Below are 56,585 nucleotides of genomic sequence, written 5' to 3'. Positions count from 1 at the left end.
CGTGGTAGTCCTGTGCGGTCGTCCGGTCGACCCCCTCGGCCACCTTCATCGCCCGCAGCACCACGGTGAGCACCAGGACGACCGCGAGGTTGGCGAGGAACGCGACCAGGGCGATGTAGACCTTCGTGTCCGTGCCCGGGAAGTCGACCAGCGGGCCGCCGAAGTGGGACTTGGTGGGCGACGCGACGCCGTAGGCGAGCCAGGTGCCGTAGGCCATGCCGACCGCCCAGCCGGCGAACAGCGCCCACCGGTGCGGCCAACGGGTGTAGAGCCCGATGACGATCGCGGGCAGGGTCTGCAGGATCCAGACGCCGCCGAGCAGCTGCAGGTTGATCGCGAAGTCCTTCGACAGCGCGAGCACGAAGACCAGCGCGCCGACCTTGACCAGCAGCGAGACCAGCTTGCTCTGCTGGGTCTCCTGCGCCGGCGTCGCGTCGCGCCGGAGGAACGCCTTGTAGACGTTGCGGGTCCACAGGTTCGCGGCCGCGATCGACATGATCGCCGCCGGCACGAGCGCGCCGATCACGATCGTCGCCATCGCGACGCCGGCGAACCAGGGGCTGAACTGGTCCTCGAACAGCTGCGGCACCGACTGCTGCGGGTTCGCCACCTTCACGCCGGCCGCGATCGCGACGAAGCCGAGGAGCGCGAGCAGGCCGAGGAGCACGGAGTACGCCGGCAGCAGCGCCGCGTTGCGCCGGATCACCGAGCGGCTGCGCGTCGCGAGCACGCCGGTGACCGAGTGCGGGTACATGAACAGCGCGAGGGCCGACCCGAGGGCCAGCGAGGCGTAGGCCCACTGCGCGGTCTCCGGCGGGATCATCCCCTTCGGCGGCATGGCGCCTCCGGCGTTCGCGGTGTCGAAGGAGTCCTGCGCCGCCGAGAACACCGCGCCCCAACCGCCGACCTGCTGCGGGATGTAGAGCACCGCCACGATGATCACGACGTAGATCAGCGTGTCCTTGACGAACGCGATCAGCGCCGGCGCCCGGAGACCGGCGGAGTAGGTGTAGGCGGCGAGGAAGCCGAAGGCGATGAACAGCGGCAGGTCCTTGACGAGCCAGCTGTCGCCCGGCGCGGTGATGCCCATGACCTCGAGCACCACCTGCATGCCGACGAGTTGCAGCGCGATGTAGGGCATCGTGGCGAGGATGCCGGTGAGCGCGACGGCCAGCGCCAGCGGCCGGCTGTCGTAGCGGCCCTGCACGAAGTCGGCCGGCGTGACGTAGCCGTGGCGGTGGCTCACCGACCACAGCCGCGGCAGGAACAGGAAGACCAGCGGGTAGGCGATGATCCCGTAGGGGATCGCGAAGAAGCCGATCGCGCTGCCGGCGTACAACGTCGCGGGCACCGCGATGAAGGTGTACGCCGTGTAGAGGTCGCCGCCGATGAGGAACCAGGCGACGAACGTGCCGAAGCCGCGCCCGCCGAGGCCCCACTCGTCGAGGCTGTCGAGGGCCCCGCCTCGACCGTCTCGTGCCCGGCGCCACCGCGAGGCGGCGAAACCGAGGACGGTGACGAGCAGGAACAGGAAGACGAAGACGCCGAACGCAACGCCGTTCACCTCACCCACGCCGGTCCTCGGCCGCCGGTGGCTCGGGGGCGAGCCCGTGGGCGACCCGGTCGTGGCGGTCGACCCGCTTGGCCACGACGTACGCCGCCGCGGTCAGCACGACGGCCAGGCCGATCAGCGCCATCTGGAGCCAGAAGTAGAACGGCCAGCCGGCCAGCTCCGGGTCGGTCCGGTCGTAGAGCGGGACGCTCAGCGGCAGTACGACGGCGGGCGCCAGCAGTGCGACCACCAGCAGCCAGCCGCGGGCTCGTGCGGACATCCGCGACCTCCTGGCGTGATCCGTGTGGGCACAGTGTGGGCACAGACCTCGCCGGGCGGGGGTACTCCTGTCCGGTACGTCCCGCCCGGCGGGGGGCTGGGGAATGCTCCCGAGAGGGTCCGAGAACGCCTGAGCCCGCCCCGGGTGCCCGGGGCGGGCTCAGGACTCAGGTCACGGCGAGATCGCTACCGGGTCGAGCTCAGGGAGCGATCTGCTTGCCGGTGCGGGCCCGGATGCAGAGTCCGGCGTGGTAGACGCCGCTGTCTCCGCTGCCGGTCCACCAGTACCTGAACGCGCGCTGCTTCGGGCGCGGGTCCATGCCGAGGTACCACACGTTGCGCGGGTCGTTGATCCAGAACGCGCCCACCATCAGCTTGTAGTTCTGGTAGTACCGACCGTCGGAGCCGTCGTCGCAGTTCAGCCGGCGCTCCTGGGTGCGGACCACGCTCAGGTTGTCCAGCCGCCCGGCGTAGCCGTACGGACGCCACTCGGTGAACAGCTGGTGCGAGTGGGGGCCGCTGCCGGCGGGCAGGACCTTCGTCGACAGGCAGCGGAAGTAGACGTCGATGTTCACCGGATCCTCGACCACGAACGCCCACTGCCAGCCCCGGTAGTTCGGGGTCGGCCAACTGCGGAAGATGCGGACCTTCTTGCCGTAGTCCTGGCTCGTCACGTTGAAGCCCGGAGCGACCGCGTAGGTGCCGGCGGGGCATGAGGTGGAGGACGGGAGGGAGTAGTCGTTCGGCGTGGCGTAGGAGCCGCTGCCGACGGTGTACCGGTCCGAGACCTCGACGCCGTGGCTGTGGACGAACGCCTGCTCGACGTTGCCGCGAATGCAGGTCGCGAACAGCTTGATCTGCGCCCTGCCGTCCGCGAAGTTCGTGGCCCGGAAGTTCCACTTCGCCTTGTCGAACTGGTCGCCGTAGGAGGCGGAGAAGTAGACGTCGCGCTCATCGCCGTAGGTCTCGGGTGGGTTGGCCTGGTCGACGTTGTCGACGCGCCACATGCCGTCGAGGGCGATGTCGCCTGGGTTGCAGGACACGCTCTCGCGCAGGTTCTGGTCGGGGAACTCCCCCTCGAGGTCGACCTGCTTCTCGACCTTGTACATGTAGACCTCGTGCTGCTTCATCTGGGCAGCCGAAGCGGGGCTGGCCATAGCCGCCACGACCGCCAGGGGGGCGAGCAGGGCGGCGACGGCGGCACCGACGAGGAAGGTTCGGGACCGTTCTCGAGTCGTCATGATGACGATCTCCTTGCGTTGACAGGAAATAGGGGCGGTGAGCACGTCTCCCGAGACCGTTCCTTCCGGCTCCCCCCAGATCCGGCGTAGTCAGGTTAGGTCGCCGAGCTGGGGTCGGCCACCGGAACGGAACCTGGTCTATGCCACTGGTCTAACGCATAGGTCTGGACCACTCTCTTCGGAGGCACCGCACCCGATCCGCAGGCACGCGTCCTTCCGACTCCTCGATCGCGTCCTGCCCGGCGTCGCCGCCCGACCCTCCGTGGCGGCGGCGTAGTTGGCGTGGCAGCGGGATGGATCCCCGGTCAGCCGGGGAAGCCTGACGTTGTCAGGCGTTGCAACCCCTGACAACGTCAGGGATCCCCGGTCAGCCGGGGATCCATCCAGCGAGCCCTACCGCGCCAGCCAGGCGGCGTACGCGTCGAAGGTGTACGGCCGGCCGAGGAAGTCGGCAACCAGGTCCGCAGCGTCGCGGGCGCCGCCGGGGGCGAGGACGAGGTCGCGGTAGCGGCCGGCGACGGTGGGCTCGAACAGGTCGGCCGGGTCGAAGGCGGAGAAGAGGTCCTTCGCGATGACCAGCGACCACATGTAGGTGTAGTACGCCGAGGAGTAGCCGGACAGGTGGCCGAAGCTGGCGAACATGTGGGTGCCGTCGACGTAGGGGAACGGCGAGTACCGCTCCTGCAGCGACCGCATCGCGGCGGTGAGGTCCGCCGGGCGGGAGGCGTGGAGCCAGTAGGACATGGCGGCGTAGAACATCTGGGTCCGCGCCTGGTAGCCCTTGCCGAAGTCGTGGGCCGCGCGCATCCGCTCGACGAGATCGGCGGGGATGGGCGAGCCGGAGGCGGAGACGGCGAAGGTCCGCAGCACGTCGGCGTCCCAGGCCCACTCCTCGAGCAGCTGGCTCGGCGCCTCGACGAAGTCCCACTCGGTGGCGACGCCGGCGAACCGGGTCCACTCCCCCGCGCCGGCGAGCACGTGGTGCACGAGGTGCCCGAACTCGTGGAACAGCGTGACGACGTGGTCGTGCTCCATCAGCCCGCGGGAGAAGTTGCAGACCAGCACGCCCTCGGCGAGCTGCCGCCCGGCCAGGCCGTCGGCGAGCGTGAACTGCGCGGCGTGCTTGTACTTCCCCTCGCGCGGGTGGAGGTCGAGGTAGATCCGGCCGATGCGCTCGCCGCCGCGGAGGACGTCGTACGCCGTGACGTCCTCGTGCCACACCGGCGCGTCCGGCACCTCGGCGTACTGCAGCCCGAACAGGCGGGCGGTCACGTCGAGGAGCCCCTGCCGCACGCGAGCGAAGTCGAAGTAGGCGCGCACCCGCTGGGCGTCGACGTCGTGCCGCTCCTGGCGCACCAGCTCCTCGTAGTAGAGGGAGTCGGCGGTCGTGATCGACGTGGCGCCGGGGACGTCGCGGCGGTAGCGCTCGAGCAGCAGCTCGAGGTCGCGGCGCATCGGGCCCTCGGCGGCCTCGGCGATGCGGTCGATGAACTCGGGGATCGCCGGGCCCGTCCCGATCATCTTCACGGCGGCGTCGTAGGACGCCCAGTCGGCGTAGCCGACCAGCGTGGCGAGCTCGTGGCGCAGCGCGAAGAGCTCCTGGAGGCGCGGCTCGTTCTCCGGCCAGCCGCGCTCGAGGAAGGCCACCGTCACCTGGCGGCGTACGTCGCCGTCGTGGGCGAACGTCCGGACCGGCACCGAGTCCGGATAGTCGGTGGTCACGGTGACCAGCCCGTCCTCGTCGGCCGGGTGCGCCTCCAGCCAGTCGGCAGGCATGCCGGCCAGCCGGTCCGGCGTGACCCGGACGGTCCGCACGTCGTCGCGGATGGCGCGGCCGAACTCCTGGCCGACCTCGGTGAGCCGCTCGTTGATCCGCGCCAGCCGCGCCCGGGTCTCCTCGTCGCGGTCGACGCCCGCGCGGCGGAAGTCGTCGAGGGCCTTGGCGAGCAGCCGCGCCGCCGCCCGGTCGAGACCGGCCGGGTCGGCGGCGGCGAAGATCTCGAACAGGGCCCGGTCCTGGCGCAGCTCGGTGAGGTAGCGGTCGACCTCGACCTCGGCCCGCTCGCAGGTGGTGCGCACGGCCTCGAGCGGGTGGACGTTCGCGAGCAGCGACGACACTGCGGCGACGTTCGAGAGGTGACGGGACACCTCGTCCCACTGGCGGAGGAGGTCGAGGGTCGCGGCCGGCGGCTCGATGCGCAGCCGGTCGGCGAGTCCGCGTGCGGCCGCCAGTCCCTCGCGGGTGCGGGCCTCGACCCAGTCCCGCGCGTCGTCGGCCCTCGGGAGGGCGAGGGGAGTCATGGCGCCAGCCTGCCACTTCGCACCGGCCTCCCCGCACCGGTGCCCGCGAGGACGACCAGCCCGTACCCTGATCGGGTGCTCCTTCGTCCGGCCTTCCTGCGCGCCGCCGCGCTGACGGTCGCCCTGGTCCTGGGCGGGCTCGGCCTGGTCGCGCCCGTCGACGCGCAGTCGCCGGCCGAGCACACGGCAAGGCACCCGGCCGAGCAACCGGTCGCGGCCAAGGCCAAGCCGAAGGACCCGCGCAAGACCCGGGGACTGTTCGTGGACCCGCTGATGCCGGCCGCCAACCAGGAGCGCGTCTACCGCGAGAGGATCGGCAGGTTCGCTCAGGCGCTCTGGCTCATCCCCGAGGCGTACCCGACGAGCCGGGTGCGCGGCATCGTTCGCGCCTACACCTCGCGGGCACTGCAGGCGAGGAAGACGCCGATGCTGTCGGTCTACGGCATCCCGGACCGCGACTGCGGCATGTACTCCTCCGGCGGCCTGCCCGGCGCCAAGCAGTACCGGAAGTGGATCACGCAGATCGGCCTCGGCCTGAGGAAGCAGAAGGCGCTGGTGGTGCTCGAGCCCGACGCGATCCCGTTCTACGGCGACCCGCGCTGCGAGAACGCCGGCGACCGGCTCGGCCTGATGCGGTACGCCACCCGGGTGCTGGAGAGGAGCGGCGCCTGGGTCTACCTCGACGCGGGGCACTCGGGCTGGACGCCGTACGACAACCGGGCGCGGCTGCTCAAGCGGGCCGGCATCGAGTACGCCCGCGGGTTCAGCACGAACGTCTCGAACTTCCGCCCGACCGCCGACGAGAAGCAGTACGCCGAGGAGCTGCTGCGCGGCCTGCGCAAGGTCGGCATCAGGGGCAAGCGCTACGTGATCGACACGTCCCGCAACGGCAACCCGGACCCCGTGGACGGCGACGTGATCAACCCGACCTGGGCGCGCATCGGCAAGCCGCCGCGGCTGGTCTTCAGGGGCGCCTTCGACGGCACCCTGTGGGTCAAGCACCCCGGCGAGTCGGACGGCCAGGTCAACGGCGGCAACTCGTCGGGCAAGTGGTGCGACCTGCTCGCCGACCGGCTGCTCGGCCGGCAGTCCGACCAGACCTCCTGCCCGGAGTAGCCGCAGCGACCGTCCGCCGGCGGTCTAGGTTGGGGGACCGTGCGCGGACTACGGGGACTCATGGCGGACACGCGCCCCCTGCGCAACGAGCACTTCCGCCGGCTGTGGCTCGCGAACATCATCACCGTCGTCGGCGCCCAGCTGACGGTCGTCGCGGTGCCGGCGCAGATCTACCAGATGACCGGCTCGTCGGCGTACGTCGGCCTGACCGGCCTGTTCGGGCTGGTGCCGCTGGTGGTCTTCGGCCTCTGGGGCGGCGCTCTGGCCGACCACTTCGACCGGCGCAGCCTGCTGATCTTCACCACCACCGCGCTGATCGGGACCAGTGCGCTGTTCTGGGTGCAGGCGGCCCTCGGCAACACGAACGTGTGGCTGCTACTCGGGCTGTTCTCGGTGCAGCAGGCGGTCTTCGCGATCAACCAGCCCACCCGGTCCGCGGTGCTGCCGAAGATCCTCCCGGTGGAGCTGCTGCCGGCGGCCAACTCGCTGAACATGACCCTCTTCACCTCCGGCGCCATCGGCGGCCCGCTGCTCGCGGGCGTGCTGATCCCGGTGCTCGGCTTCGAGTGGCTCTACCTGGCCGACACGATCACGCTGCTCGCGACGCTGAGCGCCGTGCTCCGGCTGCCGCGGCTCCCGGTCGACGCCGCCGGCAAGGGGACGCCGGGGCTGCGGTCGGTGATCGACGGCTTCGCCTACCTGCGCGGCCACCCGGTGCTGATGATGTCGTTCGTGGTCGACCTGGTCGCGATGGTCTTCGGCATGCCGCGGGCGCTGTTCCCGGAGATCGCGCACACGTCGTTCGGCGGCCCCGACGAGGGCGGCCTGGTGTTCGCGCTGCTGTTCGCGGCGATCCCCACCGGCGCGGTCATCGGCGGCATCTTCTCCGGCTGGGTCTCACGGGTGGAGCGGCAGGGGTACGCCGTGGTCGCCTGCATCCTGGTCTGGGGCACGGCGATGGCCGGCTTCGGCGTCGCGGTCGGCCTCGCGGAGCACGGCGTCCGGCTGATGCTCGGCGTCGCGCTGCTCATGCTGATCGTCGGCGGCGCGGCCGACATGGCCTCGGCGGCGTTCCGCTCGAGCATGCTGCAGAGCGCCGCCGACGACTCGGTGCGCGGCCGGCTCCAGGGCATCTACGTCGTCGTGGTCGCGGGCGGGCCGCGCGTCGCGGACGTCGTGCACGGCGCCAGCGCCGCGATGGTCGGTACGGCGGCAGCCGCGGCCGGCGGCGGCGTGCTGGTGATCGTGGGGACCGTGGTCGCGGCGGTCGCCGTCCCGTCGTTCGTGCGCTACCGGATCACGCGATGAGCCCCTGAGGTAGGTGGCTGGTCATTTCGCGTCGAGACACCCGAAACGGCCCCGATTCGGCGCCCGGAAGGGCCAGTTTGGGTGTCTCGACGATCCCGGCGCAGCCGGGCCACACCAGCTCAGCCGCGGATCCGGTCCAGGCGGGTGAGCAGGGCGTCGCGGCGGTGGGCGTTGCCGGGCAGGTCGGCGTACCGCTCCCCGAACGCCGAGAGCAGCGCGTCGTCGAGGCGGCGGACGGCGCCGGGCGGGTACTTGTAGGCGAGGCGCTCGTCGATCAGCGCCGAGTCGACGCCCGCGAGCACGTCGCCGAGCTCGGCGAGGGTGGCGATGCCGAGCTCGGGCAGCAGGCCGGCGATCCAGGCGTAGTGGTCGGTGCGCGACCACTCGGCCTCCGGATACTGCCCGGCGAGGTACGCCGCCAGCTCCCGTGGCGTCACGCCCTCGGACTCCCCCGGCGACCCGGCGGGCTCGGTGACGGCCGCGCCGCGCAGCCGCTCGCGGATCGTGGTGAACTCCTGGTCGGCGAGCTCGAGCAGCCCGGCGGCGAGGGTGAACCGGCGGTCGAAGTCGCGCGCGTGCTCGGCCGGGACGGTGCCCTTGTAGCGGATGTCGTGCTCGAACTCGGCCCACGCGTGCTGGAGCACGGTGCGCACCTGCACCTGGGCGACCCCGCCGGCGCGGGCGAGCAGGAGGTGCCGGCTCGCATAGCCGAACCGCCCCTCGCTCGCGGTCTCCTCGCCGAGGTCGCGGTCGTCGATCACCTGCAGCTGCGAGCCGAGCACCTCCGCGACCGCGGCCACGTCGCTGCGCACGTAGGTGATCACGCGCACGCCGATCTGGTCGGTGATCTCGCGGAGCGGGTCGCTGAACCCGGGCCGGCCGTCGACGGTCCGCGACGCCTTCGCCGCGAACGACCCGACGCTCTTCGCGCGCCCGGCGACGCTCAGGTAGTTGATGCCGGCCTCGTCGAGGATCGAGGTCACCAGCGCGACGTACCGCTCGGCGACCTCGACCAGGCCGGGCTGGAGCAGCGCGTACTCCTCGACCGCCCGCCGGATCGCGCCGTGCGCGTCGAGCAGCGTGGGCGTGACGATGTAGCCGAGCTCGTAGCTGCCGTACGTCGTGACCCGCTCGGGCCACCGGTCGGCGAACAGCGCGACGTACGCGCACACCACCGCGTCGACCTGGTCCTCGACCGCGCGCAGGTCGACCTTGCGGGTGGCGGTCTCGACCCGGGCGCGCAGTGCCTGCCAGGTCCGGTCGGTGCGCACGATCCGCTCGACGTGGTCCATCAGCCGGAGCAGCTCGGCGCGCATCGAGTCGAGCGTGCGGCCGGGCTTGGCCTTGTACTTCAGCGTCCTGGACAGCCCGAACAGCACGATCGTCGCCGGATGCGGGTAGACCTCGATCGCGCGCCGGGTCCGGCCCGACGACGGGTTGATGTCGAGGCCGAGCAGCTTCGCGACCCGGGCGCCGCGGGTGCCGTTCGCGAACTCGGGCTTGCCGGTGTTCGACGGGTGCGCGCCGGCCTCGAACCCGCGGAAGTCGGCGTTCAGCTCCTGCTCCGCGACCCGCGAGCCGGTGGGGTTCGCGACGACGAGCGGGGCGTCGATGCCGACCCGGCAGGGGCCGTCGACGTACGCCGCCAGCGCGTCCCTGATCTCCTCGTCGGTGTGCACCGCGGAGAGGTGCGTGAGGGCGCCGTCGGCGTCGAGCACGGCCAGGCCGGTCGGGTTCTTCGAGCCCCAGGCCAGGTCGATGCCGATGTAGTGCACGGCCCCAGCCTGCCCTACGGGGCGGATCGCACCGGCGCGTGATGACCGAAGGGCGCGGACTCGGCGTGGCCGAGGGCCAGCAGGACGCTGGGCAGCATCGCCTTCGCCGTACGACGGTAGCCGGCTCCGGAGGGGTGGAACCGGTCGAGCGCGAACATCTCGTCGGGCCGGGTGATGAAGAACGGGCCGACCACGTCGGCGAGCGAGACCGCGTAGCCGCCGTGCTCGGTGGCGACCTCGCGCTGGGCGGCGGCGAGCTGGCGCGACGCGCGCGAGCCGAGGGTGCGCAGCGGCTGCGGGAGCGGCCGGAGCGCGCCGAGGTCCGGACAGGTGCCGACGACGACCTCGGCGCCGAGGTCGCGCAGGGCCCGGACGGCCTCGCCGAGATCGCGACGCGAGTCCGCGATCCGCACCCGGTGGGTGATGTCGTTGCCGCCGACGACGATCACCGCGACCGCCGGGACGTAGCCCGGCGGCAGGGTCGCGAGCTGCCCGGCCAGATCGGAGGTCTCGGCGCCGACGACCGCGACGCTGCGCAGCCGCACGCTGCGGTGGGTGGCCCGGGCGAGCCGGCGGGCGAGCTGGCCGCCGAGGGTGTCCCGGGGCCGGTCCGCGCCCAGCCCGGCGGCGATCGAGTCGCCGACGAGCAGCAGGTCGACCGGGTCGCCGTACGACTTCTTCCAGGTCCGGTCGATGCGGAGCGCCTCCTCGCCGAGCGGCTTGCCGATCGCGGCGCGGGCGATCGCGGCCTGGCGGCGCAGGCCGTACGCCGAGGCGGCGACCGCCGCGGCGAGGATCCCGACGACCGTAAGCGGTCCACGGAGCTTCATGCCGCCACGGGACCATGCGCGTCCGACCGCCCGGTGACCTCCGGGTGTACGCCGACTGTTCAATCCGTCGTCGGCTCGCGGTACCGCGGGCTCCCTACCGTGACCGGGTGGTCGCCGCCGTGGGTGCATCAGGGTTAGCCGTCGTCCAGGTGCGTGCATCGCAGGGCGCCGGAGCGACGGCAGCGCCGCGAGGCGCGCGCCGGGGACGCACCTGCGGTGGTGACCGCCCATGATCGCTCGCGGCGTGGTGGGCTCCCTGCTGGTCGCCCTGGGTGGTCTGGTGACCCAGGTGCTGCCCGGGTCGAGCCCGGTGGCGACCTTCCCCCTCCTCGCGGCGCTGCGCGAGTCGACCGAGGGCCGGATGACCGGACTGGTCGTGACCATGGCGGGGCTCGCCCTGCTCGGGTCGGCCTGGCTGCAGCTCCTGCACCGCCCGCGGCAGGTGTACGTCGCGACCGCGGCCTGGACGCTGCCGCTGCTGCTCGCGCCGCCGCTGTTCAGCCGGGACGCGTGGAGCTACGCGGCGCAGGGCGCGCTCACGAACATCGGGTTGTCGCCCTACATCTGGACGCCGAGCATCTTCGACGGCCAGATCCGCGAGGCGGTCGACCCGATCTGGATGTGGACGCCCACGCCGTACGGCCCGCTCCCGCTGGCGTGGGGGTCCATGGTCGCCGGGCTCACCGACAGCCCGTGGCTGATGGTGGTCGGCTACCGGATCCTCATGCTGCTCGGCCTGGCGCTCCTGGCGTGGGCGGTGCCCCGGCTGGCGCGCGCGGCCGGGGCCGACCCCGACCGGGCCTCGGTGATCGCGCTCGCCTCGCCGCTGACCGTGATCCACGGGATCGGCGGCGTCCACAACGACCTGCTGATGGCGGGGCTGATGGCCTGCGGCCTGGCCCTGGCCATCGAGCGGCGCTGGCTGCTCGGCGCGGTCTTCGCCGGCGCGGCGGCCGCGGTCAAGGTCACCGGCGGGGGCGTGGCCATCGGCATCGCGCTGGTGTCGCTGCCGCTCCTGGCTGCCATGGCGGCGCGATTGCGCCGTTTGGGCACCATCGCCGTGGTCTCCAGCGCCGTCATCGTCGGCGCCGGGCTGGCGATCGGGGTGGGCGTGGGCTGGATCTACGCCCTCGACACCCCCGGCCTGGTGCGCACCCCGCTCTCCCTGACCACGCAGCTCGGCGTCCTCGTCGGCCAGGTCACCGTGCTGCGGACCCTCGGCCTGGTGCTCGCCCTCGGGTACGCCTGCTGGGTGGCGCTCCGCGGCCGCACCGGCGATCCGGCGTACGCCGTCCGCGCGGTCGCGCTGGTGATGACCGCGATGATGGTGCTGAGCCCCGCGGTGCACGCGTGGTACCTGCTCGGGGCGCTGCCGTTCCTGGCCGCGGTCCGGTGGAGCCGGCCGGTCGAGGGGCTGGTGCGCGACACCGCGCTGGTCCTCGGCCTGGTGGCGCCGCTGGACTCCTCACTGCGCGGCGCGCCGGTCGAGATGCTGGTGGTGGCCGGGCTGGCGCTGGTGACGCTGGTGCGGCTGCGGGTTCAGGCCGGGCGGCGCGAGGAGAGGCTGCCGGTGGCCGCGTGAACGCCGAGCATCGCCTCGACCGAGCGTGACCACGGGAACTGCTCGGCGCGCGCCCGCGCACCCGCACGGTTGAGCGCCCGGGGGCGCGCCGCGACCCGGAGCACCGCGTCGGCCAGCGCGGCCGGCGTCGGCGCGGCCCAGTCGCCGCTCGCCTCGTCGACCAGCTCGCGCGCGCCGCCGACGTCGGCGGTGACGACCGGCGTGCCGGACGCGAGCGCCTCGAGCACCGCGAGGCCGAACGTCTCCCCCGGGCAGACCGACAGCGCCACGTCGGCCCGGGCGATCCGGCGGCTGAGCCGCTGCCGGCTGGTGACGAAGCCGTGGAAGTGCACCGGCGCCCCCTCCGCGGCGATCTCGAGCTCGTGGCGGTGCGGCCCGTCGCCGTACACGTCCATCCGCAGGGGTACGCCGCGGCGGTGCAGCTCGAGCGCGGTCGCGACCGCCAGGTGCGGGCTCTTCTCGCGTGAGAGCCGGCCGACGTGCACGAGCCGCAGCTCGTGGCTCGGCGGCGCGGGAGCGCCCGGCCGGAAGGTGTCCAGGTCGACCCCGAGCGGGATCTGGTGGGTCGGCGTACCCCTCCGCGCGGCCGCCGCCGAGAACTCGCCGCGGGCGTACGACGAGGTCACCACGACCGCGTCGAACCGGCGCACCAGCAGCCGGTTGAGCGCCGCGGTCGAGGCGCCGACGCCCGTCTCCCAGCCGGTGCGCAGGCTGAGCATCGCGTCCAGGCGCTCGTGGGAGAACAGCACCGACCGCACGCCGTTGCGGCGCGCCCAGCCGGCGACCGGGAGCAGCGTCGACTTGTCCGAGACCTCGACCGACGTGGGGCCGAAGGCGTCGAGGGCGTCGATGACCCGCCACGGCTCGACGATCAGGCGGTACCCGCCGCCGACCCGCGGCGCCCGGAGGGTCACGACCTCGCCGTGCTCGGTCTGCTCCCGGGAGTCCTGCGAGCCGGGGACCACCAGCATCCGCGCGACCCCGGCCGCGGCGTACCCGGCGCCGAGCGCGTTGACCGCGTGTTTCATGCCCCCCGAGGTCGGTCCGACGAAGTTCGCCAGCTGCGCGATCCGCATCTACGCGGCTGCGGTCACGGCGCGGTAGTGGACGTCGACCAGCTCGGCGACCACGCCGGCCCAGCCGCGACCGGAGACGGCGGCGCGGCCGTTAGCCGCGAGCGTCGCGCGAAGGTCCGGGTCCTCGACGAGCGCGGCCACCTGCTGGCGCAGCGAGCCGAGGTCGGTGGGGTCGAAGAGCAGGCCGGTCCGGCCGGGATCGACCAGGTCGAGCGGCCCGCCCGAGGCCGGGGCGACCACCGGTACGCCGCTGGCCTGGGCCTCCTGCACCGTCTGGCAGAACGTCTCGGCGTCGCCGGTGTGCACGAACACGTCGAGCGAGGCGAACGCCGCCGCCAGCTTGTGACCGCGCAGCATCCCCGCGAAGACGGCCGTCGGCAGCTGCTGCTCGAGCTCGGCGCGGGCCGGGCCGTCGCCGATCACGACGAGCTGGACGCCCGGCAGGCCCGCCAGCACCGCGAGCCGGTGCACCTGCTTCTCGTGGGCCAGCCGGCCGACGTACCCGACCGCGACCTTGCGCCCGCTGGTCCAGTGCTCGTTGATGGCGGGGCTGCGGCGGCTGGGGTCGAAGAGGTCGAGGTCGATGCCGCGGCGCCAGAGGTGCAGGTTGCCGACGCCGAGCGCGGCGACCTGGTCGAGCGAGGCGGAGGACGGCACCAGCGTGCGGTTCACGCGCTTGTGCAGGCGCCCGACCCACCGGTCGACGATCTGGTCGGCGACGAGGTCCGCGCCGGCGCCGTACCGCCGGGCGAAGCCGGAGACGTCGGTCTGGTAGACCGCGACCGTCGGCAGGTCGTGGCGCCGGGCCGCGCGCAGGCCGACCGCGCCGAGCGCGATCGGCGAGGCGAGGTGGACCAGGTCGGGGCCGAAGCGGTCGAGCGTGCGGGAGAGGGCGCCGTCGGGCAGGCCGACGGGGAAGGACCGGTAGCCGGGCAGTCCGACCGAGCGGACCCGGACGACCGGCACCCCCCGGTAGTGGTTCGGCCCGGGGCCGGGAGCGACGACGACGGCCTCGTGGCCGGTGTCGGTCAGCTCCTCGACGACATGGCGCACCGTGTTGGAGACGCCGTTGACCTGCGGCAGGAAGGACTCGGTCACGATCGCGACGCGCATGCCCTCACGGTCGGTTCGACCGGTGAACGGACGGTGATGTCACCGGGAGAGTCGTGCGAACTCCCGCGCAATGGCGGCCCCGAGCTGCGCGTTGTGCCGCCCCAGCCCGCCGAGTCGGCGCGTCTTGCCCGCCCCAGCCCGCCGAGTTGGCGCGTCTTGCCCAGACCGCGGGCAAGTTGCGCCGACTCGCACCCTCTCGGCGGGCAAGTTGCGCCGAGTCGCGGACTACAGCTGGCGAGACTGGTCGTAGGCCAGCAGGGCGACGCCGAGGGAGAGGCGGGAGGCGGGGTCGTCGAGCGGGTGGCCGACCAGCTCCTCGAGGCGGCGCAGGGCGGGGTAGAGCGAGGTGCGGTTGCGGTGGGCGACGCGGGCCAGCTCGGCCTTGTTGCCGCCGACGGCCAGGTAGTGCCGCAGCAGGTCCACGAGCCCGCCGTCGTGCCGGGCCTCGTGCTCGAGCAGCGCGCCGAGCTCGGCCTCGGCGAACTCCTGCAGCCGCGCGTCCTCGCGCAGCGACATCAGCAGCCCGGGCAGCCGGATGTCGGCCTGCCGCACGCAGCCGGCCAGCGGCGGCAGGGTGACCGCGACGTCGGCGATCGCCCGGGCCGAGCGCAGCGACGTCGCCGCCGGGAGTACGCCGGACACCGCATGCCCCACCGCCAGGACCGCCTCCTGCGTCAGCGACCGGGCCACCGCGTCGAGGTCGACGTCGCCGGGCACCAGCAGCCCGACGTGCACCGCGTCGAGCACGCCGACCAGCCCGGTCACCGACCCGAGCGCGGTCACCAGCCGGTCGACCGGGGCGTCGGTCCGCAGCCGGGCCACCGCGCCGACGTACGAGCCGGCCTCGGGGACGCCGAGCGCGCGCAGCCGCGCGGCCGCGACCGGCTCCGCGCCCAGCCGGCCGTCGAGCAGCTCGAGCAGGAACCCGCCGTGCACGCGCAGCTGGATGGAGGTCTCGTCGCGCTCGATCATCCGGCCGAGCTCGAGCGCCTGCGCGGCGCGCTCCAGCACCAGCCGCCCGCGCGGGCCGGAGCGCGGGAGGACCAGCCGTCCCCACGCGCCGCCCTGGATGCCGACCGGGGTGGTCAGCCAGCCCTCGGGCCCGCCCACTCCGGTTGTGCGGAGGAACGGCGTCAGCCGCGACCGCCGCTCCCAGTCGGTGAGCATCCGCTCGACCGGCTCGTCGCGCGCGGCCGCCACGAGCACCCGCCGGGCCAGGTCCTCGAGGACCACCGAGCCGCGGGCGAGGTCCGCCGCGGCCTCGACGAGCCGGGCCATCGGCGCGCGCTCGAGCCCGAGCCCGGTGAAGGTCTCGTGCACGTCGCCGGCGAACCGCACCTCCTCGAACTGCTCGGCGACGATCGCGCGGTGCACCTCCTCGGTGACGTCGACGAACCGCACCGGCCGGTTCAGCGCGACCAGCGGCAGCCCGGCCGCGCGGGCCCGGCGCAGCGCCGGCTCGGGGACCGAGGGGTACGCCGCACCGAGCTCGATCACCAGCCCGGCGGCGCCGACCTCGACCAGCTGCCGCACGAACTCGTCGGCCGCCGCGGCCGAGGCCGCGATCCCGAGGCCGGTGGTCAGCACCAGCTCGTCGCCGGAGAGCACCGCGCCCACGTCGCGCGCCTCGGCGACGTGCACCCACCGCAGCACCGCGTCGAGCCCGCCGTCGCCGCCGAGCACGACCGGGTCGCCCGCCGCGAGGGCGGGCAGCGCGAGGGCCTCGCGGACGGTCACGGGCATGCGACGTACTGTCCCACAGACACCCATGTGAGCGACAGACCGTCCCTCGTGCCGGGAACGGCCCCGAGGCACGATGGCCGCATGACCTCCACCATCACCCACTGGATCGACGGCCAGGCCCACCCCGGCTCCAGCAGCCGCGCGGGCGACGTGACCAACCCCGCGACCGGTCGGGTGACCGCCCAGGTGGCGTTCGCCGGGCCGGAGGAGATCGAGGCCGCGGTCGCCTCGGCGAAGAAGGCGAGCACGGACTGGGCGAGCACGTCGATCAGCGCGCGCACCCAGGTGGTGTTCCGGTTCCGCGAGCTGCTCAACGAGCGCAAGGAGGAGCTGGCCGCGATCATCACCGCCGAGCACGGCAAGGTGCACTCCGACGCCCTCGGCGAGGTGTCGCGCGGCCAGGAGGTCGTGGAGTTCGCGTGCGGCATCCCGCACCTGCTCAAGGGCGGCAACTCCCCGCAGGTCTCGACCGGCGTCGACGTGCACAGCGTCCGCCAGCCGCTCGGCGTGGTCGGCATCATCAGCCCGTTCAACTTCCCCGCGATGGTCCCGATGTGGTTCTTCCCGATCGCGATCGCCGCCGGCAACGCGGTCGTGCTGAAGCCCAGCGAGAAGGACCCCTCCGCCGCGATCTGGATGGCCGAGCTCTGGAAGGAGGCCGGCCTCCCCGACGGCGTCTTCACCGTGCTGCAGGGCGACAAGGTCGCCGTCGACGGGCTGCTCGACCACCCCGACGTCGCGTCGATCAGCTTCGTCGGCTCCACCCCGATCGCCGAGTACGTCTACGAGCGCGCCAGCCGCGCCGGCAAGCGGGTCCAGGCCCTCGGCGGAGCCAAGAACCACATGGTCGTCCTCCCCGACGCCGACCTCGACCTGGCCGCCGACGCCGCGGTCAGCGCGGGCTACGGCTCGGCCGGCGAGCGCTGCATGGCGATCAGCGTCGTGGTCGCGGTCGGCGACACCGGCGACGCCCTCGTGCAGAAGGTCGCCGAGCGCACCCGCACGCTGCGGATCGGCGACGGCGCGCAGGCCGGACCGGATCAGGGGGCGGACATGGGCCCGCTGGTGACGCGGCAGCACCGCGACAAGGTGGCGTCGTACGTCGACGCCGGCGAGCGCGAGGGCGCGACCCTGGTCGTCGACGGTCGGACCGTGGACGCCGACGGCGAGAGCGACGGCTTCTGGCTCGGCCCGACGCTCTTCGACCACGTCACCCCGGACATGAGCGTCTACACCGACGAGATCTTCGGCCCGGTGCTGAGCGTGGTCCGCGCGGACACCTACGCCGACGCGCTCGAGCTGGTGAACGCCAACAAGTACGGCAACGGCACCGCGATCTTCACCGGCAACGGCGGCGCCGCCCGCGCGTTCGAGACCGATGTGCAGGTGGGCATGATCGGCGTCAACGTCCCGATCCCGGTGCCGATGGCCTACTACTCCTTCGGCGGCTGGAAGGCCTCGCTCTTCGGCGACACCCACGCGCACGGCGTCGAGGGCGTGCACTTCTTCACCCGTGGCAAGGTCGTCACCACGCGCTGGCCCGACCCGGCGACCGCCGGCGGCCTCGAGCTGGCCTTCCCGAAGAACCACTGAGCCGGACCCTGAGAGAGGTACGACGATGAGCACCACCTACGAGCTGGACCGCAAGCACGTCTTCCACTCCTGGGTCGCGCAGGCCGAGTTCAGCCCGATGGTCATCACGGCCGCGCGCGGCTCCTACGTGTGGGACGACGAGGACCGCCGCTACCTGGACTTCTCCAGCCAGCTGGTCTTCACCAACATCGGCCACCAGCACCCGCGCGTGGTCGCCGCGATCAAGGAGCAGGCCGACCGGCTGTGCACGATCGCGCCGCAGTTCGCCAACGACCAGCGCGCGGAGGCCGCCCGGCTGATCAGCGAGATCGCGCCGGACGGCTTCGAGAAGGTGTTCTTCACCAACGGCGGCGCCGACGCCAACGAGCACGCCGTCCGGATGGCGCGGCTGCACACCGGCCGGTTCAAGGTGCTCTCGGCGTACCGCTCCTACCACGGCGGCACCCAGACCGCGATCAACATGACCGGCGACCCGCGTCGCTGGGCCAACGACACCGCGACCACCGGCACCGTGCACTTCTTCGGGCCGTTCCTCTACCGCTCGGAGTTCCACGCGACCACCGAGGCCGAGGAGGGCGAGCGCGCGCTCGCGCACCTGCGCCGCACCATCGAGGCCGAGGGCCCGGACTCGGTGGCGGCGATCGTCCTCGAGACGATCCCCGGCACCGCGGGCATCTTCGCGCCGCCGCCGGGCTACCTCGCCGGCGTACGCGCGCTCTGCGACCGGCACGGCATCGTGATGATCCTCGACGAGGTGATGGCCGGCTTCGGCCGCGCCGGCTCGTGGCTGGCGCTCGACCAGTACGGCGCCACCCCGGACCTGATCACCTTCGCCAAGGGCGTGAACTCCGGCTACGTCCCGCTCGGCGGCGTGATCATCAGCGACCCGATCGCGGAGACGTTCGCGCACCGGGCCTACCCGGGCGGCCTCACCTACTCCGGCCACCCGCTCGCCACCGCCGCCGCGGTCGCCACCATCACCACGATGCGCGAGGAGGGGATCGTCGAGAACGCCGAGCGCCTCGGTCGGGAGGTCCTCGGCCCCGGCCTGCAGGAGATCGCCGCCCGCCACGCCTGCGTCGGCGAGGTCCGCGGCCTGGGTGTGTTCTGGGCGATCGACCTGGTGACCTCGCGGGAGACCAGGGCGATGCTGCCGGCCGCCGGCCTGAACGACGTGGTCGCGGCGTGCAAGGCCGCCGGGCTGCTGCCGTTCTCGAACACCAACCGGATCCACCTGGTGCCGCCGTGCACGATGAGCGACGAGGAGGCCCGCGAGGGACTGGCCATCCTCGACGACGCGCTCAAGGCCGGCGACCAGCATGCCGACGCATAGGACCGTCTACGAGCGGCTCGCTCCTCCCGCCGCCGCGGTCGACGCGGCGCTGGCGCCGAGCCGGCACGCGGTGTTCTGGCTCGAGGACGCGCCCGGCACGGCGTACCCCTCGCTCGCGGGCGACGCCGCCGCCGACCTGACCGTGGTCGGCGGCGGCTACTGCGGGCTGTGGACCGCGGTGCTCGCGAAGCGGCGCAACCCCGGCGCACGGGTGCTGCTGCTGGAGGCGCAGACGATCGGGTGGGCGGCGTCGGGCCGCAACGGCGGCTTCTGCGAGGCCAGCATCACCCACGGCGAGGAGAACGGGCGCAGCCGCTGGCCCGAGGAGTACGACGTCCTCGAGCGGCTCGGCCGGGAGAACCTCGATGCCCTCGAGGCCGACGTGCGCGACCTCGGCCTCGACTGCGAGTTCGAGCGCACCGGCACGCTGTCGGTGGCGGTCGAGGAGCACCAGGTCGACTGGCTGCGCGAGGCGGCACCAACGTCAGGGCCGGGCTTCCTCGACGCGACCGCGGTGCGTCGCGAGATCGACAGCCCGGCCTTCCTCGCCGGCCTCTGGGACAAGGAGGACTGTGCCCTCGTGCACCCCGCGAAGCTCGCCCGCGAGCTGGCACGCGTGGCCGCCGACCTGGGCGTGGAGATCCACGAGCAGACGACCGTGACGGGTCTCGACGGCACCACGGTGCGGACCACCGGCGGCACAGTCGCCAGCGACCGGGTGGTGCTGGCGACCAACGTGTTCCCGTCGCTGCTGCGCCGGACCCGGCTGCTGACCGTGCCCGTCTACGACTACGTGCTGATGACCGAGCCGCTGACGTCCGACCAGCTCGCGAGCATCGGCTGGGCGAACCGGCAGGGCCTCGGCGACCTGGCCAACCAGTTCCACTACTCCCGGCTCACGGCCGACGATCGGATCCTGTGGGGCGGGTACGACGCCGTCTACCAGCGCCGGGTCCGCGCCGAGCACGAGGAGCGGCCGGCGACGTACCGCCGCCTCGCCTCGCACTTCCTCACCGTCTTCCCGCAGCTCGACGGCGTCCGCTTCAGCCACCGGTGGGCCGGCGCGATCGACACGTCGACGCGGTTCGCGGCGTTCCACGGGCTCGCGTCGAACGGCCGGATCGCCTACGCCGCGGGCTTCACCGGCCTCGGCGTCGGCGCGACCCGGTTCGCGGCCGAGGTGATGCTGGACCGGCTGTCCGGGCTGACCACCGAGCGCACCGGGCTGGAGATGGTGCGCCGCAAGCCGCTGCCGTTCCCGCCGTCGCCGGTCGCGGACGTCGGCATCGGGCTGACCCGCTGGTCGCTCGACCGCGCCGACCACCGGCAGGGCCGGCGCAACCTCTTCCTCAAGACCCTCGACAAGGCAGGACTGGGCTTCGACTCATGACCGACTCCGGCAGACTCCTCTCCACCGACGTGCTGGCCGGCGACGCCGGCCCCCTCGCCGAGCTCGGCGACGCCGAAGTCGGGACCTGGGAGATGGCGCCCGGGACCGACCACGACACCGAGGTCGACGAGGTGTTCGTGGTGCTCGCCGGCCGCGGCACCGTGACCTTCGAGGACGGCGAGGTGGTCGAGCTCGAGCCGGGCGTCGCCGTACGACTGCGCGCCGGCGAGCGCACCACCTGGGTCGTCACCGAGACGCTGCGCAAGGTGTACGTCGCGGTTTGAGCCGGGGCCGAGCGGGCATGAGGCCCGCATGTCGGAGCTCGCGCTCGTCCCGGGAGACATGCGGTCGGCGGCGGCCACCGTCGAGTCCGCGGCCGGTCGCGCCCGCGGCGCCGACGGGTCCGATGCCCTGTCGACGCTGGCCGGCGCCCTGCCCGGCAGCACCACCGCCGAGACCGTGCCCGACCTCGGCGACGCCTGGGAGACCGGCGTCAACGGGTGGGCCGACGAGGTCGCCGCCTTCTCGGCCTCGGTCGAGCAGCTGAACGACGACGCCGGCTCCACCGACGACAGCGCCGCGGGCCGGCTCCTCGGCGGTGGCCCGCGATGATCGCGTACGGCGACCTCCGCTCCTGGCGCGCCGAGGCCGTCGGCCGGGCCGGCGAGCAGCTGCGCGCCGACCTGCATCGGCTCGAGCTCACCGCCGACGCCGTCCGCGGCCAGGCGGTGCCGGGCTCGTGGTGGGGCCTCGCCGCGATGTTCGCCCGCGCTCGGCAGCAGCGCCTGGTGAGCACCATGGACGCCCATGTCGAGGGGGCCCGCGCATACGTCACCGCGATCTTCAACGCCGAGGGCACGGTCTCCGCGATCGAGACGCTGGTGCAGGAGATCGACGGCGACGCCGCCGCCCAGCAGTTCTCCGTCGGCGCCGACGGCACGGTCACCGACACCGCCGGTCGCAGGGAGTTCGAGAGCCAGCGCGCGGCCGACGCCTACACCGCCCAGCGGACGGCGGCCCGCGACGCCCTCGTCGACCGGGTGACGTCGGTGCTCGAGACGGCCGACGAGGTCGACAGCGCGCTCGAGGATGCCCGCCCCGACGACGCCTTCGCCGACGGCGGGCCGCAGGGCGTCGCCGACCCGCGGGTCGCCCGCGACTGGGCCGCGATGTCGACCGACGAGCGCCGCGCCGTACTCGAGGACATGGCCGAGGACCTCGCGGACGAGTACGGCCTCGACGACTTCACCGTGAACATCGAGGACCTCGAGGACCAGGACGGCGACGGCGTCGACGACGATCCCAGCCTCGACCTGCACGGCTACTGGTCGGAGAGCGACAGGGGCCTCTACCTGGACTCCAACGAGCTCGACGACCCGAGCCTGATCAACACGATGGCCCACGAGGTGCGCCACGCCGCCCAGAACGAGCTCGCCCGCGACGCCGATCCGGGCTGGCTCGACCAGCGGCTGATCGACCTCGGCGTCAAGGACGACCCGTGGGACCCGCCGGCGGGCGTCACCCGCGAGGAGGCGCGGGAGTGGGGCGACAACTTCGACGACTACCAGGTCGCGGAGGACGACTTCGACGCGTACTACAACCAGCCGGTCGAGGTGGACGCGCGCGACTCGGGCGAGGAGTACCTCGACGATCTCGACGCCGGCGACCTCGCCGAGCACCGGAGGGAGGCGGGATGACCGACGAGCTCGCCCGGCTCCGGGAGGCGGTGCGGTCGGCGCGGAACTACGCGCCCGACCTCGACGTCGAACGAGACGTGCACCCCCTGCTGGCCCGTGGCGCCCACGCCGAGGTGGTCGCGCTCGTCAGCGGCCTGATGCCCGGCGCCTACCTCAGTCCGTCCGCGCACACCATCCTCGCGGCCGCCCACGAGGCCCTCGGCGCGGCCGACCTCGCCCGGCGCGAGCAGCGGGTCGCCCGGATGGCGCTGGCCTCGATCCTCGACTCCGGCGACGGCACCGCCGAGCGGCCGTGGCGGGTGCTGCGCGTGAGCGACGAGTACGACGTGCTCCGGTCGCAGGGCCGGCGCTCGGTGGAGCAGCGGTTCCTCACGCGCGACGGGATCGACCTCGACCGCCATCGCTGCGCGGACGGCAGCGAGGCGTGGTTCGACGTGTCCCTGCTGGGGATCCGGACGGCATGAGCCGCCGGGTCCTGGCCGCCGGACTCGGGTGCCTCCTCGCCCTGACCGCCTGCTCCTCGCCGGATCCCTCGTCCGGCCCGCCGGCGGGCGGCGACGTCGACCGCGTGCCCGGGCAGGTCGTCGACGCGGACTCGATCGCGGTGTCGCCCGACGGCACGTCGCTCGCCGCCGGGTGCGGTGACGAGCTCTGCGTCTGGTCCACCGCGGACGGCACCCTCTCGGCGACGTACGACGGCGGCAACGTGGTCGCCTGGGGGCCGGACCTGATCGCCACGAGCGGCTTCTCCGGCAACGCCGCGACCATCTCCCTGCTGTCGCCGGATGACGGCTCGGTCGTGCGGACGCTGGCCGGGCACGCGGTGGCCGACGCCCAGGACGCGGTCGGCGTCGGTATCACCGCGCTGGCGTTCAGCCCCGACGGCACGCTGCTCGCCAGCGCCGGCCAGGACGACACGGTCCGGCTGTGGTCGGTCGACGACGGCGAGCCGGTCGCCACGATCGAGGTCGACGGCCCGCGGGCGATCGTGTTCAGCCCCGACGGCACCCGGGTCGCGGTGAGCTCGGCGGACGGGTCGCTGGCGACCTTCGAGGTCGACTCCGGCGACCGGACCGACGACGCATTCGTCCCGGCTCGTCGGGTCGCGGGGACCTACCGCTTCGCCCTGTCGAACGGGACTCTGGCCGCCACGGTCGCCGGGTCCGACACCGTCCGCGTCGGCACGACCGAGCTGGTCGGCCACGAGGACCAGCCACGCGCCGTGGCATGGTCGCCCGACGGCGGCACCCTCTACTCGGCCAGCGCGAGCGAGGGCGTCCTCGCCTGGGACCCGGCGTCCGGCAGACTCGTCCGCGAGTTCGAGCTGCCCTGACCGGGTACGGACACGCATGGCCCGCCACAACTCCGATCTCCAGGCAGCCGTCGACGCGACCTCGGTCGCCAGGGACGCTCGCACCACGACCGACCTGTCCGGCTACCTCCGCGAGCAGCTGGCCGAGCGCGACGTCGAGACGAGCGACGACGACTGGGTCCGGCGCACGGTCGCCGCGATCGAGCAGGACCCGGACTACATGATCGAGGACGAGCCGTCCGACTTCGGCCCGGAGGAGTGACATGACGACCACGCCCGACGAACCGCTGCCCGAGCCCGAGGTCGTGCCCAGCGGCGACCCGCCCCCGATCGAGACCGACGACCCGGAGCCGGAGACCAACCCGCTGCCCTAGCGTGGGGCCATGCCCCAGGACCTGAGTTCGGTCGCCTGGCCGGTGCGCACCGGGCGGCTGGTCATCAGCCCCGCGACCCCCGACGACATCGACGCGACGTGGGCGTTCCGCCGGCTGCCGGAGGTCTGCGAGTGGGTCACCCACGACGTGCAGCCGCGCGACGAGTACGCCGCCATGTTCCTCGAGCCCGACCGGCTGACCTCGACGCTCGTGGTCGAGCACGACGGCGCGGTCGTCGGCGACCTGATGATCCGCATCGGGGACTGCTGGGCGCAGGCCGAGGTCAAGGAGCAGGCGGCCGGCACCCAGGCCGAGCTCGGCTGGACCCTCGACCCGGCGTACGGCGGTCAGGGACTCGCGACCGAGGCCGCCGCCGAGCTGGTGCGGATCTGCTTCGAGGATCTCGGCCTGCGCCGTGTCACCGCGCTCTGCTTCGCCGACAACGTCGCGTCGTGGCGGCTGATGGAGCGGCTCGGCATGCGCCGCGAGGAGCACAACGTCGCCGAGTCCCTGCACCGCACCCGCGGCTGGCTCGACGGCCTCGGCTACGCGCTGCTCGCCGACGAGTGGCGGGCCGCACGCGGGGTGAGGCCGACGTAGGGTGCCGCGCATGGAGCAGCGCAGCGACGCGGCGGAGTCCCGCGAGCAGTCCGATGGCCGCACGATCTTCGAGAAGTTCGTGGAGGCGATCTACGAGCAGGTCAGCCGGCCGCCGTTCTTCGCGATCTGCGCCGCGATCGTCGTGGCGTGGGCGGTGAGCTTCCCGCTCTGGTCGAGCTCGAAGTCCTGGCAGGTGGCGATCCACACCGTGGCCAGCGTGCTGTCGCTGCTGCTGCTCGCGCTGCTCGAGAACGCCGGGCGGCGGTCCGAGGAAGCCGCCCAGGAGAAGCTCAACGTACTGGCCGAAGCGCTCTCCGACCTGATGGCCTCACGTGCCCAGGACGATCCCGAGCTGGAGTCGTCGGTGCGCAAGCTCCGCGACGCGGTCGGGCTCGAGGCGCGGCACTGAGTACGTGTTGGGAGGAGCCCGGCCGGCTACGCGCTCCACACCATCGTCTGCTGGTGCATCGGCCTGCCGGCGTACCGCAGCCCGGGGACCGGCGGGTTGGGACCGTGCCTGGTGAAGCCCATCCGCTCGAAGTAGGCGACCCCGCGGGTGTTCTCCGCCGAGGTGTGCAGGTAGCAGCCGGGCGAGCCGGCCTCGCGCACGCGCGCGAACCAGAGCCGCATCAGCTGGTGGGCCGCCCCGGTGCCGCGCGCGACCGGCTCGACGTCGACGTGCAGGTGCGAGGGCCAGCGCGGGTCGCTCAGCTCCCCGGCCGTCTCGTCCCACCGGCGCGCATCTCGCCGCGCGCGCAGGAAGAACCGCAGCGGCCCCGGACGCCAGTAGAGGTGGTGGTCGCGGATCGCCTGCCGCGTCCGCTCGTCCTCGCCCGGGAACGCCGCGTCGTCCACGCAGCCGACGAGGTAGCCGGCGGGTCGGCCGTCGGCGGTGACGACGAACGCCGAGACGGGCTCGAGGTCGAGGTACGGCGTCAGGTAGACGTCGGCGAGCGAGCGCGCGTGTCCCCACGCCTCGCCGCCGGGGGCTCCGGAGCCCGCGAGGCCGAAGCCCGCGACCAGCGCCTCGCGGTCGGCCGGCTCGTAGGAGCGGACCGCGATCTCTGCCACCGCGCCAGCCTAGGGTGGAGAGGTGCGCATCGAGGACGTGCGGCGGATCCCGCTCGGCACCTTCACCCGGCCGGCCGAGGAGACCGGCGGCTCGCCCCGCGGCGAGGTCGTCAACGGCTACCTGGTCCGCCACGACGCCGGGCTCGTCCTGCTCGACACCGGCATGGGCCGCGGCGACGACGAGACCGAGGCGTGGTACCGCCCGCGCCGCATCGACCTCCGCGACGCGCTCGCGACTGCCGGCGTACGCCTCGACGAGCTGGCGCTGGTCGCCAACTGCCACCTGCACTTCGACCACTGCGGCGGCAACCCGTTGCTCGGTACGACGCCCGTCCTCTGCCAGCGCGACGAGCTCGCCACCGCGCGGGCGGGTGACTACACGTTCGAGCACCTCCTCGACGGCGTGCGCTACGAGCTGCTCGACGGCGAGGCCGAGCCGCTGCCCGGCCTGCACGTGATCCCGACGCCCGGCCACGTCGCCGGCCACCAGTCGCTGGTGGTCGAGTGCGCCGAAGGCTCGGTCGTGCTCGCCGGCCAGGCCCACGAGCACGCGTCCGACTGGTCCGCCGACGACCCCACGGGCTGGCTGAGCCGGCTGCTGTCCTTCGACCCGAAGCGCGTGGTGTTCGCCCACGACGACGAGGAGTGGCGACCGTGACCCCGGTCCGGCCCGACCGCCTGGTCGGGCTGGACGTCGCGCGCTGCCTGGCCCTGCTCGGCATGATCGCCACCCACCTCCTCGACGAGCGGACGCCCGCGGGCGAGCTGGCCTTCTCCCAGTGGCTGGCCGGCGGCCGGTCCTCGGCGCTGTTCGCGGTCCTCGCCGGGGTGACGCTGGCACTGACCACGCGCACCCATCGCGGACCGCGCGACCTCGCCGCGATCGCCGTACGCGCGCTGCTGATCGCGGCGATCGGCCTGGGGCTCGGCGGCATCGGCAGCGGGCTCGCGATCATCCTCACCTACTACGGCGTGCTGTTCCTGCTCGGTCTGCCGTTCGTGTTCCTGCGTGCCCGCACGCTCGCGATCCTCTGCGCGTGCTGGGTCCTCGCCGCGCCGGCGCTGTCGCACGTCGTGCGCCCGTACCTGCCCGAGCGCGGCTTCGCCAGCCCGACCTTCGGCCAGCTCGCGGACCCGGGGCAGCTGCTGAGCGAGCTGCTGTTCACCGGCTACTACCCGGCGTTCCCGTGGCTGGCCTACCTCCTCGCCGGACTCGCCCTCGGCCGGGCGAACCTGCGCGACCCACACCTGCTCGGCATCCTCACGGTCGGCGGGCTCGGCGTCGCGATCGTCACGACCCAGGTGTCCCGCGCCCTCGTCGACCCGGCGCTCGCCGCGCAGAACGCGGCCGGGATGAACGGCACCACGCCGCCCGACGGCGACTGGTCGTGGCTGCTGCTGGTCGCGCCGCACAGCGCGACGCCGTTCGACCTCGCACAGACCATCGGCAGCGCACTGGTCGTGATCGGCGGCTGCCTGCTGCTCGAGCGGGCGCTGCCGCGGCCCGGCGTCGTCGGGCTCCGGATCGTCTTCGGCGCCGGCGCGATGACGCTCACGCTCTACTCGCTCCACGCCGTCCTACGTACGCCGGGCGTCTGGCCACCCGACGACCCCGGCTCCTACCCCCTCCACATCGGCGTGCTGCTGGCGATCGGCGCGCTCTACGCCGCCCTGGGGCAGCGCGGTCCGCTCGAGACGGTCGTCGGCCTGCCGGTGCGGCTGGCCCGCAGGGATCGCTAGGCTCGCGCGCATGCCGGCGCCGACGTTCCTCTGCATCGGCGCCCAGAAGTGCGGCACCACCTGGCTCGCGTCCGCCGTCGCGCAGCACCCCGAGGTCGGCACCGGGCGGAGGAAGGAGCTGCACTTCTTCGACCAGCGCGACGCCTACGCCCGCGGGCTCGGCTGGTACGAGTCGCAGTTCCGTACGACGCCCGCGACCCGTGCGGTCGGCGAGTTCACCCCGAACTACTGGCGCACGGTCGGCACCCCGGCCGACTCGGTCTTCCTCGGCTCCGCCGACCGGGTCGCGGACGCCTACCCCGACCTGCGGCTGATCGTCTGCCTGCGCGACCCGGTCGACCGCGCGGTCTCGGCGTACTTCCACAACATCAAGGCCGGCCGCCTCTCCCCCGAGATCCCGCTCCTCGACGCGGTCCGCGAGCGTCCGGGCCTGCGCGACTTCGGCAACTACGGCAGCCAGCTCGACGCGTGGCTCACCCGCTTCCCGATCGACCGCTACCTGTTCCTCCTCTACGAGGAGGACATCCGGCCCGACACCGCCAAGCCGGCCGCCCTGCGCCGCACCTTCGAGCACGTCGGGGTCGACCCGTCCTTCGAGCCGGTGGACATCTCCGAGCGGCGCAACGTCCGGCTCAGCGACTTCGAGATGCGCCGGCGCCACGCCTCGCCGATGGGGCGGTGGCTGATGTCGCGCCTGCCCGAGCGGATGCGCGCGTCGCCGCGGTGGGAGATCACCGTCCCCGACGCCGACCGGGCCGCGCTCGCCGCCGACTTCGCCCCCGAGGTCGCCCGCCTCGAGGAGATCCTCGGCCGGCCGATGCCCTGGGCCCAGCACACCTGACGTATCTGTCCCGATTCCGCCGGGCCTCAGGCCGACATCTGTGTCAGGTGCGTATGTCGAGATGCACGGAAGATTGACGGACCTCCCGTGGGGAACTTTGACGAACGCACTCTGATCTGGTCGGCCCGTCAAAGTACGACCGCACGGGTCGTGGCAGCGTCGTCGCCCGTCACTCGGGGGATCACACACCCGGTCAGGGCAGCAGGTCCCAGTACTGCTTCCGTGCGGGCATCGCGTGGATCACGAGCTCATCACCGGACTCGAAGACCAGCACGACGGTCTCGAGGAGTCGTGCTCGCGTGTCGAGCCGAGTCGCAGCTCCCGCCGAGGCCAGTCGTCGTCTTCGAGTGGTTCGACCCACTGAGACCAGTCGGCTGCGTGGATCGCATCCTCTGGGAGCACCCCGTGCTTGAGGGCACTGGGATGGACCCTCACGCAGCAAACCCGGCCAGCGCTCGACGGATCGCCTCCGAGCGGGAGATGTTCTCCCGCTCGGCCACCGCGTCGACGGCCGCCAACTCTTCGGCAGTGAGGCGCACCGCCACGACCTGCATCGGCTCCGCACCGCGTCCGGGTCGCCCGCGGCCGCGGCTCCTCAACTCGTCCACGTCGTAGCCAGCCTCGGCCTCATCGGCCCACCGCTGGATCTGTTCCTCCGACATCATGAACAAATCGTATAACGAAAATGGCTCACGCGATGGGGTCGCCGCGGGCGGACGCAGCCGATGCGTCAGGCGTGGGACCCGACATTGACGACGCGCCCGGACGAGTCCCGATAGAAGAAGCGACGGACACCCCACTCCTCGAGAGTGAGTGGATGCACGATCTCGACGTCTAGGGCGACCGCGGCGTCGTACGCCGCCTGCACGTCGCCGACGAAGACGGAGACATCCGGGTTGACCGGCGCGGTGGCGTCTGCCGTCATCAGGCTCAACTGGTGGCCCGCGTCGTCGGCGAGGGTCACGATCCAGCCGTGGTCCATCACCACCTTCAGGCCGAGGACCTCGGTGTGCTCACGGACCGCCATCGGCAGATCAGCGACGGTCAGGTCGGGCACGATCCGGTCGATGCGCATCAAGCAAGTCGACCACATGTCGCGAACCGAACCGCGCTCAGGCGACTTCGCGCGAGTTGTTCGACAACACGTAGGCAAAGTCAGAGTTCGCTGCATCTCGACAGCGTGGCCGTCAGTGCGCCATGTCGACGAAGCGCGAGTAGTGGCCCTGGAAGGCCACGGTGATGTCGCGGGTGGGGCCGTTGCGGTGCTTGGCGACGATCAGGTCGGCCTCGCCGGGGCGGGTCGACTCCTTCTCGTAGACGTCGTCGCGGTGGAGCAGGATCACCATGTCGGCGTCCTGCTCCAGGGAGCCGCTCTCGCGCAGGTCGGCCATCATCGGGCGCTTGTCGCCGCGCTGCTCGGGGCCGCGGTTGAGCTGCGAGAGGGCGATGATCGGGACCTCCAGCTCCTTGGCCAGCAGCTTGATCTGGCGCGAGAACTCCGAGACCTCGAGCTGGCGGGACTCGACCTTCTTGCCCGACGTCATCAGCTGCATGTAGTCGATCACGATCAGCCGGAGGTCGTGCTTCTGCTTGAGCCGGCGCGCCTTGGCCCGGATCTCCATCATCGTCATGTTCGGCGAGTCGTCGATGAACATCGGCGCCGAGCTGACCTCGCCCATCTTGCGGGCCAGCTTGGCCCAGTCCTCGTCGCTCATGTTGCCGTTGCGGATGTGGTTGAGCGGCACCTTCGCCTCGGCCGAGAGCAGGCGCATGGTGATCTCGGACCGGGTCATCTCCAGGCTGAAGAACACCGACGACAGGTTGTTCTGGATCGACGCCGCCCGGCAGAGGTCGAGCGCGATCGTCGACTTCCCCATCGCGGGCCGGGCCGCGACGATGATCATCTGGCCGGCGTGCAGGCCGTTGGTGAGGTCGTCGAGGTCGGCGAAGCCGGTGGGGACGCCGTACAGCCCGGCCTCGCGGTTGGAGATCGCCTCGATCTCGTCGAGGACGCCGTCCATGATGTCGCTCAGCGGGGCGTAGTCCTCCGACGAGCGCTTGTCGGTGACCTTGTAGACCTCAGCCTGCGCCTCGTCGACGATGTCGTCGACCTGGCCCTCGCCGGCGTACCCGATCTGCACGATCCTGGTGCCGGCGTCGACCAGCCGCCGCAGGATCGCCTTCTCGCGGACGATCTCGGCGTAGTAGCCCGCGTTCGCCGCGATCGGCACGTTGGCCGAGAGCGTGTGGAGGTACGGCGCCCCGCCGATGCGCTGCAGCTCGCCGCGTCGCTGGAGTTCGGCGGCGACGGTCACCATGTCGACCGGCTCGCCGCGGCCGTAGAGGTCGAGGACCGCGTCGTAGATCGTCTCGTGCGCGGGCCGGTAGAAGTCGAGGCCGCGGATCGTCTCGGTGACGTCGGCGATCGCGTCCTTGGAGATCAGCATCGAGCCGAGCACGGACTGCTCGGCGGCCATGTCCTGCGGGGGCATCCGATCGCCGGGGGTGGCCGGCCGCTCACCGGGCGCGTAGGAGACCGGGCCGTCGCCCCAGTCGTCGAAGGACGGCTCGGGGATCCCGCGCGCGTCCTGGTCGGTGACGCTCACCTGCGGCCCTCCTCCGATCGCACCCGTTCGACCCCTCTGCCGATCCCACCACCGGAGGCTAGGGACGACCACCGACAGCGCCCGGCCATGCCCCGGCAATGCCCGACGACCGGGGGGACGTTACGTGGTCCGGACGGGGCAGCGACAGCCCCGTATCCACACCCTGCGCACGACCTTGGGGATAACCGGCGGAGGTTCGTGGAGGACACGCCGGGAGATGTGCACAGCTTGGGGAGCGGCCTGTGGACAGGTGGCCGTTCATGACGCCGACCAAGCCTCTGACCTGCGAGAATGCTCGCCCACAGGTGTGGATCGGAAATTCTCCGGCAGGAAATCCCGTTCAACCGACGGCCACCTCCCGGCCATCTGGCGGTTTGTCGACATAGCGTGGGCGGAGCGGATTTGCCCGGACTTGTCCACAGACGTCGAGGTCTAGTCATGTAGGGAACAGAGCGAGCTTGTGCCCATTACGGTGACTAGGTGCGCATCGTGAGGGACGCCCGGGACCGGGAGATCCTCCGGCTCGCCGTCCCGGCGTTCCTCGCGCTGGTCTCTGAGCCGCTGTTCCTCCTCGCGGACGCCGCCATCGTCGGCCACCTCGGCACCGCGCCGCTGGCGGGGCTCGGCATCGCCGCCGCCGTGCTCCAGACCGTGGTCGGGGTGTGCATCTTCCTGGCCTACGGCACCACCGGCAGCGTGGCCCGCCGGCTCGGCGCCGGCGACCTGCGCGGCGCCGTCGCCCAGGGCGTCGACGGCCTCTGGCTCGCGGTCGGCATCGGCACGGTCGTCACCGTCGCCGGCATCCTCCTCACCGGGCCACTCGTGCGCCTCTTCGGAGCGTCGGAGGCGGTGAGCGGCCCGGCGGCGACGTACCTGCGGATCGCGTTCCTCGGCCTAGTCCCGCTGCTGCTCATGCTCGCGGCGACCGGCGTGCTCCGCGGCCTCCAGGACACCCGCACCCCGCTGGTCGTCGCGGTGGCCGGCAACGCGCTCAACGTGGCCCTCAACCTGCTGCTCGTCTACCCGGCCGGCCTGGGCATCGCCGGCTCCGCGATCGGCTCGGTCCTCGCGCAGGTCGCGATGGCCGCGGCGTTCGTCGCCGTCGTGGTCCGGGCCGCCCGCCGCCACGGCGCCTCGCTGCGCCCCGACCTGCCCGGCATCCGCGCCGCCGCCCGCGCCGGCGTCCCGCTCGTCGTCCGCACGCTCACCCTGCGGGCCGCGTTCCTCGTCACGACGTACGCCGTGACGCTGGCTGCCGTGGGCGCGCGCGACCAGGAGGTGGACCTGGCGACGCACCAGCTGGCGCTGACGCTGTGGGGCTTCCTGGCGTTCGTGCTCGATGCGATCGCGATCGCCGCCCAGGCGATCACGGGTCGCGCGCTCGGGGCCGGCGACGTGGCCGGTACCCGTGAGCTCACCCGCCGGATGATCCGGTGGGGCGCGGTGAGCGGGGTCGCCACCGGCCTGCTGCTCGCCGCGCTCAGCCCGGTGCTCGGGCGGCTGTTCACCGCCGACGCGGCCGTGCAGGACCTGCTGGTGCCGGTGCTGCTCGTCGCCGCGCTCGGCCAGCCCGTGGCGGGCGTGGTGTTCGTGCTCGACGGCGTGCTCATCGGCGCCGGCGACGGTCGGTACCTGGCCCGCGCGGGCCTGCTCACCCTGGTCGTCTACGCGCCGGTCGCCCTCGCCGGCGCGGCGACGGAGGCCGGGCTGGTCGCGATCTGGGTGGCGTTCACGGTCGTGTTCATGGGCGCCCGGCTCGTCGTCCTCCTCCACCGCGCCCGCGGCGACGCCTGGCTGGTCACCGGCATCTCGTCGGGTCGGGAGGCCGGACGGTCGTCGGCCCGCCCGAGATGATCGGGCGGGCCGACGACCTCAGCCGCTGCGCTCGGGTCAAGCAGGGATGACGTTGAGGGCCACCGTGGCGGACACCTCGTCGTGCAGCTTGACCGACACCTCGTGGGAGCCGAGGGACTTGATCGGGTTGGCGACCACGATCGTGCGCTTGTCGACCTGCTCGCCGGAGGCGTCCGCGAGGGCGCCCGCGATCTCGGCCACGGTGACCGCGCCGAACAGGCGCCCGCCGGAGCCGGCGCGCACCTTCACGCTGACCGGTTGGGCCTCGAGCTTGGCCCTGATCTGCGCCGCGTGGTCGAGATCGCGGACCGCGCGCGAGGCGCGGGCGGACTTGATCGACTCGACGGTCTTCTCCGCACCGCGGGTCCAGCGCAGCGCGAGGCCGCGCGGGACGAGGTAGTTGCGGCCGTAGCCGTCCTTCACCTCGACGACGTCGCCGGGGGCACCGAGGCCGGTGACCTCCTGGGTCAAGATGAGCTTCATCTTCTCGGCTCCTCTCAGCGACCGGTGGAGGTGTAGGGCAGCAGGGCCACCTCGCGGGCGTTCTTCACGGCGATCGCCACGTCGCGCTGGTGCTGGACGCAGTTGCCGGTCACCCGACGGGCGCGGATCTTGCCGCGGTCGGAGATGAACTTGCGGAGCAGGGCGGTGTCCTTGTAGTCGACACCGGTCGCCTTCTCCTTGCAGAACTGGCAAACCTTCTTCTTCGGCTTGCGAATCACTGCCTTGGCCATTGTGGTGCTTCCTCTCTAGAAGCCCGGCCCAGACTGGTTACTGGCCCGGAATGGTGGGGGGTGTTCGGATGGATGGGGTGTGGTTTCGAGCGGTTGCCAGCGCAACCTCCTCAACCACCGTCTGTGGATCGGAGCCGATCGAGCCCCGGCCTCGCAAGCGAGGCGACGGACGCTCAGAACGGCGGCTCGTCGCTGCCCACGCCGGGCGCACCCCACGGGTCGTTGCCCGCCGGCGCCGGGCCGCCACCGGACGGCTGGCCGCCGCCCTGCTGGCCACCCTGCTGGGGAGCCGGGGTCGCCCACGGGTCGTTGCCACCGGACTGCGGACGGGACTGGCCGCCACCGCCGCCGTACCCGCCGCCCGAGCGGGAGGCCCGGGTGACCTTGGCGGTGGCGAACGCGAGCGCGGGGCCGACCTCGTCGACCTCGAGCTCCACGACGGTGCGCTTCTCGCCCTCGCGGGTCTCATAGGAGCGCTGCTTGAGGCGGCCCTGCACGATCACGCGCATGCCGCGCTGCAGGGACTCGGCGACGTTCTCCGCGGCCTGGCGCCACACCGAGCAGGAGAGGAACAGCGCGTCGCCGTCCTTCCACTCGTTGGTCTGGCGGTCGAAGGTGCGCGGCGTCGACGCGACCCGGAAGTTCGCCACGGCCGCACCCGACGGGGTGAAGCGCAGCTCCGGGTCGTCGACGAGGTTGCCGACCACCGTGATGACGGTTTCGCCTGCCATGAAGAGCTCCCTAAACGTTGGTTGAGGATCAGAGTCGTCCGACCAAGTCCGCCCATCGTTGCGCGTCGCACCGACAGGCGGAAGTGGCCATCCACAGGTTCGGCGTCCCGAGGCTCAGTGAGCGTCGGGGCGGATGACCTTGGTGCGCAGGATCGACTCGTTGAGGGTGAGCTGGCGGTCGAACTCCTTGACCGTGGCCGGCTCGGCCTGCAGCGAGATGACGGCGTAGATGCCCTCGGCGTTCTTCTTGACCTCGTAGGCCAGCCGACGGCGACCCCACACGTCGACGGACTCGACGCTGCCGCCGTCCTTGCGGATGACGTTGAGGTACTTGTCGAGCGACGGCTCGATGGTCCGCTCTTCGAGGCTCGGGTCGAGGATGACCATCACTTCGTAGGCACGCACAGCGGTCTCCACCTCCTGTGGACTCAGGCGGCCACGGACTCTCCGTGGCAGGAGGGACATGCGTTGTCCGTACGGCGAGCCGCACGGGTCCTCCGCGGGCTCCCGTCGGTGGGAGCTGGACACAGAGAACGGCCTCAGGCTAGCAGCGGACGCGGACGACCACCGAATCGCTAGCGTGACCCCTGTGGACAGCGCAGATCTCGACGCCGCCCGGGAGCGGGTACGCCGCCACGTCCCGGCGACGCCGGCGCGGCGCTGGCCGCTGTTGGAACGGTTCACCGGCACCGAGACCTGGGTCAAGCACGAGAACCACAACCCGACCGGCGCCTTCAAGGTCCGCGGCGGCGTGAACCTCGCGGCCCGGACCGTCGAGACCGGCGGCGCGACCGGCCTGATCTCGGCCAGCCGTGGCAACCACAGCCAGAGCCTCGCCTACGCCGGTGCCGCGTTCGGGCTGCCGGTGACGATCGTCGTCCCCGAGGGCAACTCGCCGGACAAGAACGCCGCGACCGAGGCGTACGGCGCCGAGCTGGTCGTCCACGGCCGCGACTTCCAGGAGTCGCTCGAGCACGCCCACGTGCTGGCCGAGGAGCGGGGCCTGACGCCGGTGCCGCCGTTCCACCCCTGGCTGGTCGAGGGCGTGGCGACGTACGCCGCCGAGCTGCACGAGGACGTGCCCGGCCTCGACGTCGTCTACGTGCCGGTGGGGATGGGCAGCGGCGCGTGCGCGAACATCGCGGTCCGCGACCTGCTCGGCCTGGCCACCGAGGTGGTGGGCGTGGTGGCGGCGAACGCGCCGGCGTACGCGGTCTCCTTCGCGGCCGGCGAGCCGGTGGCGACGCCGACCGCCGACACGTTCGTCGACGGGGTCGCCTGCCGGACGCCGGACCCGGAGGCGGTGCGGCGGCTCGTCGCCGGCGCCGCACGGATCGTGCGGGTCAGCGAGGAGCAGGCCGAGGAGGCGATGGCGCTGACCTACCGGAGCACCCACAACCTGCCCGAGCCCGCCGGGTCGCTGGCCCTCGCCGGGCTGCTCGCCGAGCGCGACCGCGTCGCCGGTCGCCGGGTCGCCGTGGTGCAGACCGGCGGCAACGCGGACTTCGACGTGCTGGCGCGGGCGCTGTCCGCGGACCGCTCTACGGTGGAGCCATGACCCCGATCGCCATCGGCGCCCACGTCGAGCAGACCGACCCGATCGCCGAGGCGCAGGCGCGCGGGATGCCGCACGTGCAGTTCTTCCTCGGCGACCCGCAGGGCTACCGGGGCCCCGAGTTCCGGTACGCCGGCGGCGCGGACGGCCTGCGCGCGGATGCCGAGGCCGCTGGCGTCGGGCTCTACGTGCACGCGCCGTACATCGTGAACGTCGCGACCACGAACAACCGGATCCGCATCCCGAGCCGCAAGCTGCTCCAGCAGCACGTCGACGCCGCAGCGTCGATCGGCGCGCGCGGCCTGATCGTGCACGGCGGCCACGTCAACAAGGACGACGACCCCTCCGTGGGCTTCGACAACTGGCGCAAGGCGATCGAGGCGGTCGACCTCGAGCTGCCGCTGCTGATCGAGAACACCGCCGGCGGCGACAACGCGATGACTCGCTACCTCGACCGGATCGGCCGGGTGTGGGACGCGATCTCCTCGACCGAGCAGTTCGACCTGGTCGGCTTCTGCCTCGACACCTGCCACGCCCACGCCGGCGGCAACGCCCTGGAGACCGTGGTCGACGACGTCCGCGCGATCACCGGCCGGATCGACCTGGTGCACTGCAACGACAGCCGCGACGCCTTCGACTCCGGCGCCGACCGGCACGCCAACCTCGGGGCCGGCCGGGTCGACCCGGACCTGCTGGCGTCCGTCGTACGCGATGCCGGCGCGCCGGTCGTGCTCGAGACGCCGGGCGGGGCGGATGAGCACACCGCCGACGCCGCCTGGCTGTCCGAGCGGCTGTAGCTCAGGCGGGGCAATCGCTCCTCGCCGGTTCACCACGGTATGTAGGGGAACCTGCACATCCCTCGACGTGCCCACCGTGAGAAGTGCCGGTTCGACTGCATCCCATGGTGAACCTGAGCAGTCAGCCGACCAGCACCATCAGGTCGCGCACCTCGTCCGGCCCGGGCCGGTCGACCCGGCGCCGCACCAGCCGCAGCGGGTGCGGGCCGTCCTGGTCGCCGCGGAAGACCAGGAAGTGGAAGTCGTGGTCGCCCTCCGCCAGCGGGAGCAGGTGCGCCGGCCGGTCCTCGACCCGCCAGCGGCTCAGGCCGAGCCCGCGGCGGCGGAACCGGACCTCGAGGCGGGTGCCCGCGGGCACCCGCACGATCTCGCCGGGCCGGGGATCGCGCAGGATCCGATGGGTGGTGGTCGCCATGCCTCCCAGGAGCCCCGGCCGGCCGGCCCTGATACCGGGTCAACCGAAGCAGACCAGGGGCACCGGGGCGGTGTCGGCCGAGACCGCCGGCACCGCCGCGGCCAGCGCGGTCGCGGGGTCCACCCCGGCCGCGAGCTGCCCGTGGACGGCGACGAGGACGTCGTACGCCGCCTGGTCGTTGACCGCGGCCGGCGACGCGATCACGCACCGGGCGCCGGCGTACAGCCACGCGGTCGTCATCCCGATCAGCTCGTCGCCCCACCGGACCGTCGAGCGCCCGACCTCGCACGCCGAGAGGATCACGACGTCCGGCACCTGCCGGAGCCGGTCGACGTCGTAGCCGAACCACGGTCCGTCGGCGAGCTGGAGGCCGGAGAACATCGCGTTCTCGGAGGCGTGCCGGCCGTGCGCGGCCACGTGGAGGACGTCGACCGACGACGCGAGGTCCGACACGGCGGCAGCCATCGCATCCGCGCCGGTGAGCACGCGGGCGCCCGTCCACTCCTTGGCCGCCGCCGTCACCTCGTCCTCGGCACGCGCGACGCGCGGCCCGGCGACGAGGCCGGCCGACGACAACCGCAGCGGCGGCGTACGCCGGGCGAGCCAGCTCGTCGCGGACTGTGCCACCGTGAGCGGGCGGCCGGTGAACCCGGGCAGCAGCGTCCAGGGCACACCGGCCAGCACCCCGGACGGCGTGAGGACGACCCGCCGGTCACCGACCGCATCGAGCACCGGCGCGACGAGCACCTCAGCGATCGCGGCGAGCCGGTCGGCGAGCTCCTGCCGCACGAACCCCGCCATCGCACCGGGCAGCTCCGAGGCGGCCATGTCGAGGTCGGGCAGCAGACCACCGAGCAGGGCATCGACGGACGCCCGCGAACCCAGGTCGGTCCACGTGACATCAGCCGTGGTCACGACGAGCGCGACCAGACGATCGGCAGCGACGACGTACGCCGCCAGCGCACAGCCCTCGTCGAGGGCGCTCCGCAAGTCGCCGAGCGTCACCGGGTCGGCGACCTCGCCGGAGCCCCGGTGCTGCCACGCGCGCTCGCGCACCCGCCGCCGCAGCTCGGCCTCGCGGTCGGCGTCGCGGCGCCGCCCGCCACCGGCCGCCATCTCGCGCAGCTCGGTGAGGTCGGCGACGATCTGCTCGTCCTCCGGCGCCCGCACCGGCTGCACCCGGCTGGCCAGCATCCGCGCCCGCTCCGACCACTCGAACAGCACCTCCGGTCGCCCCGACTCGACGGCCAGCCCCAGACCGCGGGCGGCGAGCCGGACGCCCTGGCCGGCCACGCCGGTCTGGAGGTCGAGCGACCCGAAGGACGACTGCCAGGAGTGCAGGTCGGAGAGGCCGGCCCGCAGGTGGCGGAGCGCCCGCCCGCGCTGTCCACCGGCAGCCGCCAGCTCCGCCCGGACGTCGCGGTCGAGCAGCCGTACGGCGATCGGCGCACTCCCCATCGCACGCAGCGCCGGCAGGCCGGCGCGAGCCTCGTCGACGCGTCCGAGTCGCACGCGCGTCCGCGCGACATCGAGCCGTGCACGTGCGGCCTCCCACCGCAGCCCCTGCCGCTCCAGCACGCCGGCCAGCTCGAGCCCACGGTCGGGCAGCGCCCCGCGCGCGCTCCCGCCCTCGACCTCGACCTCGGCAGCGAGCAGCGTGGCCTCGGCCCGCGCCTCCCACGCGGTCGCGCCGGTACGCCGGAACCGGGTGAGCGCGGCCCGGGCCGCCGCCCGGGCCGCACGCGCGTCACGGTCGACGAGGCTGCGCGCCAGCGCGAGCTCCGCCTCGCCGCGACGCTGGTGCAGGCGGCGGCGCGCGTACGCCGTCGCGGCCGCTGCGAGCGCGACGCTCCCCTCCTCGACCAGGCCGGCGGCCATGAGCACCTCGGCCCGGTCCTGGTCCGCCATGGCGGTCATCACCGGGCCCTCGGCCTCGAATGCCGGGTACGCCTCGCCCAGGTCGCGGAGCGCGGCGACCAGGTCACCGGCCAGGAAGTGGGCGTAGCCGAGGTTGTGCCCGGCCTTGGCCTCGCCGTACTCGTCGCCGACGCGGCGATAGCGCCGGCCCGCCTGGCCGAACTCGCTCGTCGCGGCCGCCAGCTGATTGCGCTGGAGGTACACGTTGCCGCGGTTGAGATGGATCCGCGCCACGACCGCGTCGTCCTCGACCAGCTCGATGGCGAGCCCGAAGTGCTGCATCGCCTCGGCCGTCTCGCCGCGGAGCATGCCGAGCAGGCCGAGCTGCGAGTGCAGCACGCCGCGCGTGTTCCCCACGATCAGCTCGTTGGCGAGCACGTCGCGGCACAGCGACATCGCTGCGTCGTGCTGGCCCGTCTCCGAGAGCACGTACGCGAGACTCGCTGCGATCCGGGCGTCGAGATCAGGGTCGAGCGCCGCCGCCGACTCCCGAGCACGCTCGAAGAACCGTCTCGCCTCGTGGTGCCTGCCTCGATTCTGCGCGCGGACACCGCGTTCGTGGAGTTCGAGCGCCGAGGTCACCCCTCATGATCGGGCCAAACCGGTCGTCGATGTCACTGCTTCCCACACCGCGTCGACCGCTGCCACCGGATCTCGCACCTCGTCGACGGGCTCCAGCGTGCCCACGAGTGCCTGGGCCAGGCTTCCCGCGAGGATCGGCGCGCTGAACGACGTACCGCTCCAGACCGCGAAGCCTCCGGTGAAGTCGTCCGGGTCGATCGCCTCCCGCGTCCTGTCGAACGCGCGCAGCCGCGCCACCGGCTCGTAGCCGCCGCGGAAGGCCGGCATCGTGCTCATCACCGACGCACCCGGGATGTACACGCGCACCCACGGGCCGGCGTTGCTGAACATCGCGTCGGTGCCGTTGGGGTTCGTCGCCCCGACCGACAGGATCGGTGCGATCCCGGGGTCGAAGGGGACCGGACCACCGTCGTCCTCCCACCGGCCGAAGGCCGCCGGGAACGCCGGCCGGCTGGTCGCGTCGTTGCCGGCGGATGCCACGATCACGACGCCGTTGCGCGCGAGCTCCTCGAGGATCGCGTACATCGTGGGATCGAAGAGCTCGTCCTCCGGCGTCTCGTGGTAGTAGCCCATCGACAGGCTGAGCACGTCGATCGGGCGCCCTCCGGACTCGCCGGCCCGGTACCGTCGTGTGAGCTCCGCGATCTGGGCGAGCGAGGCGACCAGATCCGACTCGACGATCGGACCATCCGACGGCACGACGCGCCACGACAGGATGTCGGCGTCCGGGCACCGCTGGCGGATCAGGCCGGCGATGAAGGTCCCGTGGCCCGAGATCGGGTCGATCGAACCGTCGAGCGGACCCGACTGGTCGCCGTCCTGCTCGGGTGAGACGGACATGGCTTCGGTGTAGCCGATCGGTACGCCGTCGAGGGCGACCGAGGTGTCCACGAACCCGTCGAGCCACGAGTGCTGGCCGCACCCGGTGTCGAGGACGGCGACGACCGGCCGCCGACCCTCGATCCTGGCGTCACGGCGACGCCGAGGGGCTGCGCCGACGTAGGCCACCGGCTGCCGCCCTCCGGAGCCGATCTGGAGATAGCTCCCCACGGCCCGCGACGCACGGGCATCGGCAGCGGGGCTGGAGTCGTGCATCGGGCTGGAGTCATGCATCGGGCTCGAGTCATGCATCGGGCTCGAGTCATGCATCGGACTGGAGTCGATGGCCGGGATGAGGAGATGGTCGAGGCTGACCCCCTTGACCGCTCCGACGCCGAACTGTGCTCGCGTCTGCTGAAGGAGAGTCCAGGCATCCGGCGCGATCGTGGCTCGGTTCGAGGCGACGACCAGCCGCAGCGGCCGGTACCCGAACTTCAGGTTGACGGTGCGTCGGTCCTCGTCCTCGAGCACGACGTCCCAGCCCAGGGGCCCGGCGACGGCGCGGAGCACCCGGACGGCACCGTCGACGTCGACGGCCTTCGACACGAGCAGCCGCGGGCCGACGTACGCCGTCGGCCGCGGGACCACGCCGTCGACCATGAGGGCGGTCGCCGGGTCGAGCAGGCGGCCCTGGGCGGCGGCGATCGCGGCCGGCCGGGGCGGCAGCGGGTCGCGATCGAGCGGCCGGCGTGGTCGGGGCTTCTTCTCGGGCTGCTGCTCCATGAGGGTCGGGCTCCTCAGATCTCGAAGGCCGGCGTCGCGAACGCCGGGCGGGTGGTGTCGTGGGGTTCGAGCTGCAGCCGCAGCAGCCCGAGCGGCAGGTCGGTGAGCTCGAAGCGACCCGACTCGGTGACGACCGCGGCGTGCGCGGCCGGCTCCTCGCCGGGCAGGGCGCGGATCGTCATCGGCTCCGGCGGCACCACCCAGCCGTCGACCCGGGAGCGGGCGCCGTCCACGGCCACCCGCAGGAGGAGGTCGGTGTCGCCGTGCACGAAGCGGAGCGTGTACGACGAGGAGCCGCGTGCGCCGGCCAGCTCGGTGGCCCGCTCGACCAACTCCATCAGCTCGACGTCGAGGTCGGAGGCGGCGATCGCCGCGGCGGCCTGCATCGCCGGCACCAGGTGCGCGGGGACCGGGTCGTGCCGCTCCCAGACGTCGCGCACGACCGCGAGGAGTGCCTCCCTGCTCAGCTCGCTCATCGGGGTCCCCTCGGAGTTGTCGGACGGAGGAGCGCAGCGGGGGAGTTCGAGAACTCCGTGGGGTGGTTCATCGGGGTCCCCTCGGAGTTGTCGGACGGAGGAGCGCAGCGGGGGAGTTCGAGAACTCCGTGGGGTGGTTCATCGGAAGTCTCCCGTCTGCATCAGGGCCACCCGGAGCTTCGCCAGGCACCGGCCGCGGGTGGGGCCGATGCTGCCGACCGGCATCCCGAGGTCGGTCGCCAGCTCACGGTAGTCCGGCCGGTTCTCGAAGGCGACGATCCGCAGCAGCCGGCGGCACCGCTCGGGCAGGCCGTCGACGGCCGCCCAGATCCGGTCGCCCTCGTCGCGCTGGACCGCCTGGTCCTCGGCGGAGCGCTGCGCCGGGATCCGCGGCTCGAGGTCCTCGTCGGCCACCGGCAGCGTCCGGTGGTCGCCCTGGGCGACCCGCCACGCCTCGCGCCGGGCCGTCGTCGTGAGCCAGCCGCCGATCGCGGTGGCGTCGAGGATCGCCGTCCGGCGGCGTACCAGCGCCAGCCAGGTCGTCTGGACGACGTCCTCGGCCGTGCTCTCGGGGAGCCGGTAGGAGCGCACCACATGCCACAGCACGGGCGTCATCACGGCGACCAGGTCGTCCAGTCCCGCGGGATCCCCGGCGACCCAGCGGTTGAAGCCGTCGGTCGCCTGTGCCCACACCTCGTCCGTGCGCGTGCTCACTGGCCGTACCACTCCCCGATGTCGGTGGCTCTGTCTCTCGATCAGGATCACGCCTCCGAGGAGGTTCTGGCGAGCGTCCTGATACCCGGTCACCCGCAATCCTCCGCCGCGCGGTCCGGACCGGCATCGCCCGGTCCGGGTGAGATGGTGCCGATTCGATAGCCTCGACAGGTGCCTCGACCCGAGCCTCGACCCGAGCTCAGCGTCCGCGAGATCTCCCCGGCCGACCATCTGGAGTTCCTCCGCGGTCGCCGCTCGGTGAGCTTCCTCCAGACGCCCGCGTGGGGGCAGGTCAAGTCCGAGTGGCGGCACGAGTCGATCGGCTTCCTCCGCGGCGGCGACCTCGTCGGCGCCGGCCTGGTGCTCTACCGTCAGCTCCCGCGCCTCAAGCGCTTCCTCGCCTACCTCCCCGAGGGCCCCGACCTCGACTGGGCGTCCGACGACCTCGCCGCCTGGCTCCGCCCGATGGCGGCGTACCTCAAGGGCCGCGGCGCATTCGGCGTCCGGATGGGCCCGCCGGTCGTCACCCGCCGCTGGGACGCCGCCAGCGTCAAGGAGGGCATCGCCGAGGAGTCGGTGCGCCGCCTCGGCGACCTCCTCCCCACCGAGCGGACCCACACCGGCGCCCGCGTGGTCGCCCAGCTCACCGAGCTGGGCTGGCGCCCGCAGGCGGTCGCGGGCGGCTTCGCCGCGGGCCAGCCGCAGTACGTCTTCTGGGTCCCCCTCGCCGGCCGTACCGAGGACGAGGTGCTCGCCGGCATGAACCAGCTCTGGCGCCGCAACATCAAGCGGGCCGTCAAGGAGGGCGTCGAGACCGCGTCGTACGCCGGCGCGGACATCGAGCCCGAGCTGAAGTCGTTCCACGACCTCTACGTCCACACCGCCGAGCGCGACCGGTTCACCCCCCGCCCGCTCGCCTACTTCCACACGATGGTCGACGCGCTCGGCGCCGAGGACCCCGACCGGATCCGGCTGTACGCCGCCCGCCACGAGGGCACCCTGGTCGCGGCCACCATCGGGATCCGCGTCGGCGCGCACGCGTGGTACTCCTACGGCGCCTCCTCCACCGAGAGGCGCGAGGTCCGCGGCTCCAACGCCGTGCAGTGGGCGATGATCCGCGACGCGATCGCCGCCGGCGCCGACGTCTACGACCTGCGCGGCATCACCGACACCCTCGCCGCCGACGACCCGCACCTCGGGCTGATCCAGTTCAAGGTCGGCACCGGCGGCGAGGCGGTCGAGTACGTCGGCGAGTGGGACCTCCCGCTCAACAAGCCGCTCTACCGGGCCTTCGACCTCTATCTGAAGAGGCGTGCCGGATGACCCTCACCCTGACGGTCGACGGCGACCGCTGGCGCCGCCACCTGCGCGCGATCGCCGACGGCGAGCCCGGCCTGGTCCCGGTCGCGAAGGGCAACGGCTACGGCCTCACGCTCGGCCGGCTCGCGCGCAAGGCCCAGTGGCTGTCCGACCAGGGGCTGGGCGTCGACACGCTCGCCGTCGGGACGTACGACGAGCTGCCCCACGTCGCCCAGCGGTACGCCGGCAGCCTGCTGGTCCTCACCCCGTGGCGCCCGTTCGGCGCGGCCGTCGAGACCGACCCCGCGCTGTCGCGGCGGATCGTCCACACCGTCAGCCGGGTCGAGGACCTCGCCGACCTGCTCGGCCGCCAGCCCGACGCCCGCTTCGTGCTCGAGCGCGCCACCAGCATGCTGCGCCACGGCATGACCGCCCGCGGCCTGTGGGCCGCCGCCCGCGAGGTCGCCGCCCGGCCGGGCGCGCGGGTCGAGGGCGTCGCGCTGCACCTGCCCCTCGCGCACGGCGCGCACCTGACGGAGGTGCGCCGGCTCGTGAACGACGTGGTCGCGGCCGAGCTGGACCTGCGCACGATCTGGGTGAGCCACCTCAGCTCCGCGGAGCTGACCGAGCTGCGCGCGGCGTACCCCGATCTGACCTTCCGGCCGCGGATCGGCACCGACCTGTGGCTCGGCGACCGCGGCGCGCTGCGGGTGACCGCGACCGTGCTCGACGTGCACGAGGTGGAGCGCGGCGACTCCTACGGCTACCGGCACCGCACCGTCCCCAAGGCCGGGCACATCCTGGTCGTCAGCGGCGGTACGGCGCACGGCATCGGCCTCGAGGCGCCGACCGGCGAGGCGTCCATCCGGGCCCGCGCCGCGACGCTCGCGCGGGGCGGCCTGGACGCGGCCGGATTCGTCCGCTCGCCGTTCTCGATCGACGCCAAGCTGCGGCTCTTCGCCGAGCCGCCGCACATGCAGGCGTCGATGCTGTTCCTCCCGCACGGCGCGCGGGTGCCGGCGGTCGGCGACGAGGTGGACGTGCGGGTGCGCTACACCGCGACGGCGTTCGACCGCATCGTCATCACCTGACTCGTCTGACGCACCACGTCGTGCCGCGGCTGCCGGAGGTCGCGCACCACCACCGCCACCAGGTAGAGCTCGGCCGCGACCCGCAGCAGGACGGCCACCCAGTAGAACCCGGCGTCGCCGCCGCCGGCGGGCGCGAGGAAGCCGCCGAGATACCACCACACGGCCGCGAAGTAGAGCACCTCGCCGGCCTGCCAGATCAGCAGGTCGCGCCAGCGCGGCCGCGCGAGCACGGCGAGCGGCAGCAGCCAGAGCACGTACTGCGGCGAGTACACCTTGTTGACCAGCAGGAACCCCGCGACGATCAGGAACCCCAGCTGGGCCAGCCGCGGCGCCGACGGCGCGGACAGCCCGAGCGCCAGCACGCCGACGCACCACGCGCCGAAGAGCAGCCACGAGACCAGGTTGACCGTCGACGGATCGAACGCGAACGGGTCGCCGGCCCGGTCGAGCGCCTGCTGCACGACCAGCCACATCGACCCGAGGTCGGCGCCGCGGTCGGAGTTGAAGGTCCAGAAGACCTGCCACTCCTCGCGGCCCGAGAGGTACGCCGGCAGGTTGGCGACCAGCCACGCGCCGGCCGCGCCCGCGGCGGCGAGGGCGAACGCGCGGAGCCGCCGTCGGCGCAGGCAGATCGCCAGGACCCCGCCGAGCAGGAAGAGCGGATAGAGCTTCACCGCGGTGCCGAGCCCGATCAGCACCCCGGCGAGCACCGGTCTCTCCCGTGCCCACGCCCAGAGCGCCCCGGCGACGAACACGACCGCGACCAGGTCCCAGTTGACGAGGCCGGTGAGCAGCAGCGCCGGCGAGAGCGCGAAGGCGGCCGCGTCCCAGGGCCGGCGCGGGTTCACCCCGGCCAGCAGCCAGGCCGCGAGCAGCGTCAGCACCGCGAACCCGAGCGCGTTCACGATCACGAACGCCCGCATCTCGCGCCTGACCTCGGCGGTGCCGGCGAAGTCGTCCACCGCCATCCGGTAGCGCGCCGCGACGTCCGGCGACCCGGTCAGCCACTGGGCGACCCGCGCAGCGCCGTACGCCCAGTAGGAGATGCCGACGGGATACTCCATCACCTCGTAACGCCCCCGCGTCTCGGCGTCGTCGCTGTAGGGCCAGGCCAGCTCGGCGAAGCCGCGGCCGGTGTAGAGGTAGGGCAGGTCGGAGTAGCACATCTGCGTGTAGCGCTGGGTGCCGTCCTGCCAGGTGTCCTGGTAGCACCCGGCCTTCTGCACCATCCCCAGCCCCAGCACGACCGCGGTCATCGCCAGCACGATCCGCACCGGCGTCCACCACGGGTGCCGGCCCGCGCGCGGACCGGCCGGCCCGCCCACGCTCTCGCTCAGCGCGCCGACGACCGGGTCGTCCGTCGTGGGATGGACCCAGTCACCGCGCGCCGGCGGCATCAGGCCGCCCGGTCGGCAGGCGTACGCCGCCGGCCACGCATGCCACGGGCACCGCCCGACTGCCCGCCGGCCGGCGTACTCGGAGTGTCGCTCGGCGACGGGGAGTTGGTCGGGGTCTCGCAGCCCAGCAGGCCGCAGGACTCGGTCGGTGTCTCGGTCGGGGTCTGCGTGGGCGACTGGGTCGGGGTCTGCGTGGGCGTCTGGGACGGCGTGTTCGAGGGCGTCGGCTTCTCGCTCCTGGTCTTCGTCGGCGGTGGCGGTGCCGGCTCGTGGCCGGAGGACGGCGCCTCGCCGTCGACGTACGCCGGCGGCGGGAACTCCTCGACCTCCACGCCCGCCATCGCCCGCTGCATCACCGCGGTCCAGGTCTGCGCGGGGTAGGTGCCACCGAAGAACGGCTCGAGGTAGCCGTCGAGCGGCTCGGCCCCCTTGCCCCGCACGTAGACCACGGAGGTCGCGAGCTGCGGGGTGTAGCCGGTGAACCACGACGACACCACGTCGCCCTCGTCGTTGGTCGAGGTGCCGGTCTTGCCGGCGGCCGGCCGGCCGAGCTCGAGCGCGGCCGTGCCGGAGCCGGCCTGCACGACCTGCTGGAGCGCGTAGGAGACGTCGGCCGCGATGTCCGGCTCGACGGCGTCGCGCGTCTGCACCTTGTGGTTGTAGCTGACCCTGCCGTCGGCCTCCTCGACCTTCTCGATGATGTACGGCTGCGCGGCCTCGCCCCCGGCCGCCAGCGTCGCGTAGGCGTTGGCCATGTTGATCGGGCTGACCGTCGCGCTGCCCAGCGCGACGCCGATGTTCGGCTGCAGGCCCGGGGTCTGGTCGGGGAATCCCTGGATCTTCGAGGTCCGCTCGGCCGGCGGCAGGCCCATGTCCCGCATCGCCTGGAGGATCTTCGCCGGTCCGTCCTCCATGCCCAGCGCCATGTCGATGAACGCGGTGTTGATCGAGTCCTGGGTCGCCTTCAGCATGCTGACGGTGCCGTAGCTGGTGTTCCCCTGGTTCTCGACGTTCGTGCCGTCGGGCAGGTCGTAGGGCGAGTTGCCGTCGAAGGTGTCCTTGAGCGAGAAGCCGTCGCGGATGGCGGCCACCAGCTCGAACGGCTTGAGCGTGGAGCCGCCCTGGCCGCCGGCGACCGCCCAGTTGATCTGCGACTGCAGGTAGTCCTGGCCGCCGTAGAACCCGCGGACCGCGCCGGTGCCGGGCTCGACGCTGGCCACGCCGACGTGCAGCTCCTTGTCGCCGAGCCCGTCTGGCCGCGCCTCGGCGACGCCCTCGGCGGCCGCCTTCATGTCCTTCTCGGTGAACGTCGTGGTCACCCGCAGGCCCCCGCCGTCGATCTGCTCGTCGGTGTAGCCGAGCCGCTTGAGCTCGCCCCGGACCAGCGTCAGCATGTGGCCGCGCTGCCCGCCGTACCGGCTCTCGGCCTGGATCTCCGGGAACCTCGGCAGCCGCCGCTTGGCCCGGTCCGCCTGGCGCGCGGTGATGTCGCCGGCTTCGGCCATGCCGTCGAGGACCCAGTCGTAGCGGGCCTTGAGCCTGGCCCGCTCCTCCTTGCCGTTGGCGGGATCCATGTCCGACGGGTTGTTGAGCACGCTGGCGAGGACCGCGGACTCCTTGAGCGTGAGGCTCCTCGCGTTCTTGTCGAAGAAGGCCCGGGCGGCGGCCTGCACGCCGTACGCCCCGCGGCCGAAGTAGATGGTGTTGAGGTAGCCCTCGAGGATCTGGGACTTGCTCTGCTCCCGCTGGATCTTCAGCGAGAGGATCGCCTCCTTGATCTTGCGCTTGTAGGAGCGCTCCTGGGTCAGGTAGAGGATCTTGACGTACTGCTGGGTGATCGTCGACGCGCCCTGCTGGGCGTTGCCCTGCGCGTTGCTGAACGCCGCCCGGAGGATGCCCTTGGGGTCGATGCCCTTGTCGGTCCAGAAGCTGCGGTTCTCGGCCGCGACCACGGCGTTCTGGAGGCTCTCGGGCATCTCCTTGATGGGGATCGAGTCGCGGTTCTGGGTCGCGAAGCTGCCGACCTCGGTCTTGCCGTCGGCGTAGTAGACGAAGGAGGTCTGGGTCTCGAACTCCTTGTTCGGGTCCGGGATGTCGATCGCCCGGTAGAGCACGACGAACGCGCCGACGGCGAGCAGGGCGAGCACCAGGCCGGTGACGCCCAGCCACCTCACGACCCGCAGCACCTTCTGCTTGCGTGTGCGCCGGGGTCGCTTCGGGGCGCCCTTCTTGACCGCGGGGCCGGCGGCCCTGCGCTTACCACTCACGAGGCTGTACTACTCACGGGAAGGGGCTCCGGGGGTCGATGTCGAGATCCTGGTCAGGGTACGGGGAGCGGCCACGGCCGCCCAACACGACGCCCGGGTGCCCTCGGCCACGTCGCTCCCGCAGGATTCCCACGGCCCCGGACAAGTCCCCGGTTCGCATTGCGCGGATATATCGCTACGATAGGTCGCGTGGCACGTCGTGGTGAGACCATCGAGCTGGCAGTCCTCGGGCTGCTGCACGAGGGACCCATGCACGGCTACGAGCTCCGCAAGCGGCTGAACCTCATGCTCGGCTGGGGCCGGGTGCTCTCCTACGGATCGCTCTACCCCACCCTGAAGAAGATGCTCCGGGCGTCCCTCATCGAGGAGACCATGAGCACGAAGACACCGGGCACCCCGGTGTCCAAGCGCCCCCGGATCACCTACCAGGTCACCGAGGCCGGCACGCGCGAGTTCGAGCGCCTCATGTCGGAGGTCGGTCCCACCGCGTGGGAGGACGACAACTTCGACATCCGCTTCGCCTTCTTCTCCTCGACCGACATGGAGATCCGGCTCCGGGTGCTGGAGGGGCGGCGTACCCGCCTCCAGGAGCGCCTGGCCCGGGTCCAGAGCCAGCTGGCGATGACGCAGAAGGAGGTCGACCGGTACGCCGCGGAGCTCCAGCGCCACGGCGTCGAGTCGGTCGAGCGCGAGGTCCGGTGGCTCTCGGACCTCATCAACGCCGAGCGCAGCGGAGAGCCCGACCGGGTCGTCGCCCCCGCCGAGGGCGCCGACACCACCAGCAACGGCCAGCGGGCCACCCCTCAGAAGTAGGACTTCGGAAGTTGACTAAGGAAGGAATCCAGATGGGTTCGGTACGAGTGGCAATCGTGGGAGTGGGCAACTGCGCCACCTCCCTGATCCAGGGCGTGCACTACTACCAGGACGCCGACCCTGCGGGCACCGTCCCGGGTCTCATGCACGTCACGTTCGGCGACTACCACGTCTCCGACGTGCAGTTCGTCGCGGCGTTCGACGTCGACGACAAGAAGGTCGGCAAGGACCTCTCGGAGGCGATCAACGCCTCCGAGAACAACACCATCAAGATCTGCGACGTGCCGACCCTCGGCATCGAGGTGCAGCGCGGCCACACCCTCGACGGCCTCGGCAAGTACTACCGGGAGACCATCGAGGAGTCGGCGGCCGAGCCGGTCGACGTCGTCCGCGTCCTCCAGGAGACCGGCGCCGACGTCCTCGTGTCCTACCTGCCGGTGGGCTCGGAGGAGGCCGACAAGTTCTACGCGCAGTGCGCGATCGACGCGGGCGTCGCGTTCGTCAACGCACTGCCGGTGTTCATCGCCTCCGACCCGGAGTGGGCCAAGAAGTTCGAGGACGCCGGCGTCCCGATCGTCGGCGACGACATCAAGTCCCAGATCGGCGCGACCATCACCCACCGCGTGATGGCCAAGCTGTTCGAGGACCGCGGCGTCACGCTGGACCGCACCTACCAGCTCAACGTCGGCGGCAACATGGACTTCAAGAACATGCTCGAGCGCGAGCGCCTGGAGTCCAAGAAGGTCTCCAAGACCCAGGCCGTCACCTCGAACCTGCACGGCTCGCTGGCCGGCAAGGTCCACGACCGCAACGTCCACATCGGCCCGTCCGACTACGTGGCCTGGCTCGACGACCGCAAGTGGGCCTACGTCCGCCTCGAGGGCCGCGCCTTCGGCGACGTCCCGCTCAACCTGGAGTACAAGCTCGAGGTCTGGGATTCCCCGAACTCCGCCGGCATCATCATCGACGCCATCCGCGCCGCCAAGATCGCCAAGGACCGCGGCCTCGGCGGCCCGATCATCAGCGCCTCGTCGTACCTGATGAAGTCGCCCCCAGTCCAGCTCCCCGACGACGAGGGCCGCCGCCGCGTCGAGGCCTTCATCGCCGGCGAGGAGTGACCTGCTCCTGATGTGGCTCGGCTGACGCCCATGTCCACAGGTACGCCGGCGCCAGGTTCGTCCACAACCAGGAACCGGGCAGGCCGGATCCATGCCGCACCGCTGGGATCCGATCGCACCATCCGTCACCGGGCTCGTCCCGCCGGTGCGCGCGGGCGGGTCCGGCCCGACGCCCAAGCAGGCGCGCGGACCGGGCTGGCGCAGGACCTCGCCGGGCCTCTACGTCCCGGCGCACGTGAGTGACACGCTCGTCGAGCAGCGCATCGTGGAGGCGACCGCTCGTGGTGGGGTCGTCACCGGGTGGGCCGCGCTCCGGCTGCGCGGCGGCGGCTTCTTCGACGGCCTGGCCCGCGACGGCAGTACCCGGCTCCCGGTGCCGATCGCCGCATGCGACTCGCGGACGCGAGGTGACTCGGGCATCGCCGTGATCGAGGACCGCATCCCTCCGGACGACATCACGGTCGTGCACGGCATCCGCTGCGCCACCGCGGCACGGGCGCTCTTCGACGAGATGCGCCGGATCGGGGAGGTGCGGGAGATGGCGGTCGCCATCGGTGCCGCGTGCGCCGCCCGGCTCACCACGGTCCGCACGATGCGGACCTACGTCGCCACGCGACGCTGGTACCGCGACGTACGCATGTGCCGGGAGGCCGTCGAGATGGCCGTCGAGGGCTGCCGATCGCCCCAGGAGGACCGGTTCCGGCTGATCTGGGAGTACGACGCCGGCTGGGGCCGCCCCCTCATCAACCGGGCCGTGTACGACCTGCGCGGCCGGCTGGTCGCCGTACCCGACCTGCTCGACGTGGAGCGCGGCGTCGTCGGAGAGTACGCCGGCGCCGACCACCGCGACATCGACCGCCACGCAGACGACATCGCCCGCGAGGCCGCGCTCCGCGACGTCGGCCTGGAGTACGTCGAGGTGGTCGGCCGTGACCTGCGCAGCCGTGAGCGCGTCATCCGGCGCATGGAGCGGGCGGCGGCTCGCGCGGTGCACCTCGAGCGGCGCTGGCGGATCGTCGAGACACCAGAAATGGCCCCTCAGCCGGCTGATTGAGGGCCGTTTCTGGTGTCTCGACAGTAACCAGCACGACCGGCCGGTCGTTGCCGAGGTACCGCGTCGCCATCGGCGACCACTCCCGAGATTGCGTCCACCCATGACCAAGCCCTCACTTCGCCGCAGCACCGCCCTCCTCGCAGCCCTCGTCACCGGCCTCGCCGGCCTCGTCGCCCTCGCCGGCCCGGTCCCCGCAACCGCGGCCGGGACCGACACGAGCACCGGCCCCACCACCGTCTCGCTCCCGAAGGCCGCCCCGGCGGCGCCCGTGGTGAGCACCGTCAGCGTCGGCGGCCTGCGGGTGGAGAACAGCTTCGTGTCCTCGGTCGGGTGGGTGAAGCCCGGCGATGCCTACCCGTCGCGGATCATCGTCAGCAACACCACCGACCTCCCCGTGGCCGGCGCCACCGTGCGGGTCACCGCGCCCGAGGGGTCGACGATCACGGGCGCCGGCTCCGGCGCGACCATCACCGGCGGCGGCACCGAGGTCGCCTGGACGGTCCCCGCGATCCCGGCCAAGCAGACCCGGACCCTGGTCCTCGAGAGCGTGGCCGACACGACCGCCCAGAACCCCGAGATCGTCTGGCGCGACATCTCGACCACCGCCGACATCACGGTCGCCGGCGCGACCAGGTCGGCCACCAGCCACGGGCCCAAGGTGATCCCGCCGTCCGGGGTCTACGACACCGCGCGGTACGGCGACCGCCCGTTCCCGGTCGTCCCGGTCCAGTACCGGGATCGCGCCTACCAGGCCGGCAACAACGGCGACTCCCTCGAGTCGGTGATCAACGACCCGGCCAACCCGGGCTCGACGTTCAACCTCTTCCAGGAGATGTCGCTCGGCCAGCTGTTCCCCGAGGGCACCGTCCCGTCCGCCGGGATCGCGACCAAGGACTTCACCTACGCACCGGGGTTCGACTTCACCCAGATCGAGCCCGGCCAGACCTGCACCGGCCTGACCCAGACCGCCGGGGTCCCGGCCCCCGGCACGGTCGGTGGCGTCGGCTACACCGAGCGGATCACCGACGGCGTCTACAACCTGCCCGGCAACACCGGCTACTACGGGTCCGACGCCAACGGCTCGGCGATCATCGGGTCGCTCGCGGGCGTCGGCGCCCTGCAGAGCATCGACTCCGGCTGCGGCCCCGCCGGCAAGATGGTCTACGACGCCGCCGCGATCGCGGACCCGGAGATCGACTACTCCGACTACGACACCGACAAGGACGGCGTGGTCGACTTCTTCATGGCGGTCTTCGCCGGCTGCGGCGGCAACGGCTCCTCGCAGCTCTCGGCCGCCGGCTGCGACTACACCGACGCGCCGTACGACAACGTCTGGCCGCACTCCTCCTCGCTCGAGTACTACTACACCGACCCGGTGACCGGGCTGCCCGGCTACACCACCGACGACCAGCTCAAGGACCTCGAGGGCCGGCCGCTCTGGTACACCGACAACACCTACGGCGACATGACGACCACCGACAAGGGCGACGCCCTCAAGGTGTTCGTGCGGGTCGGCCCCTACAACGTCAACCCCGAGACCGCGATCGACAAGGCCTCGGTCATCTCGCACGAGTACGGCCACTCGCTCGGCCTGCCGGACTTCTACTCCACCGGCAGCCGCGAGACCTACGGTGACTGGAACCTGATGGCGACCGACAAGTCGCAGAACATGGACGCCTTCTCCCGCCAGGAGCTCGGCTGGGTCGTGCCGCAGGTGCTCCAGCCCGGGCAGACCACGACCGTCACCGGCATGACCGACTCCAAGGAGGACACCGGCACCATCACGTGGCAGCGCCCGGACGGTACGCCGTACACCCTGACCAACGGCCCGGACGGCATCGTGCGCAACTCGGAGATGTTCGTGGCCAAGCTCCCCGGTCGCCAGCTGCTCGACCCGGCGGCGTTCGACACCGGTGACAAGGCGTCCAAGACCCACGCATGGTGGTCGGGTTCCGGCAACGACTTCGGCTGCGCGCCCAACGGCGCTCGCAACCTCGACCTGTCGATCCCCGCCCTGGCGAGCCTGCCGGCCGGCAGCACGGTGAAGCTGACCTTCAAGTCCAACTGGGACATCGAGTGGGACTACGACTACGGCTACGTGCTGACGACCACCGACGGCGGCAAGACCTACACCTCGCAGGCGTCGGAGAACGGCTACACCACCTCCAACACCGACCCCCTCGCCGGCAACCCGAACCAGAACACCTGCCAGGCCGGGTACGACAACGGGCTCACCGGCACCAGTGGTTCGTACGCCGCCGGCACGGAGGCGACCGACCGCAAGCTCGGCAACACGCCCGCCGGGGTCTTCCTCACCGACAGCTACGACATCAGCGACCTGGCCGGCAAGCCGAACGGCGCGCTCCGGTTCAGCTACGCCACCGACCCGGGCCTGGCCCGGCCGGGCTGGTTCATCGACGACGTCACCGTCACCGCGACGACGCCCTCGGGTGAGCGGATTCTGCTGAAGACGGACTTCGAGACCGACGGCGGTCCGAACGACGCCCGGGTGTTCAACGGCGGCTGCCGCGAGGATCTCACCACGGCCCAGCGGTGCACGCAGGGCTGGAAGTACCTCCAGGCCGGGGCGGAGTCCGCGCAGGACCACGCCTACTACCTCGAGATGCGCGACCGCTCCGGCTTCGACCTCGACGGCCGCGGCCAGGTCGACCGCACCCCGATCGCCTTCCAGCCGGGCCTCTACCTCGGCTACACCGACGAGGCGCACGGGTACGGCAACACCGGCACCGACAACCCGCCGGCGCAGTCGCCGCTCGACGCCGTGCCCGAGCCCGGCAACGACACCCCGGACCTCAGCGACGCCGCGTTCACCGCGGCGGCCGACCGGTCGTCGTACTCCGACGCGAAGGCGAAGCCGCACGTCGACAACTACACCGACCCGACCTCGGCGTCGGGCAACTGGGAGTTCGCCTACGACTGCCTGGGCTTCAAGGTCACGTCGATGTCGGGCGACAGCGACGGCCCGGCCACCTCGAACGGCGACCTCACCGGCTCGGTGGACTTCACCATGGGCACCGGCTGCGGCGCGTTCGACTACGGCTACGTCCCGGTCGAGGCGCCGGACAACACCGCGCCCACCGCGAGGGCGACGGCGACGCCGGCGACCGCGCGCGTCGGCGAGCCGGTGCGGCTCGACGCGGGTGGCAGCACCGACGCCGAGACGCCCGGCGACCTGGACTACAGCTGGGACCTCGGCGACGGCGGCAGCACCAAGGACGCCGCCGGCGAGGTGGTCCGGCACCGCTTCGACGCACCCGGCACGTACGCCGTGACGGTGCTCGTCACCGACCCGTCCGGGGCGACCGACACCGACACCGTCCGGGTCCGGGTCACCGACCGGCCGGCACCGCCGACCCGCCGCAGGACCGTGGCGTGCGAGAGCGACCAGGTGACCAAGCACGGCAGCTGGCGCAAGGTCCGCAGCTACTGCGACAACGCCGGCAGGGGCAAGGGCCGCGACACCATGAGGCTGACGGTCGTCGGCCCGCAGGTCGAGTTCTTCTTCGGCCGCGCGAGGGGTGGCGGGAGGGCCAAGCTCCTCGTCGACGGCGAGCGGGTCGGCACCGTGAGCTTCCGCGACTCCTCGCCGAAGGTGCGGCTCGGGCACCGCAAGGTCCTCCGCGGCCTGGGCCCCGGACCGCACCGGCTGACGCTCGTGGTGGTCAAGGGCCGGGCCTACGTCGACCGGTTCCGCTTCCGCCGGACCTAGCGTTCGGCCCACCAGGCGAGGAGGGCGCGGGTCGCGTCCTCCTCGCTCATCGGGCCGCGGTCCATCCGCAGCTCGAGCAGGAACCGGTACGCCGCGCCGACCTCGCGCCCGGGCCCGATGCCCAGGACCGCCATGATCGCGTTGCCGTCCAGGTCGGGGCGGATCGCGTCGAGCTCCTCCTGCTCCGAGAGCCGGGCGATACGCGCCTCCAGGTCGTCGTACGTGCGCTGGAGCCGGTCGGCCTTGCGCTGGTTGCGCGTGGTCGAGTCGGCGCGGGTCAGCACGTGCAGCCGCTGGAGCTGGTCGCCGGCGTCGCGGACGTAGCGGCGCACCGCGGAGTCGGTCCACTCGCCGGTGCCGTAGCCGTGGAAGCGCAGGTGCAGCTCGACCAGCCGGCCGACCGCGTCGATGTCGCCGTTGGAGAAGCGCAGCGCCCGCATCCGCTTGCGGGTGATCTTGGCGCCGACCACGTCGTGGTGGTGGAAGGTCACCGTGCCGTCGTCGAGGAGGCGCCGGGTGCGCGGCTTGCCGACGTCGTGCATCAGCGCCGCGAACCGGGCCACGAAGTCCGGGCCCTCCAGCCGCTCGGCCTCCAGGTCGATGGCCTGCTCCAGGACGGTCAGCGTGTGCTCGTAGACGTCCTTGTGCCGGTGGTGCTCGTCGCGCTCGAGCTTCAGCGCGGGCAGCTCGGGCAGCACCAGGTCGGCGAGGCCGGTGTCGACGAGGAGGGCCAGGCCCCGGCGGGGGTACGGCGCGCAGACCAGCTTCACCAGCTCGTCGCGGACCCGCTCGGCGGAGATGATCTCGATCCGGCCGGCCATCGCGGTCATCGCCGCGACCACCTCGGGCGCGACCTCGAACCCGAGCTGCGCCGCGAACCGGGCCGCCCGCATCATCCGCAGCGGGTCGTCGGAGAAGGAGTCCTCCGGCCGGCCCGGCGTGCGCAGCACCCCGTGCGCGAGGTCGACGACGCCGCCGTACGGGTCCTCGAGCGCGCGCCCCGGGAGCATCACGGCCATCGCGTTCACGGTGAAGTCGCGGCGGCCCAGGTCGCCGGCCAGGGTGTCGCCGTACGCCACCTCGGGCTTGCGGGAGGCCGGGTCGTAGGACTCCGAGCGGTAGGTCGTGATCTCGACCTGCCACGGCCCCTTGCGGCAGCCGATGGTGCCGAAGGCGCGGCCCATGTCCCAGATCGCGTCCGCCCAGCCGGAGAGCAGCGACTCGGTCGCGTCGGGGTGCGCGGACGTCGTCAGGTCGAGGTCGTTGTGCCGACGCCCGAGCATCGCGTCGCGCACCGGGCCGCCCACCAGCGCGAGCTCGTGGCCGGCGTCGGCGAACCGGCGGCCGAGCTCGTCGATGACCGGCGCGATCCGGTCGAGCTCGACGGCGACGGCGCGCTGCGCGGCGGCCATGTTGAGCGGCGGGGGAGGGGCGTCGGGCACGGGCCAGCAGTCTAGGGGACAGTAGAGTCGCGGGCGTGCTTCGCCCGGTGTCGTTGCTGTCTGCCCTCGTGGTCGCGGCGGCCTGTCTCGCCGGGTTCGCGGCGCCGGTGCACGCCGCGGCGCCGCAGCGCGCGGCCGAGGACACCCCGCTCACGGTGACCATCGACAGCCTCAGCCCGACCGCGATCCCGCGCAAGGGCCCGATCCGGGTGTCGGGCACCGTCACCAACCGGGACGACCAGACCTGGACCTCGGTCAACCTCTACGCGTTCCTCGACACGACGCCGATGACCACGCCCCAGGAGATCGCGGACCAGGCCGAGGTCGCGCCAGAGGAGTACGTCGGCGCGCGGATCCTCGAGCCCGGCACCTACGCCACCGTCGACGAGCTCGCGGCCGGCGCGACCGCGCGGTACTCCCTCATCGTGCCGCGGTCGGTGGTCCGCGCCCGGGTGTCCGAGCCGGGCGTCTACTGGTTCGGCGTGCACGCCATCGGCTTCGACGAGAGCGGCACGGACGACGGC

Annotated in this window: 52 protein-coding genes (2 of these 52 running past the window's edge); 27 read left to right on the top strand and 25 right to left on the bottom strand. The window is 72.7% G+C overall.

Translation table 11 applies throughout. The annotated features are described in order from the left end of the window. The 4 genes from mctP to ACYVKX_RS06635 form a co-directional block, all read right to left on the bottom strand. Positions 1-1,573 carry the 5' portion of a monocarboxylate uptake permease MctP gene (mctP, locus tag ACYVKX_RS06650; protein WP_460829954.1) on the bottom strand. 59 nt of this gene lie to the left of the window's left edge, so 1,573 of the gene's 1,632 nt are visible here — the first part of the coding sequence; it begins with the start codon at positions 1,571-1,573; the stop codon falls past the left edge of the window. Beyond that, positions 1,566-1,832, bottom strand: a complete 267-nt coding sequence (locus tag ACYVKX_RS06645; RefSeq protein WP_460829953.1) for a DUF3311 domain-containing protein — start codon at positions 1,830-1,832, stop codon at positions 1,566-1,568. The genes mctP and ACYVKX_RS06645 overlap by 8 nt, the downstream gene beginning before the upstream one ends. A gap of 199 nt (positions 1,833-2,031) precedes the next feature. Further along, on the bottom strand, positions 2,032-3,072 hold the full coding sequence (locus tag ACYVKX_RS06640; protein ID WP_460829952.1) for a hypothetical protein: 1,041 nt from the start codon (positions 3,070-3,072) through the stop codon (positions 2,032-2,034). Positions 3,073-3,465: 393 nt separating this feature from the next. Next, positions 3,466-5,373, bottom strand: coding sequence for a M3 family metallopeptidase (locus tag ACYVKX_RS06635; RefSeq protein WP_460829951.1), 1,908 nt, complete (start codon positions 5,371-5,373; stop codon positions 3,466-3,468). 75 nt (positions 5,374-5,448) lie between these two features. Between ACYVKX_RS06635 and ACYVKX_RS06630 the strand changes: the two genes are divergently transcribed. Both ACYVKX_RS06630 and ACYVKX_RS06625 read left to right on the top strand, forming a co-directional pair. Next, positions 5,449-6,489, top strand: coding sequence for a glycoside hydrolase family 6 protein (locus ACYVKX_RS06630; protein ID WP_460829950.1), 1,041 nt, complete (start codon positions 5,449-5,451; stop codon positions 6,487-6,489). A gap of 60 nt (positions 6,490-6,549) precedes the next feature. Then, positions 6,550-7,797: an MFS transporter gene (locus tag ACYVKX_RS06625; RefSeq protein WP_460829949.1), complete on the top strand. Its 1,248-nt coding sequence runs from the start codon at positions 6,550-6,552 to the stop codon at positions 7,795-7,797. 119 nt (positions 7,798-7,916) lie between these two features. Here the strand turns inward: ACYVKX_RS06625 and ACYVKX_RS06620 are convergent, their stop codons facing one another. Beyond that, a complete protein-coding gene (locus tag ACYVKX_RS06620) occupies positions 7,917-9,572 on the bottom strand; it encodes a DUF429 domain-containing protein (protein ID WP_460829948.1) in 1,656 nt (551 codons plus the stop codon). A gap of 14 nt (positions 9,573-9,586) precedes the next feature. After that, positions 9,587-10,402 carry an SGNH/GDSL hydrolase family protein gene (locus ACYVKX_RS06615; protein ID WP_460829947.1) on the bottom strand — a complete coding sequence of 272 codons (816 nt, stop codon included), beginning with the start codon at positions 10,400-10,402 and terminating at the stop codon, positions 9,587-9,589. 229 nt (positions 10,403-10,631) lie between these two features. Between ACYVKX_RS06615 and mptB the strand changes: the two genes are divergently transcribed. Next, positions 10,632-11,984: a polyprenol phosphomannose-dependent alpha 1,6 mannosyltransferase MptB gene (gene mptB, locus ACYVKX_RS06610; RefSeq protein WP_460829946.1), complete on the top strand. Its 1,353-nt coding sequence runs from the start codon at positions 10,632-10,634 to the stop codon at positions 11,982-11,984. Here mptB and ACYVKX_RS06605 read toward each other — a convergent pair. The 3 genes from ACYVKX_RS06605 to ACYVKX_RS06595 form a co-directional block, all read right to left on the bottom strand. Beyond that, the gene (locus ACYVKX_RS06605; RefSeq protein ID WP_460829945.1) at positions 11,942-13,060 is read right to left on the bottom strand and encodes a glycosyltransferase; all 1,119 of its coding nucleotides are present in this window, start codon (positions 13,058-13,060) and stop codon (positions 11,942-11,944) included. The genes mptB and ACYVKX_RS06605 overlap by 43 nt on opposite strands. Then, positions 13,061-14,173: a glycosyltransferase family 4 protein gene (locus ACYVKX_RS06600; protein WP_460829944.1), complete on the bottom strand. Its 1,113-nt coding sequence runs from the start codon at positions 14,171-14,173 to the stop codon at positions 13,061-13,063. It abuts the gene before it with no gap. Positions 14,174-14,398: 225 nt separating this feature from the next. Then, on the bottom strand, positions 14,399-15,916 hold the full coding sequence (locus ACYVKX_RS06595; RefSeq protein WP_460829943.1) for a PucR family transcriptional regulator: 1,518 nt from the start codon (positions 15,914-15,916) through the stop codon (positions 14,399-14,401). 81 nt (positions 15,917-15,997) lie between these two features. On the opposite strand from ACYVKX_RS06595, the gene ACYVKX_RS06590 reads away from it, so the two are divergent. The 11 genes from ACYVKX_RS06590 (at position 15,998) to ACYVKX_RS06540 (ending at position 24,624) form a co-directional block, all read left to right on the top strand. Further along, a complete protein-coding gene (locus ACYVKX_RS06590) occupies positions 15,998-17,509 on the top strand; it encodes a CoA-acylating methylmalonate-semialdehyde dehydrogenase (protein ID WP_460829942.1) in 1,512 nt (503 codons plus the stop codon). 25 nt (positions 17,510-17,534) lie between these two features. Further along, positions 17,535-18,842 (top strand): aminotransferase class III-fold pyridoxal phosphate-dependent enzyme, encoded by a 1,308-nt coding sequence (locus ACYVKX_RS06585; RefSeq protein WP_460829941.1) that lies wholly within the window; start codon positions 17,535-17,537, stop codon positions 18,840-18,842. After that, positions 18,829-20,232 (top strand): NAD(P)/FAD-dependent oxidoreductase, encoded by a 1,404-nt coding sequence (locus ACYVKX_RS06580; protein ID WP_460829940.1) that lies wholly within the window; start codon positions 18,829-18,831, stop codon positions 20,230-20,232. The genes ACYVKX_RS06585 and ACYVKX_RS06580 overlap by 14 nt, the downstream gene beginning before the upstream one ends. Beyond that, on the top strand, positions 20,229-20,516 hold the full coding sequence (locus ACYVKX_RS06575) for a cupin domain-containing protein (protein WP_460829939.1): 288 nt from the start codon (positions 20,229-20,231) through the stop codon (positions 20,514-20,516). The genes ACYVKX_RS06580 and ACYVKX_RS06575 overlap by 4 nt, the downstream gene beginning before the upstream one ends. A gap of 28 nt (positions 20,517-20,544) precedes the next feature. After that, a complete protein-coding gene (locus ACYVKX_RS06570; RefSeq protein ID WP_460829938.1) occupies positions 20,545-20,844 on the top strand; it encodes a hypothetical protein in 300 nt (99 codons plus the stop codon). Further along, positions 20,841-21,929, top strand: coding sequence for a hypothetical protein (locus tag ACYVKX_RS06565; protein WP_460829937.1), 1,089 nt, complete (start codon positions 20,841-20,843; stop codon positions 21,927-21,929). The genes ACYVKX_RS06570 and ACYVKX_RS06565 overlap by 4 nt, the downstream gene beginning before the upstream one ends. Then, entirely contained in the window at positions 21,926-22,393 is a 468-nt protein-coding gene (locus ACYVKX_RS06560) for a DUF4919 domain-containing protein (RefSeq protein WP_460829936.1), read from the top strand. The genes ACYVKX_RS06565 and ACYVKX_RS06560 overlap by 4 nt, the downstream gene beginning before the upstream one ends. Further along, positions 22,390-23,262: a WD40 repeat domain-containing protein gene (locus tag ACYVKX_RS06555; protein WP_460829935.1), complete on the top strand. Its 873-nt coding sequence runs from the start codon at positions 22,390-22,392 to the stop codon at positions 23,260-23,262. Before ACYVKX_RS06560 ends, ACYVKX_RS06555 begins: the two co-directional genes overlap by 4 nt. 16 nt (positions 23,263-23,278) lie before the next feature. Continuing rightward, on the top strand, positions 23,279-23,503 hold the full coding sequence (locus tag ACYVKX_RS06550; RefSeq protein WP_460829934.1) for a hypothetical protein: 225 nt from the start codon (positions 23,279-23,281) through the stop codon (positions 23,501-23,503). A gap of 121 nt (positions 23,504-23,624) precedes the next feature. Continuing rightward, the gene (locus ACYVKX_RS06545) at positions 23,625-24,215 is read left to right on the top strand and encodes a GNAT family N-acetyltransferase (protein WP_460829933.1); all 591 of its coding nucleotides are present in this window, start codon (positions 23,625-23,627) and stop codon (positions 24,213-24,215) included. Between the two features lie 10 nt (positions 24,216-24,225). Beyond that, a complete protein-coding gene (locus ACYVKX_RS06540) occupies positions 24,226-24,624 on the top strand; it encodes a low affinity iron permease family protein (protein WP_460829932.1) in 399 nt (132 codons plus the stop codon). Between the two features lie 26 nt (positions 24,625-24,650). Here ACYVKX_RS06540 and ACYVKX_RS06535 read toward each other — a convergent pair whose 3' ends face one another. Continuing rightward, positions 24,651-25,286 (bottom strand): GNAT family N-acetyltransferase, encoded by a 636-nt coding sequence (locus ACYVKX_RS06535; RefSeq protein WP_460829931.1) that lies wholly within the window; start codon positions 25,284-25,286, stop codon positions 24,651-24,653. 22 nt (positions 25,287-25,308) lie between these two features. Here ACYVKX_RS06535 and ACYVKX_RS06530 point away from each other — a divergent pair, with 22 nt between their 5' ends. The 3 genes from ACYVKX_RS06530 to ACYVKX_RS06520 are packed head-to-tail and all read left to right on the top strand — an operon-like array spanning position 25,309 to position 27,867. Next, entirely contained in the window at positions 25,309-25,944 is a 636-nt protein-coding gene (locus tag ACYVKX_RS06530; RefSeq protein WP_460829930.1) for an MBL fold metallo-hydrolase, read from the top strand. Next, positions 25,941-27,026: a heparan-alpha-glucosaminide N-acetyltransferase domain-containing protein gene (locus ACYVKX_RS06525; RefSeq protein WP_460829929.1), complete on the top strand. Its 1,086-nt coding sequence runs from the start codon at positions 25,941-25,943 to the stop codon at positions 27,024-27,026. The genes ACYVKX_RS06530 and ACYVKX_RS06525 overlap by 4 nt, the downstream gene beginning before the upstream one ends. A gap of 10 nt (positions 27,027-27,036) precedes the next feature. Next, positions 27,037-27,867: a sulfotransferase domain-containing protein gene (locus ACYVKX_RS06520; RefSeq protein ID WP_460829928.1), complete on the top strand. Its 831-nt coding sequence runs from the start codon at positions 27,037-27,039 to the stop codon at positions 27,865-27,867. Positions 27,868-28,298: 431 nt separating this feature from the next. Here ACYVKX_RS06520 and ACYVKX_RS06515 read toward each other — a convergent pair whose 3' ends face one another. The 3 genes from ACYVKX_RS06515 to dnaB form a co-directional block, all read right to left on the bottom strand. Next, positions 28,299-28,532: a ribbon-helix-helix protein, CopG family gene (locus ACYVKX_RS06515; RefSeq protein WP_460829927.1), complete on the bottom strand. Its 234-nt coding sequence runs from the start codon at positions 28,530-28,532 to the stop codon at positions 28,299-28,301. Positions 28,533-28,597: 65 nt separating this feature from the next. Continuing rightward, on the bottom strand, positions 28,598-28,942 hold the full coding sequence (locus tag ACYVKX_RS06510) for a VOC family protein (RefSeq protein WP_460829926.1): 345 nt from the start codon (positions 28,940-28,942) through the stop codon (positions 28,598-28,600). 112 nt (positions 28,943-29,054) lie between these two features. After that, the gene (dnaB, locus tag ACYVKX_RS06505) at positions 29,055-30,359 is read right to left on the bottom strand and encodes a replicative DNA helicase (protein WP_460830117.1); all 1,305 of its coding nucleotides are present in this window, start codon (positions 30,357-30,359) and stop codon (positions 29,055-29,057) included. 600 nt (positions 30,360-30,959) lie between these two features. On the opposite strand from dnaB, the gene ACYVKX_RS06500 reads away from it, so the two are divergent. Next, positions 30,960-32,327: an MATE family efflux transporter gene (locus ACYVKX_RS06500; protein ID WP_460830114.1), complete on the top strand. Its 1,368-nt coding sequence runs from the start codon at positions 30,960-30,962 to the stop codon at positions 32,325-32,327. A 36-nt stretch (positions 32,328-32,363) separates the two neighbouring features. On the opposite strand, the gene rplI is transcribed toward ACYVKX_RS06500, so the two are convergent. The 4 genes from rplI to rpsF form a co-directional block, all read right to left on the bottom strand. After that, on the bottom strand, positions 32,364-32,810 hold the full coding sequence (gene rplI / locus ACYVKX_RS06495) for a 50S ribosomal protein L9 (protein WP_460829925.1): 447 nt from the start codon (positions 32,808-32,810) through the stop codon (positions 32,364-32,366). A 14-nt stretch (positions 32,811-32,824) separates the two neighbouring features. Beyond that, a complete protein-coding gene (rpsR, locus tag ACYVKX_RS06490; protein WP_011758085.1) occupies positions 32,825-33,061 on the bottom strand; it encodes a 30S ribosomal protein S18 in 237 nt (78 codons plus the stop codon). Positions 33,062-33,234: 173 nt separating this feature from the next. Next, positions 33,235-33,792 (bottom strand): single-stranded DNA-binding protein, encoded by a 558-nt coding sequence (locus tag ACYVKX_RS06485; RefSeq protein ID WP_460829924.1) that lies wholly within the window; start codon positions 33,790-33,792, stop codon positions 33,235-33,237. Positions 33,793-33,906: 114 nt separating this feature from the next. Then, positions 33,907-34,197, bottom strand: coding sequence for a 30S ribosomal protein S6 (gene rpsF / locus ACYVKX_RS06480; protein ID WP_460829923.1), 291 nt, complete (start codon positions 34,195-34,197; stop codon positions 33,907-33,909). Between the two features lie 184 nt (positions 34,198-34,381). Here rpsF and ACYVKX_RS06475 point away from each other — a divergent pair, with 184 nt between their 5' ends. Both ACYVKX_RS06475 and ACYVKX_RS06470 read left to right on the top strand, forming a co-directional pair. Further along, positions 34,382-35,350: a threonine dehydratase gene (locus ACYVKX_RS06475; protein WP_460829922.1), complete on the top strand. Its 969-nt coding sequence runs from the start codon at positions 34,382-34,384 to the stop codon at positions 35,348-35,350. Further along, positions 35,347-36,144, top strand: coding sequence for a deoxyribonuclease IV (locus tag ACYVKX_RS06470; RefSeq protein ID WP_460829921.1), 798 nt, complete (start codon positions 35,347-35,349; stop codon positions 36,142-36,144). Before ACYVKX_RS06475 ends, ACYVKX_RS06470 begins: the two co-directional genes overlap by 4 nt. Before the next feature lie 121 nt (positions 36,145-36,265). On the opposite strand, the gene ACYVKX_RS06465 is transcribed toward ACYVKX_RS06470, so the two are convergent. The 5 genes from ACYVKX_RS06465 to ACYVKX_RS06445 all read right to left on the bottom strand — a co-directional run bounded on the left by ACYVKX_RS06465 (position 36,266) and on the right by ACYVKX_RS06445 (position 41,850). After that, the gene (locus ACYVKX_RS06465; protein WP_460829920.1) at positions 36,266-36,559 is read right to left on the bottom strand and encodes a hypothetical protein; all 294 of its coding nucleotides are present in this window, start codon (positions 36,557-36,559) and stop codon (positions 36,266-36,268) included. Positions 36,560-36,598: 39 nt separating this feature from the next. After that, a complete protein-coding gene (locus tag ACYVKX_RS06460; protein WP_460829919.1) occupies positions 36,599-39,058 on the bottom strand; it encodes a CHAT domain-containing protein in 2,460 nt (819 codons plus the stop codon). 3 nt (positions 39,059-39,061) lie between these two features. Further along, positions 39,062-40,660 (bottom strand): S8/S53 family peptidase, encoded by a 1,599-nt coding sequence (locus tag ACYVKX_RS06455; RefSeq protein ID WP_460829918.1) that lies wholly within the window; start codon positions 40,658-40,660, stop codon positions 39,062-39,064. A gap of 14 nt (positions 40,661-40,674) precedes the next feature. Then, entirely contained in the window at positions 40,675-41,136 is a 462-nt protein-coding gene (locus tag ACYVKX_RS06450) for a hypothetical protein (protein ID WP_460829917.1), read from the bottom strand. Between the two features lie 138 nt (positions 41,137-41,274). Next, a complete protein-coding gene (locus ACYVKX_RS06445; RefSeq protein ID WP_460829916.1) occupies positions 41,275-41,850 on the bottom strand; it encodes an RNA polymerase sigma factor in 576 nt (191 codons plus the stop codon). A gap of 171 nt (positions 41,851-42,021) precedes the next feature. On the opposite strand from ACYVKX_RS06445, the gene ACYVKX_RS06440 reads away from it, so the two are divergent. Together ACYVKX_RS06440 and ACYVKX_RS06435 are read left to right on the top strand one after the other, a co-directional pair. Then, positions 42,022-43,173, top strand: a complete 1,152-nt coding sequence (locus ACYVKX_RS06440) for a lipid II:glycine glycyltransferase FemX (RefSeq protein WP_460829915.1) — start codon at positions 42,022-42,024, stop codon at positions 43,171-43,173. Beyond that, positions 43,170-44,240: an alanine racemase gene (locus tag ACYVKX_RS06435; RefSeq protein WP_460829914.1), complete on the top strand. Its 1,071-nt coding sequence runs from the start codon at positions 43,170-43,172 to the stop codon at positions 44,238-44,240. The genes ACYVKX_RS06440 and ACYVKX_RS06435 overlap by 4 nt, the downstream gene beginning before the upstream one ends. Here ACYVKX_RS06435 and ACYVKX_RS06430 read toward each other — a convergent pair. Both ACYVKX_RS06430 and ACYVKX_RS06425 read right to left on the bottom strand, forming a co-directional pair. Further along, complete coding sequence (locus ACYVKX_RS06430; protein ID WP_460829913.1) at positions 44,201-45,637, bottom strand: glycosyltransferase family 87 protein; 1,437 nt, start codon at positions 45,635-45,637, stop codon at positions 44,201-44,203. The genes ACYVKX_RS06435 and ACYVKX_RS06430 overlap by 40 nt on opposite strands. Beyond that, entirely contained in the window at positions 45,637-47,904 is a 2,268-nt protein-coding gene (locus ACYVKX_RS06425; RefSeq protein ID WP_460829912.1) for a transglycosylase domain-containing protein, read from the bottom strand. Before ACYVKX_RS06425 ends, ACYVKX_RS06430 begins: the two co-directional genes overlap by 1 nt. A 189-nt stretch (positions 47,905-48,093) precedes the next feature. On the opposite strand from ACYVKX_RS06425, the gene ACYVKX_RS06420 reads away from it, so the two are divergent. From ACYVKX_RS06420 to ACYVKX_RS06405, 4 genes are all read left to right on the top strand, one after another. Then, a complete protein-coding gene (locus ACYVKX_RS06420; RefSeq protein WP_460829911.1) occupies positions 48,094-48,717 on the top strand; it encodes a PadR family transcriptional regulator in 624 nt (207 codons plus the stop codon). A 32-nt stretch (positions 48,718-48,749) separates the two neighbouring features. Next, positions 48,750-49,835 (top strand): inositol-3-phosphate synthase, encoded by a 1,086-nt coding sequence (locus tag ACYVKX_RS06415; RefSeq protein WP_460829910.1) that lies wholly within the window; start codon positions 48,750-48,752, stop codon positions 49,833-49,835. 91 nt (positions 49,836-49,926) lie between these two features. Continuing rightward, on the top strand, positions 49,927-50,889 hold the full coding sequence (locus tag ACYVKX_RS06410) for a hypothetical protein (protein ID WP_460829909.1): 963 nt from the start codon (positions 49,927-49,929) through the stop codon (positions 50,887-50,889). 100 nt (positions 50,890-50,989) lie between these two features. Further along, complete coding sequence (locus tag ACYVKX_RS06405; protein WP_460829908.1) at positions 50,990-54,619, top strand: PKD domain-containing protein; 3,630 nt, start codon at positions 50,990-50,992, stop codon at positions 54,617-54,619. Here the strand turns inward: ACYVKX_RS06405 and ACYVKX_RS06400 are convergent. Beyond that, positions 54,616-56,031 carry a CCA tRNA nucleotidyltransferase gene (locus tag ACYVKX_RS06400; protein WP_460830111.1) on the bottom strand — a complete coding sequence of 472 codons (1,416 nt, stop codon included), beginning with the start codon at positions 56,029-56,031 and terminating at the stop codon, positions 54,616-54,618. The two genes, ACYVKX_RS06405 and ACYVKX_RS06400, sit on opposite strands and share 4 nt — an antisense overlap. 65 nt (positions 56,032-56,096) lie before the next feature. Here ACYVKX_RS06400 and ACYVKX_RS06395 point away from each other — a divergent pair, with 65 nt between their 5' ends. After that, positions 56,097-56,585 carry the 5' portion of a DUF6049 family protein gene (locus ACYVKX_RS06395; RefSeq protein ID WP_460829907.1) on the top strand. 1,638 nt of this gene lie beyond the right edge of the window, so only the first 489 of its 2,127 coding nucleotides appear in the window; the start codon lies at positions 56,097-56,099; the stop codon falls past the right edge of the window.

Source organism: Nocardioides hungaricus (assembly GCF_054782915.1).
The sequence above is the reverse complement of the archived record's forward strand: the minus strand, read 5'-3'. Positions and strand labels throughout refer to the sequence as shown.

Bases quoted from the DNA above. Each gene is read 5' to 3' on its own strand.
- ACYVKX_RS06645 (WP_460829953.1), bottom strand. From the start codon at position 1,832: ATGTCCGCACGAGCCCGCGGCTGGCTGCTGGTGGTCGCACTGCTGGCG.
- ACYVKX_RS06640 (WP_460829952.1), bottom strand. From the start codon at position 3,072: ATGACGACTCGAGAACGGTCCCGAACCTTCCTCGTCGGTGCCGCCGTC.
- ACYVKX_RS06635 (WP_460829951.1), bottom strand. From the start codon at position 5,373: ATGACTCCCCTCGCCCTCCCGAGGGCCGACGACGCGCGGGACTGGGTC.
- ACYVKX_RS06625 (WP_460829949.1), top strand. From the start codon at position 6,550: ATGGCGGACACGCGCCCCCTGCGCAACGAGCACTTCCGCCGGCTGTGG.
- ACYVKX_RS06615 (WP_460829947.1), bottom strand. From the start codon at position 10,402: ATGAAGCTCCGTGGACCGCTTACGGTCGTCGGGATCCTCGCCGCGGCG.
- mptB (WP_460829946.1), top strand. From the start codon at position 10,632: ATGATCGCTCGCGGCGTGGTGGGCTCCCTGCTGGTCGCCCTGGGTGGT.
- ACYVKX_RS06605 (WP_460829945.1), bottom strand. From the start codon at position 13,060: ATGCGGATCGCGCAGCTGGCGAACTTCGTCGGACCGACCTCGGGGGGC.
- ACYVKX_RS06600 (WP_460829944.1), bottom strand. From the start codon at position 14,173: ATGCGCGTCGCGATCGTGACCGAGTCCTTCCTGCCGCAGGTCAACGGC.
- ACYVKX_RS06595 (WP_460829943.1), bottom strand. From the start codon at position 15,916: ATGCCCGTGACCGTCCGCGAGGCCCTCGCGCTGCCCGCCCTCGCGGCG.
- ACYVKX_RS06590 (WP_460829942.1), top strand. From the start codon at position 15,998: ATGACCTCCACCATCACCCACTGGATCGACGGCCAGGCCCACCCCGGC.
- ACYVKX_RS06585 (WP_460829941.1), top strand. From the start codon at position 17,535: ATGAGCACCACCTACGAGCTGGACCGCAAGCACGTCTTCCACTCCTGG.
- ACYVKX_RS06580 (WP_460829940.1), top strand. From the start codon at position 18,829: ATGCCGACGCATAGGACCGTCTACGAGCGGCTCGCTCCTCCCGCCGCC.
- ACYVKX_RS06575 (WP_460829939.1), top strand. From the start codon at position 20,229: ATGACCGACTCCGGCAGACTCCTCTCCACCGACGTGCTGGCCGGCGAC.
- ACYVKX_RS06570 (WP_460829938.1), top strand. From the start codon at position 20,545: ATGTCGGAGCTCGCGCTCGTCCCGGGAGACATGCGGTCGGCGGCGGCC.
- ACYVKX_RS06565 (WP_460829937.1), top strand. From the start codon at position 20,841: ATGATCGCGTACGGCGACCTCCGCTCCTGGCGCGCCGAGGCCGTCGGC.
- ACYVKX_RS06560 (WP_460829936.1), top strand. From the start codon at position 21,926: ATGACCGACGAGCTCGCCCGGCTCCGGGAGGCGGTGCGGTCGGCGCGG.
- ACYVKX_RS06555 (WP_460829935.1), top strand. From the start codon at position 22,390: ATGAGCCGCCGGGTCCTGGCCGCCGGACTCGGGTGCCTCCTCGCCCTG.
- ACYVKX_RS06550 (WP_460829934.1), top strand. From the start codon at position 23,279: ATGGCCCGCCACAACTCCGATCTCCAGGCAGCCGTCGACGCGACCTCG.
- ACYVKX_RS06545 (WP_460829933.1), top strand. From the start codon at position 23,625: ATGCCCCAGGACCTGAGTTCGGTCGCCTGGCCGGTGCGCACCGGGCGG.
- ACYVKX_RS06540 (WP_460829932.1), top strand. From the start codon at position 24,226: ATGGAGCAGCGCAGCGACGCGGCGGAGTCCCGCGAGCAGTCCGATGGC.
- ACYVKX_RS06520 (WP_460829928.1), top strand. From the start codon at position 27,037: ATGCCGGCGCCGACGTTCCTCTGCATCGGCGCCCAGAAGTGCGGCACC.
- ACYVKX_RS06515 (WP_460829927.1), bottom strand. From the start codon at position 28,532: ATGATGTCGGAGGAACAGATCCAGCGGTGGGCCGATGAGGCCGAGGCT.
- ACYVKX_RS06510 (WP_460829926.1), bottom strand. From the start codon at position 28,942: ATGCGCATCGACCGGATCGTGCCCGACCTGACCGTCGCTGATCTGCCG.
- dnaB (WP_460830117.1), bottom strand. From the start codon at position 30,359: ATGCCCCCGCAGGACATGGCCGCCGAGCAGTCCGTGCTCGGCTCGATG.
- rplI (WP_460829925.1), bottom strand. From the start codon at position 32,810: ATGAAGCTCATCTTGACCCAGGAGGTCACCGGCCTCGGTGCCCCCGGC.
- rpsR (WP_011758085.1), bottom strand. From the start codon at position 33,061: ATGGCCAAGGCAGTGATTCGCAAGCCGAAGAAGAAGGTTTGCCAGTTC.
- ACYVKX_RS06485 (WP_460829924.1), bottom strand. From the start codon at position 33,792: ATGGCAGGCGAAACCGTCATCACGGTGGTCGGCAACCTCGTCGACGAC.
- ACYVKX_RS06470 (WP_460829921.1), top strand. From the start codon at position 35,347: ATGACCCCGATCGCCATCGGCGCCCACGTCGAGCAGACCGACCCGATC.
- ACYVKX_RS06465 (WP_460829920.1), bottom strand. From the start codon at position 36,559: ATGGCGACCACCACCCATCGGATCCTGCGCGATCCCCGGCCCGGCGAG.
- ACYVKX_RS06455 (WP_460829918.1), bottom strand. From the start codon at position 40,660: ATGGAGCAGCAGCCCGAGAAGAAGCCCCGACCACGCCGGCCGCTCGAT.
- ACYVKX_RS06450 (WP_460829917.1), bottom strand. From the start codon at position 41,136: ATGAGCGAGCTGAGCAGGGAGGCACTCCTCGCGGTCGTGCGCGACGTC.
- ACYVKX_RS06435 (WP_460829914.1), top strand. From the start codon at position 43,170: ATGACCCTCACCCTGACGGTCGACGGCGACCGCTGGCGCCGCCACCTG.
- ACYVKX_RS06430 (WP_460829913.1), bottom strand. From the start codon at position 45,637: ATGCCGCCGGCGCGCGGTGACTGGGTCCATCCCACGACGGACGACCCG.
- ACYVKX_RS06415 (WP_460829910.1), top strand. From the start codon at position 48,750: ATGGGTTCGGTACGAGTGGCAATCGTGGGAGTGGGCAACTGCGCCACC.
- ACYVKX_RS06410 (WP_460829909.1), top strand. From the start codon at position 49,927: ATGCCGCACCGCTGGGATCCGATCGCACCATCCGTCACCGGGCTCGTC.
- ACYVKX_RS06405 (WP_460829908.1), top strand. From the start codon at position 50,990: ATGACCAAGCCCTCACTTCGCCGCAGCACCGCCCTCCTCGCAGCCCTC.
- ACYVKX_RS06400 (WP_460830111.1), bottom strand. From the start codon at position 56,031: ATGGCCGCCGCGCAGCGCGCCGTCGCCGTCGAGCTCGACCGGATCGCG.